This is a genomic window from Atopobium fossor DSM 15642, assembly GCF_000483125.1.
Taxonomy (GTDB): Bacteria; Actinomycetota; Coriobacteriia; order Coriobacteriales; family Atopobiaceae; genus Atopobium; species Atopobium fossor.
This window is the reverse complement of the sequence record NZ_AXXR01000004.1, coordinates 1-57,671: the sequence shown is the minus strand read 5'-3', so window position 1 is coordinate 57,671 and position 57,671 is coordinate 1. Positions and strand designations below refer to the sequence as shown.

Annotated in this window: 56 protein-coding genes, 4 tRNA genes and 1 pseudogene (1 of these 61 running past the window's edge); 46 read left to right on the top strand and 15 right to left on the bottom strand. The window is 43.6% G+C overall.

The genetic code is table 11. From position 1 onward, the window contains the following. Positions 1 to 929 carry the 3' portion of a helix-turn-helix transcriptional regulator gene (locus G469_RS0101965; RefSeq protein ID WP_028263613.1) on the top strand. Its footprint begins 103 nt before the window's first position, so the window shows 929 of its 1,032 coding nt (coding positions 104-1,032); the start codon falls outside the window, past its left edge; its stop codon occupies positions 927 to 929. After that, positions 919 to 1,920, top strand: a complete 1,002-nt coding sequence (locus G469_RS0101960) for a helix-turn-helix transcriptional regulator (protein WP_028263612.1) — start codon at positions 919 to 921, stop codon at positions 1,918 to 1,920. Before G469_RS0101965 ends, G469_RS0101960 begins: the two co-directional genes overlap by 11 nt. On the opposite strand, the gene G469_RS0101955 is transcribed toward G469_RS0101960, so the two are convergent. Both G469_RS0101955 and G469_RS0101950 read right to left on the bottom strand, forming a co-directional pair. Next, positions 1,917 to 4,853, bottom strand: coding sequence for a helicase C-terminal domain-containing protein (locus G469_RS0101955; RefSeq protein WP_028263611.1), 2,937 nt, complete (start codon positions 4,851 to 4,853; stop codon positions 1,917 to 1,919). The two genes, G469_RS0101960 and G469_RS0101955, sit on opposite strands and share 4 nt — an antisense overlap. Positions 4,854 to 4,861: 8 nt before the next feature. Beyond that, positions 4,862 to 5,818 (bottom strand): D-alanine--D-alanine ligase family protein, encoded by a 957-nt coding sequence (locus G469_RS0101950; protein ID WP_028263610.1) that lies wholly within the window; start codon positions 5,816 to 5,818, stop codon positions 4,862 to 4,864. Positions 5,819 to 5,930: 112 nt separating this feature from the next. Between G469_RS0101950 and rlmN the strand changes: the two genes are divergently transcribed. After that, positions 5,931 to 7,004: a 23S rRNA (adenine(2503)-C(2))-methyltransferase RlmN gene (gene rlmN, locus G469_RS0101945; RefSeq protein ID WP_051353707.1), complete on the top strand. Its 1,074-nt coding sequence runs from the start codon at positions 5,931 to 5,933 to the stop codon at positions 7,002 to 7,004. 95 nt (positions 7,005 to 7,099) lie between these two features. Here the strand turns inward: rlmN and G469_RS0101940 are convergent, their stop codons facing one another. The 9 genes from G469_RS0101940 to rpmH all read right to left on the bottom strand — a co-directional run bounded on the left by G469_RS0101940 (position 7,100) and on the right by rpmH (position 12,056). Then, positions 7,100 to 7,351, bottom strand: coding sequence for a hypothetical protein (locus G469_RS0101940; protein ID WP_028263608.1), 252 nt, complete (start codon positions 7,349 to 7,351; stop codon positions 7,100 to 7,102). Further along, on the bottom strand, positions 7,348 to 8,202 hold the full coding sequence (locus tag G469_RS0101935) for a ParB/RepB/Spo0J family partition protein (protein ID WP_245579105.1): 855 nt from the start codon (positions 8,200 to 8,202) through the stop codon (positions 7,348 to 7,350). Before G469_RS0101935 ends, G469_RS0101940 begins: the two co-directional genes overlap by 4 nt. Beyond that, positions 8,195 to 8,995 (bottom strand): ParA family protein, encoded by an 801-nt coding sequence (locus G469_RS0101930; RefSeq protein WP_028263606.1) that lies wholly within the window; start codon positions 8,993 to 8,995, stop codon positions 8,195 to 8,197. The genes G469_RS0101935 and G469_RS0101930 overlap by 8 nt, the downstream gene beginning before the upstream one ends. Positions 8,996 to 9,138: 143 nt before the next feature. Then, entirely contained in the window at positions 9,139 to 9,867 is a 729-nt protein-coding gene (gene rsmG, locus G469_RS0101925; RefSeq protein WP_028263605.1) for a 16S rRNA (guanine(527)-N(7))-methyltransferase RsmG, read from the bottom strand. Between the two features lie 101 nt (positions 9,868 to 9,968). Further along, a complete protein-coding gene (locus tag G469_RS0101920; protein ID WP_035425300.1) occupies positions 9,969 to 10,523 on the bottom strand; it encodes a Jag family protein in 555 nt (184 codons plus the stop codon). Positions 10,524 to 10,573: 50 nt separating this feature from the next. Then, complete coding sequence (locus tag G469_RS0101915; RefSeq protein ID WP_028263603.1) at positions 10,574 to 11,332, bottom strand: YidC/Oxa1 family membrane protein insertase; 759 nt, start codon at positions 11,330 to 11,332, stop codon at positions 10,574 to 10,576. 23 nt (positions 11,333 to 11,355) lie between these two features. After that, on the bottom strand, positions 11,356 to 11,577 hold the full coding sequence (gene yidD, locus G469_RS0101910) for a membrane protein insertion efficiency factor YidD (protein WP_028263602.1): 222 nt from the start codon (positions 11,575 to 11,577) through the stop codon (positions 11,356 to 11,358). Between the two features lie 21 nt (positions 11,578 to 11,598). Next, positions 11,599 to 11,913, bottom strand: a complete 315-nt coding sequence (gene rnpA, locus G469_RS0101905; protein WP_028263601.1) for a ribonuclease P protein component — start codon at positions 11,911 to 11,913, stop codon at positions 11,599 to 11,601. 8 nt (positions 11,914 to 11,921) lie between these two features. After that, entirely contained in the window at positions 11,922 to 12,056 is a 135-nt protein-coding gene (gene rpmH / locus G469_RS0101900) for a 50S ribosomal protein L34 (protein ID WP_002562937.1), read from the bottom strand. 334 nt (positions 12,057 to 12,390) lie between these two features. On the opposite strand from rpmH, the gene G469_RS0101895 reads away from it, so the two are divergent. The 8 genes from G469_RS0101895 (at position 12,391) to G469_RS0101860 (ending at position 23,879) form a co-directional block, all read left to right on the top strand. Further along, a complete protein-coding gene (locus G469_RS0101895; RefSeq protein ID WP_028263600.1) occupies positions 12,391 to 13,416 on the top strand; it encodes an ATP-binding protein in 1,026 nt (341 codons plus the stop codon). Positions 13,417 to 13,542: 126 nt separating this feature from the next. Next, a complete protein-coding gene (locus tag G469_RS0101890) occupies positions 13,543 to 15,024 on the top strand; it encodes a DnaA ATPase domain-containing protein (RefSeq protein WP_169726173.1) in 1,482 nt (493 codons plus the stop codon). Positions 15,025 to 15,268: 244 nt separating this feature from the next. Beyond that, positions 15,269 to 16,372, top strand: coding sequence for a DNA polymerase III subunit beta (dnaN, locus tag G469_RS0101885; RefSeq protein ID WP_028263598.1), 1,104 nt, complete (start codon positions 15,269 to 15,271; stop codon positions 16,370 to 16,372). A gap of 4 nt (positions 16,373 to 16,376) precedes the next feature. Further along, the gene (recF, locus tag G469_RS0101880) at positions 16,377 to 17,465 is read left to right on the top strand and encodes a DNA replication/repair protein RecF (protein ID WP_028263597.1); all 1,089 of its coding nucleotides are present in this window, start codon (positions 16,377 to 16,379) and stop codon (positions 17,463 to 17,465) included. Then, on the top strand, positions 17,455 to 18,021 hold the full coding sequence (locus tag G469_RS08055) for a hypothetical protein (RefSeq protein WP_051353706.1): 567 nt from the start codon (positions 17,455 to 17,457) through the stop codon (positions 18,019 to 18,021). Before recF ends, G469_RS08055 begins: the two co-directional genes overlap by 11 nt. Positions 18,022 to 18,203: 182 nt before the next feature. Next, positions 18,204 to 20,156, top strand: coding sequence for a DNA topoisomerase (ATP-hydrolyzing) subunit B (gene gyrB, locus G469_RS0101870; protein WP_028263596.1), 1,953 nt, complete (start codon positions 18,204 to 18,206; stop codon positions 20,154 to 20,156). A 21-nt stretch (positions 20,157 to 20,177) separates the two neighbouring features. Beyond that, on the top strand, positions 20,178 to 23,000 hold the full coding sequence (gyrA, locus tag G469_RS0101865) for a DNA gyrase subunit A (RefSeq protein WP_028263595.1): 2,823 nt from the start codon (positions 20,178 to 20,180) through the stop codon (positions 22,998 to 23,000). 72 nt (positions 23,001 to 23,072) lie between these two features. Beyond that, positions 23,073 to 23,879, top strand: coding sequence for a DNA/RNA non-specific endonuclease (locus G469_RS0101860; protein WP_028263594.1), 807 nt, complete (start codon positions 23,073 to 23,075; stop codon positions 23,877 to 23,879). 41 nt (positions 23,880 to 23,920) lie between these two features. Here the strand turns inward: G469_RS0101860 and G469_RS0101855 are convergent, their stop codons facing one another. Further along, positions 23,921 to 24,430 carry a bifunctional nuclease family protein gene (locus G469_RS0101855; RefSeq protein WP_028263593.1) on the bottom strand — a complete coding sequence of 170 codons (510 nt, stop codon included), beginning with the start codon at positions 24,428 to 24,430 and terminating at the stop codon, positions 23,921 to 23,923. A gap of 133 nt (positions 24,431 to 24,563) precedes the next feature. Between G469_RS0101855 and G469_RS0101850 the strand changes: the two genes are divergently transcribed. The 4 genes from G469_RS0101850 (at position 24,564) to G469_RS0101835 (ending at position 26,038) form a co-directional block, all read left to right on the top strand. Further along, positions 24,564 to 24,640: transfer RNA gene (locus tag G469_RS0101850), tRNA-Ile, on the top strand. Positions 24,641 to 24,698: 58 nt separating this feature from the next. Continuing rightward, positions 24,699 to 24,774: transfer RNA gene (locus G469_RS0101845), tRNA-Ala, on the top strand. Between the two features lie 207 nt (positions 24,775 to 24,981). Next, positions 24,982 to 25,764: a hypothetical protein gene (locus G469_RS0101840; RefSeq protein ID WP_028263592.1), complete on the top strand. Its 783-nt coding sequence runs from the start codon at positions 24,982 to 24,984 to the stop codon at positions 25,762 to 25,764. A 58-nt stretch (positions 25,765 to 25,822) separates the two neighbouring features. Further along, positions 25,823 to 26,038: a hypothetical protein gene (locus G469_RS0101835; RefSeq protein ID WP_028263591.1), complete on the top strand. Its 216-nt coding sequence runs from the start codon at positions 25,823 to 25,825 to the stop codon at positions 26,036 to 26,038. Between the two features lie 74 nt (positions 26,039 to 26,112). Here the strand turns inward: G469_RS0101835 and G469_RS08050 are convergent, their stop codons facing one another. Then, a complete protein-coding gene (locus G469_RS08050) occupies positions 26,113 to 28,872 on the bottom strand; it encodes a DEAD/DEAH box helicase family protein (protein ID WP_051353705.1) in 2,760 nt (919 codons plus the stop codon). A gap of 157 nt (positions 28,873 to 29,029) precedes the next feature. Between G469_RS08050 and G469_RS0101825 the strand changes: the two genes are divergently transcribed. The 11 genes from G469_RS0101825 (at position 29,030) to typA (ending at position 38,506) form a co-directional block, all read left to right on the top strand. Further along, complete coding sequence (locus G469_RS0101825; RefSeq protein WP_156908394.1) at positions 29,030 to 29,530, top strand: hypothetical protein; 501 nt, start codon at positions 29,030 to 29,032, stop codon at positions 29,528 to 29,530. Between the two features lie 5 nt (positions 29,531 to 29,535). Then, the gene (locus tag G469_RS08845) at positions 29,536 to 30,267 is read left to right on the top strand and encodes a GntR family transcriptional regulator (RefSeq protein WP_051353704.1); all 732 of its coding nucleotides are present in this window, start codon (positions 29,536 to 29,538) and stop codon (positions 30,265 to 30,267) included. Next, positions 30,260 to 30,985, top strand: a complete 726-nt coding sequence (locus G469_RS08040) for a GntR family transcriptional regulator (RefSeq protein ID WP_035425298.1) — start codon at positions 30,260 to 30,262, stop codon at positions 30,983 to 30,985. Before G469_RS08845 ends, G469_RS08040 begins: the two co-directional genes overlap by 8 nt. A 160-nt stretch (positions 30,986 to 31,145) precedes the next feature. Then, on the top strand, positions 31,146 to 32,207 hold the full coding sequence (locus G469_RS0101810) for an SIS domain-containing protein (protein ID WP_028263589.1): 1,062 nt from the start codon (positions 31,146 to 31,148) through the stop codon (positions 32,205 to 32,207). Between the two features lie 111 nt (positions 32,208 to 32,318). After that, a complete protein-coding gene (locus G469_RS08035) occupies positions 32,319 to 33,248 on the top strand; it encodes a sugar phosphate isomerase/epimerase family protein (protein ID WP_051353703.1) in 930 nt (309 codons plus the stop codon). After that, the gene (locus tag G469_RS0101800) at positions 33,245 to 33,667 is read left to right on the top strand and encodes a PTS sugar transporter subunit IIA (protein ID WP_028263588.1); all 423 of its coding nucleotides are present in this window, start codon (positions 33,245 to 33,247) and stop codon (positions 33,665 to 33,667) included. The genes G469_RS08035 and G469_RS0101800 overlap by 4 nt, the downstream gene beginning before the upstream one ends. 54 nt (positions 33,668 to 33,721) lie before the next feature. Then, positions 33,722 to 34,192, top strand: a complete 471-nt coding sequence (locus tag G469_RS0101795) for a PTS system mannose/fructose/N-acetylgalactosamine-transporter subunit IIB (RefSeq protein ID WP_028263587.1) — start codon at positions 33,722 to 33,724, stop codon at positions 34,190 to 34,192. A gap of 80 nt (positions 34,193 to 34,272) precedes the next feature. Next, on the top strand, positions 34,273 to 35,040 hold the full coding sequence (locus G469_RS0101790; RefSeq protein WP_028263586.1) for a PTS mannose/fructose/sorbose/N-acetylgalactosamine transporter subunit IIC: 768 nt from the start codon (positions 34,273 to 34,275) through the stop codon (positions 35,038 to 35,040). Beyond that, positions 35,030 to 35,872: a PTS system mannose/fructose/sorbose family transporter subunit IID gene (locus G469_RS0101785; protein WP_028263585.1), complete on the top strand. Its 843-nt coding sequence runs from the start codon at positions 35,030 to 35,032 to the stop codon at positions 35,870 to 35,872. Before G469_RS0101790 ends, G469_RS0101785 begins: the two co-directional genes overlap by 11 nt. A gap of 238 nt (positions 35,873 to 36,110) precedes the next feature. After that, a complete protein-coding gene (locus tag G469_RS0101780; protein ID WP_028263584.1) occupies positions 36,111 to 36,572 on the top strand; it encodes a hypothetical protein in 462 nt (153 codons plus the stop codon). 95 nt (positions 36,573 to 36,667) lie between these two features. Then, positions 36,668 to 38,506, top strand: a complete 1,839-nt coding sequence (gene typA / locus G469_RS0101775) for a translational GTPase TypA (protein ID WP_028263583.1) — start codon at positions 36,668 to 36,670, stop codon at positions 38,504 to 38,506. Between the two features lie 83 nt (positions 38,507 to 38,589). Here typA and G469_RS08030 read toward each other — a convergent pair whose 3' ends face one another. After that, positions 38,590 to 39,264: a trimeric intracellular cation channel family protein gene (locus G469_RS08030; protein ID WP_035425297.1), complete on the bottom strand. Its 675-nt coding sequence runs from the start codon at positions 39,262 to 39,264 to the stop codon at positions 38,590 to 38,592. Between the two features lie 113 nt (positions 39,265 to 39,377). Between G469_RS08030 and G469_RS0101765 the strand changes: the two genes are divergently transcribed. The 13 genes from G469_RS0101765 (at position 39,378) to G469_RS08020 (ending at position 50,189) form a co-directional block, all read left to right on the top strand. Then, positions 39,378 to 39,468 (top strand) — tRNA-Ser (locus tag G469_RS0101765). A 39-nt stretch (positions 39,469 to 39,507) separates the two neighbouring features. Then, positions 39,508 to 39,598: transfer RNA gene (locus G469_RS0101760), tRNA-Ser, on the top strand. Between the two features lie 156 nt (positions 39,599 to 39,754). Next, entirely contained in the window at positions 39,755 to 41,044 is a 1,290-nt protein-coding gene (locus G469_RS0101755) for a zinc-ribbon domain-containing protein (RefSeq protein WP_028263582.1), read from the top strand. Positions 41,045 to 41,348: 304 nt separating this feature from the next. Further along, positions 41,349 to 41,642, top strand: a complete 294-nt coding sequence (gene rpsF, locus G469_RS0101750) for a 30S ribosomal protein S6 (protein WP_028263581.1) — start codon at positions 41,349 to 41,351, stop codon at positions 41,640 to 41,642. A 48-nt stretch (positions 41,643 to 41,690) separates the two neighbouring features. Then, the gene (locus G469_RS0101745) at positions 41,691 to 42,143 is read left to right on the top strand and encodes a single-stranded DNA-binding protein (RefSeq protein WP_028263580.1); all 453 of its coding nucleotides are present in this window, start codon (positions 41,691 to 41,693) and stop codon (positions 42,141 to 42,143) included. A gap of 45 nt (positions 42,144 to 42,188) precedes the next feature. After that, the gene (gene rpsR, locus G469_RS0101740) at positions 42,189 to 42,455 is read left to right on the top strand and encodes a 30S ribosomal protein S18 (RefSeq protein WP_002563056.1); all 267 of its coding nucleotides are present in this window, start codon (positions 42,189 to 42,191) and stop codon (positions 42,453 to 42,455) included. A 57-nt stretch (positions 42,456 to 42,512) separates the two neighbouring features. Continuing rightward, entirely contained in the window at positions 42,513 to 43,055 is a 543-nt protein-coding gene (gene rplI, locus G469_RS0101735; protein ID WP_028263579.1) for a 50S ribosomal protein L9, read from the top strand. Positions 43,056 to 43,494: 439 nt separating this feature from the next. After that, positions 43,495 to 44,901: a replicative DNA helicase gene (dnaB, locus tag G469_RS0101730; RefSeq protein WP_028263578.1), complete on the top strand. Its 1,407-nt coding sequence runs from the start codon at positions 43,495 to 43,497 to the stop codon at positions 44,899 to 44,901. Positions 44,902 to 44,994: 93 nt separating this feature from the next. Beyond that, complete coding sequence (locus G469_RS0101725; RefSeq protein ID WP_028263577.1) at positions 44,995 to 46,275, top strand: adenylosuccinate synthase; 1,281 nt, start codon at positions 44,995 to 44,997, stop codon at positions 46,273 to 46,275. A 3-nt stretch (positions 46,276 to 46,278) separates the two neighbouring features. Continuing rightward, entirely contained in the window at positions 46,279 to 47,205 is a 927-nt protein-coding gene (locus G469_RS0101720) for a DegV family protein (RefSeq protein ID WP_028263576.1), read from the top strand. 35 nt (positions 47,206 to 47,240) lie between these two features. Further along, positions 47,241 to 48,545, top strand: a complete 1,305-nt coding sequence (purD, locus tag G469_RS0101715; RefSeq protein WP_028263575.1) for a phosphoribosylamine--glycine ligase — start codon at positions 47,241 to 47,243, stop codon at positions 48,543 to 48,545. Positions 48,546 to 48,548: 3 nt separating this feature from the next. Next, on the top strand, positions 48,549 to 49,235 hold the full coding sequence (locus G469_RS08025; RefSeq protein WP_084522269.1) for an NUDIX domain-containing protein: 687 nt from the start codon (positions 48,549 to 48,551) through the stop codon (positions 49,233 to 49,235). Between the two features lie 54 nt (positions 49,236 to 49,289). After that, positions 49,290 to 50,189 (top strand): hypothetical protein, encoded by a 900-nt coding sequence (locus G469_RS08020; RefSeq protein ID WP_035425295.1) that lies wholly within the window; start codon positions 49,290 to 49,292, stop codon positions 50,187 to 50,189. 4 nt (positions 50,190 to 50,193) lie between these two features. On the opposite strand, the gene G469_RS0101700 is transcribed toward G469_RS08020, so the two are convergent. Further along, the gene (locus tag G469_RS0101700; protein ID WP_028263574.1) at positions 50,194 to 51,072 is read right to left on the bottom strand and encodes a pyridoxamine kinase; all 879 of its coding nucleotides are present in this window, start codon (positions 51,070 to 51,072) and stop codon (positions 50,194 to 50,196) included. Positions 51,073 to 51,209: 137 nt separating this feature from the next. On the opposite strand from G469_RS0101700, the gene purE reads away from it, so the two are divergent. The 7 genes and pseudogenes from purE to G469_RS0101665 form a co-directional block, all read left to right on the top strand. After that, positions 51,210 to 51,671 (top strand): 5-(carboxyamino)imidazole ribonucleotide mutase, encoded by a 462-nt coding sequence (gene purE / locus G469_RS0101695; RefSeq protein ID WP_028263573.1) that lies wholly within the window; start codon positions 51,210 to 51,212, stop codon positions 51,669 to 51,671. Positions 51,672 to 51,712: 41 nt separating this feature from the next. Then, on the top strand, positions 51,713 to 52,162 hold the full coding sequence (locus G469_RS0101690; protein WP_028263572.1) for a GatB/YqeY domain-containing protein: 450 nt from the start codon (positions 51,713 to 51,715) through the stop codon (positions 52,160 to 52,162). Positions 52,163 to 52,177: 15 nt separating this feature from the next. Next, positions 52,178 to 53,059, top strand: a complete 882-nt coding sequence (gene srtB / locus G469_RS0101685; RefSeq protein ID WP_028263571.1) for a class B sortase — start codon at positions 52,178 to 52,180, stop codon at positions 53,057 to 53,059. Between the two features lie 18 nt (positions 53,060 to 53,077). Then, a complete protein-coding gene (purF, locus tag G469_RS0101680; RefSeq protein WP_028263570.1) occupies positions 53,078 to 54,559 on the top strand; it encodes an amidophosphoribosyltransferase in 1,482 nt (493 codons plus the stop codon). A gap of 36 nt (positions 54,560 to 54,595) precedes the next feature. Beyond that, on the top strand, positions 54,596 to 55,666 hold the full coding sequence (purM, locus tag G469_RS0101675) for a phosphoribosylformylglycinamidine cyclo-ligase (protein WP_028263569.1): 1,071 nt from the start codon (positions 54,596 to 54,598) through the stop codon (positions 55,664 to 55,666). After that, entirely contained in the window at positions 55,663 to 56,283 is a 621-nt protein-coding gene (purN, locus tag G469_RS0101670; RefSeq protein ID WP_028263568.1) for a phosphoribosylglycinamide formyltransferase, read from the top strand. The genes purM and purN overlap by 4 nt, the downstream gene beginning before the upstream one ends. Positions 56,284 to 56,330: 47 nt before the next feature. Then, a pseudogene (locus G469_RS0101665) lies at positions 56,331 to 57,671 on the top strand (L,D-transpeptidase); the annotation flags it as partial.

Genomic DNA, 57,671 nt, shown 5'->3' with positions numbered 1-57,671 from the left:
TGGGTGCTTCATCGCCCCTCACGCTTACACAAGTGATGTCTGCTTTATACTCGCACCTCTCACAATCTGCTGCCGAGAAAGCTTTTAAGCGCGACCGAGATTATTTGGAGCAGTGTGGAATTTCTATCACTTCTGTACGAGATGAAAACTTGGGCGACGTCTATGTATTAGATGAAAACATTACATTTGCCAATGCTTCTTCCCTCACTCATGAGGATGCAACTATTATTCAATCTGTATGCACCCCCTATCTTGAGCAGCCCGGCTTTCCCTACCAAGAAGACTTGCGTATGGCGCTCGCAAAAATCAGTCAAGCCTTTAATCAAGACACAAAGTTTGTCATGTCATCAACTAGCGATGTGTCTGCTGCGACTGTTCAAACATCTCTCATGAGTTCCATACTTCATGATTGTTTTGCTAAGCGCCTTGCATGCCAAATTTCTTACTGTAATGCTGCGGGCAGGCCAAGTACTCGAAAAATTGCTCCCTTTGGCCTCTTTTCCTCGCGTGGTATGTCTTATTTTGTTGCTGCACCAATGCTATCTGGTGGCCCTAACCTCAAAGACATCCGCATTTTTAGAGAAGACCGTTTAAAAGACATAGTCCCTTTATCTATTAGGTATGAAATTCCATCTAACTTCTCTGTAAAAAACTATATACGGCTTCCTTTTCAATACGGAGACACGCTTGTGAATGCTCAACTTTTTGTCCCCAATGAAGCAGAACAGGAAGCTTTAGCGGAGCAACTGCGTGGGTCTTACAGCAATTTTAATCAACAAAGCCACACAATAACTTTGTCCTTTAATCCAAACTATGTTCACGAGGCAGCTCGATGGGTAATCGCACATGGTTTTAGACCTAAAGACCCAGCACTTTTGATAGAAGCCTATATTGATCTTCTTAAGGGGGCAGCACACCATGACAAATAAGTCAAAGCGTGGGCCTAAGAGTGGGCAAACAACTATTAAACAACTCACGGTTTTGCTTGCCGCACTGGCTCAATCCAACGAGCCAATCCAAGCACAAAGTGCTGCCGCAAAGCTCAATATTAGCTATGAAGAAGCTCAACGGCTTATGGATATGCTGGTAGATGTTGCAGGAGATGAGGCTTCCTATCTCCCCCTTGCGTTTGGAGAGAATGACGATGAATTAGAGTTTATCTCTCCCACCACCTCGATAAAGCCTCTACGCCTTACAAAAGCTGAGTCAATTGCACTTTTAGTAGCCTTGCAAACCAGTGGCTTTAAGAGTAGCGATCCATTATTTCAAATCATTCAAAATAGCTATATACAACCAACAATAGACACGCAAGAAATAACACGAACCGTTGTAAATACCAGCATACTTGGAAGCTCCACGGTACTTCTTGATTGCATACGTGCACTTATAAATAACCAACAGCTCGAGTTTGTATATGTATCGCAGCACAGCAATACAACAAAACTGCGTCTAGTGCATCCCCTTAGTCTATATGTACAAGATGGATATGCTTATTTGAAAGCCTATGAATATACGAGCAAGCAACTCCGTACATTTAGGCTTGATCGAATGAGTGAGATACATAACATTAAGACGCCTAAGCTCCATGAACAAGGTAATGAAGCTGGTGAGAAGACCATCCCCATAAGTCAACAAGACTGTAGGATGATTGCAAATCAGACTGAAGCAAATTCTGCAAATAGTGTAGCTATTACTTTACTGGATCCCTCTCTTGAAGAAACCTACCCCTGGCACGCGATAAAGCGAACTCAGCTTATTAATAAAAATATCCAACTAATAATCCCCAATTATGGTTCAAGCTGGCTTATTCGTCATCTTGCTGCCTGCGGAGACCAAGTTCAGATTGAAGATCCACAGCTTGCAAAGAAGGTCTCGGACTATGCCCAAGACCTTCTTAATGATCTTGCTTCGACACCTTAGTTTTGTGACTTGCGCCACAGCTCAATATAGCGACCAATGTGCTCTGCTTCCAAAGCCGTGTAATTGTTCGTAGGCAAACTGTATAAGAACTGTTTTCCGTATCCCTTAGTCATAAGACGAGGGTCTGCCAGCACCAGCACTCCTACATCTGTTGAACTACGAATAAGCCTACCAGCAGCCTGTTTAACAGAAATGACCGCTTCTGGCAGCGAATGCTTCCACCAAGAACGCTCTTCTCGAACATCTCGTTCTTTAGAAAGCGGATCGTTGGGGTTTGCAAAAGGTAACTTGGGGATGACCACGCAGCGCAATGTATCACCCACTGCATCAAAACCTTCCCAAAACGCCTTTAATGCGAATAAAGACATAGACGTTTGTGATAAAAACTTATTGCTCAGCTGCTTAGTTGCCAAACCCCTTTCTTGCATAGAGAGACTAAGACCTTCAGCTGCCAAGCGCGGATGAAGACCTTCATACACGCGCTCCATTTCACGACGGTTGGTAAACAAGGTAAGAACTGATCCACCCATCGCCTTGTGTACATCAAACAATAGATCCTCAAGCGAACTTATATAGTTTGGATCGTTGGGCTGTGGTAAATCACGTGCAACCAATACACGCATGTTGTTGTCATAATCAAAACTTGAACTCAGTCGCACGTCTTTATGTTTAGTAACGGGCAAACCATCCACACCGACCGAATGATTAAAGTGCTTAAAGTCATTTCCTACCGCAATGGTAGCAGAGGTAAAAACAGTACTCATGGTCTCTGGTAGCCACTTCTCTGCAAGCTCAGTACCAATGTCAAGTTTCTCGGCCAAAAGTGCTTCGTTGATAAGACCACCGCGACCACGTATAACACGCGCAGAATATACGTAACTGGCATCCTCACCAGCAACAATAAGCTTCAGTCCCTCCAGAAGCTCTGTTAAACTACGCAAATCACTAGATAACTCTGCCTGTGGTTTCTGAATTGTCTCAGCAATTTTTGTTTGAGCCTCAAGCACCAGCTTTAATGCCTCATCCAAGGCACGAATGGCTGGCTGAGCAGCTTCTACAACCGCTTGCCACGAATCACTTTTGCGAAGCTGCTGACTAATCCAAATGGTCTGTGTATCATAGCCGCGCGAATAATTATGCTCCTTACAAAAATCTGCAACTGCCGAGAAAACCTCACTTGTTGCAATGGATGCGCGAGTACATGCAGAAGCAGCTTTAGTAAGTAAACCACTTATCAGTGTAGAGCCTTCCACCCCAGCAGCTTGAACAAGTAATTCATGTATTGCGCCTGTACGCGTACCACCAATGCTTTCAAATGCTGTTTTTGCCACGTAACCAGAAACCTCCACCGCCCATTGATGACGAGCTTCATCTTCCAACGAGTGAGCCTCATCGATAATCCAGTGACGGATAGGCGGCAAAATGTTGCCTTCAGCAGCAACATTACGCAACAGCAAAGAATGATTTGTAACCACCACGTCTGCAGAAGCCGCCCTGCGACGAGCACCATGCACAAAACACAGCTTGGGAAAGAAGGGACACTTATTATGAACACATTCCTCTGAAGTGGTGGTAAGCAAAGAGCGTGGAACGCTGCGCCATTTAATGCCTAACGAGTCCAAATCGCCAGAGGGTGACTGGCATGAATAGGCCAGCGTTACTGCAATGGCAGTTAACTGATCTTGAGCTACTGTTGCTGCAGAACGCATGTTTGTATCGACCTCTTGAACAGGTAGCTCCATATAGGTTGCTAACAAAGCTTTGCGCAAGCAGGGGTAGTGTTCATATCCTTTGAGAGCAAAATAACGAACCTGCTGGTCAAGCACAGAACTTAGTGCAGGAAGCTCATGAGAAACCAATTGATCTGTAAGCGCGTTTGTCTTTGTAGCCACACCCACAGTAATCTGATTACGCTGAGCAAATATAATACTTGGCAACAAATAAGCCATGGACTTACCAACACCTGTACCTGCCTCTATGGAGCGTGAAGTATCAGATGCTTGGGCTTCTCGAACTTCTTGTGCCATCTGTAGCTGCTCCGGGCGCAGCTCAAAGGCTTCATACATCTGAGAAACACAGCCAGACTTGCTAAATGCCTCGTCAATCTGCTTTGCAGTAACCGGATTGAGCGACTGAGTAAGTTGCGCAGCATCTGTACGCACAGACAAATCATCTGCTAAAAGCTCGCGCCGAATTTGTTCAAGCAAAAACGGAACCTCGCCCTGCAAACGAGCTAGGTAGCCAAATATGGGCCTGAACTGCCAATTAACATCCTCGTGCATATCTGCTAATGTACGCAACAATCCTGGGCCTAGGTTAAGTAATCCACAGAGAATCACAGGCCAGACACCAGCAAGTGCTACTACGTCATCAATGGCACGGTGCGATACCGCCGCACATCCAAACATTTGTGCCAAATCTGCAAGCTTATGAGAAGACAGACGAGGTAAGGCGATACGACTCAACGCAAGTGTATCAATCCAGGTATCGCTAACCAGCTTTCCGCCTCTGACCTTTTCAATAAAAGTGCGATCAAAGGTAGCGTTATGGGCAAGCACAGGCATGCCGCCCACAAAATCTGCCAATGCGCTAACTGCATCCTCTGCGCAAGGCGCGTCTGCCACATCAGCATGAGAAATATGCGTAAGCTTCGTAATTTCTTCTGGAATAAGTGAGTTTGGATGCACAAAGGTCTGAAAAGTATTGGTAATCTGGCCATTCTCAATATGTGCAGCAGCAATTTCTATAAGTTCGCACTTTTTAAACGATAAGCCCGTTGTCTCTGTATCTAAAACAATAAAGTCATCTACTAGCAATCCAAGATCTTGCTGCTCTGCTTGCTCACACAATCCAGCGTATGTCTGTGCAATAGCATCAGGTGTGTCGGGCAGCAAAAACTGCTCGATCAGTGTGGAGCTTGTTTGTTGTGTCATAAAACCGCCTATGCACGCTCAAGCGCAAGTTCAACGAACGTACGACAAAGCTCAGAAAACTCAATACCAGCATGACGTGCAGAATCAGGCAGCAATGAAGTTTCCGTCATACCGGGAATCATGTTGGTCTCCAATAAAACAGGCTGGTCATCCGTAGTCACAATAAAGTCACTACGCGATACTCCTCTGCACCCCAGAGCCTTATGAGCCTTGCACGCATACTCTTGCGCCAATGTATATGCCTTCTCAGAAAGCCTTGCAGGAATTACGTGATGTAAAGAAGAGGGCTCATACTTAACCTTAAGGTCATAAAACTCCGCTCCGGTAACAATTTCTACAATAGGAAGCGCTTGCGGGTTGTTGTTGCCAATTACAGGAACGGTGATTTCGGTACCTACAATGCAATTCTCAACCAGTGCGTTATCTCCATCAGCACAGGCAAGCTTGATTGCTTGCGGCAATTCATCAACAGAGGTTACACGTGAAACACCATAGCTTGATCCATTGGTGGCGGGCTTTACAAAAACTGGTAGTCCAAGCTCTTCAACAAGTTTTTGTGCATATGCAGCATCAATTTCCTGATTGGGTGTAATTTCATATCCGCGAGGAGTAGGGATACCTGCTGTTTCGTAAATTGTTTTTGCAATCTGCTTTTCGGTTCCCATAGCTGATGCAAGAACGCCTGAGAACGTATAGGGTAGGTGCAAAAGCTCACACAAACCCTGAACACAGCCATCTTCGCCATACGGGCCATGCATTGCGATAAACGCAACGTCATAATTGCCGTCCTCAAGCTTAGACAGCACGCCTTTCTCGGCAATATCGATAAAATCTACGTGCTCAAAGCCTGCTTGATGCAACGCTCTCTCACACGCATGACCGCTCGCTAATGCAATCTCACGCTCGTCAGACCAACCACCAGATAGCAGTGCAATTTTGCAGGTTGTGACATCAATGTTGGTCATTGTGAAACTCCTCATTGAGAACGTAAATGTACGTTAGACTTTGTATAACAGTTCTTTGTATGAGGATACTCCACTCTGGGCTGTATACGTAACTCATAGATAAGGTTTAAATATGAATACAGAAGACACAGAGCTTTTGTCCTCCACCGATACCTCCCCCGTACATACTTCCATACGCTCATTATCGCCCGATGAACTTACGCGAGCTTTACTTAACATGGGTCAACCAAAGTTTCGAGCTAAGCAAATCTCTGACTGGCTTTGGGTTAAACATGCCACATCATTTGATGAAATGAGTAATCTACCTGCTGCTTTACGTGAGCAGCTTACCGAGAAGTTTGTAATTGGTACTGCGGAAGAAGTGGCACGTCAAGTATCTAAAGACGGTAGCCGCAAATATCTTTTAAAATTTATCGACGGAGCAGCTGTTGAGTGTGTTGGCATGCCAACAAAAAACAAACTTTCTGTATGTGCTTCTACACAAGCCGGCTGCGGTATGGGCTGTGCTTTTTGTGCCACAGGCACCGCGGGTCTTACGCGTTCTCTTACTGCCGCCGAAATTTATGATCAGGTAGCTCATGTAGCCAAGGATTTTGGTACCCGTGTAACAAGTGTGGTATTGATGGGTCAAGGTGAGCCTTTTGCTAACTACAGTGAAACTCTAAAAGCACTTCGTCTTCTTAATTCTCCAGAAGGTCTTGGTATTGGAGCACGCCATCTTACAGTATCTACCTGCGGTATTATTCCAATGATTCATAAATTTGCTAACGAGCCAGAGCAGTTTACACTGGCAGTTTCTCTCCATTCTGCTGTACAAAAGACTCGTGACACAATTATGCCAGGCGTTAAAAGATTCTCCCTTCTTCGTCTTTGGGATGCTATGCAAGAATATGTTGAAAAAACTGGTCGCAGGCCTTCTTATGAATATGCTCTTATTGGTGGGGTTAACGATACGGATGATGAACTTGCAGCACTTTGTGATTTTGCCAGTGATACCATGGCGCATGTTAATTTAATTATGCTCAATGAGGTCCCTGGCTCTCCCTTTAAGCCTTCCACGGATGCACGGGCGCAGTTGTTTGTTCATAAACTTGCTCAAATTGGTGTTGAATGCACTATCCGTAACTCTCGAGGTAATGATATTGCGGCTGCCTGCGGTCAACTTAAGCAGCAGATACTCAGTTAAAGCTCCCTATACAGGTTTTATTACAGACTTTTATGCAAAAGACCTATACAGAACATATGTTCTGTATAGGTCTTTTGTTATCGTACTAAGGAAGTTTATGTGTTTATCTTAAGCCATTGTTGTCTTACGGAATCCTGAAGAGCTTCGAGTGATTGGTCTATCTCTTCATTTTCTCTCTTAATAGCATGAGCAATTTTTTCTCTAGTGTTAGCAAGCGCTGAAATAGATGTATAAACAGCTTCGTTTACCTCTTCCCTATCCTTTTTTGTTAAAACAAAGAAGTATGTGGAAGCAGCCACCACCGCAGTGGCAATCATTACTTTTACTATTCCACCAACTGGCTTCATTGCATTTCACTCTTAAAGGTTTTTAGGATTCTTGCAAGATCCTCTTCATCCTTAAATTCAATCTCAATTTTATTCTTACCGCGAACTTGTTTCACTCTAACATTTGTATCAAGAGCAATTCGTAACTGACGCGCAGCTCGTTTAAACGACTGCGGAGCGACTTGACGAGGTTTTGTCTCGCTTCTCTCGCCAGAAAACAACGGAGCAAGAGATTCTGTCTGTCTTACCGATAAATGGTCGTCAACTACCTTTTGAGCTAACTTTTCCCTGCCTTCTTCTGTTGGCACTGCAAGGATTGCGCGCGCATGACCAGCGCTTAGTCTTCCATCAAGCATGTATGCTTGTACATTATCAGGGAGATCCAGAAGGCGCAATGTATTTGTAATGGCAGAACGCGATTTAGAAAGAACCTTAGCAAGCTCTTCTTGAGTCATTTTATTTTTCTTAATCAGTTGCTTATATCCTTGAGCTTCTTCAATGGGATTTAAATTTGAGCGTTGAAGATTCTCAATAAGTGCAAGTTGTAAAATTTCATCATCAGATACATCTCTAATAATTACAGGAACGTCTTTAAGTTTTGCGAGCTTTGCTGCTTGATATCTTCGTTCACCAGCAACAATCTCATATTTGACACCCTTTTTACGAACAAGAATTGGCTGAAGTATTCCATTTTGTTCAATCGAACTTGCAAGCTCAGCTAGTGCATCTGGTTCAAATACTTTTCTCGGTTGATTAGGATTTGGAGTTATTGAACTTAATGGAAGCTTTGAATCCGCTTTAATAGCACTAACTTCGTGATTTGCTTCACTAATAAGGGAACCCAATCCCTTTCCTAGTCCTGACTTAGCCACGTCGTGTCACTTCCTTTGCAAGCCTTGAGTATGCCAAACATCCCTTATTTAGTCGTGAATATTTATTTATAGGTAATCCATGGCTTGGTGCTTCTGCAATTTTTACACTACGTGGGATTACCGTCTTAAAAACCTTGTTTTTGAAGTATTTACGGACTTCTTCTACTACCTGATTTGATAAAGTTGTACGACTATCATACATAGTCATTAATACACCAAATACCTCTAAATCAGGATTAAGTGTGTTTTGAACCATCTCCATTGATTCAAGTAGTTTTGACAGCCCTTCGAGAGCATAGTATTCGCACTGAATAGGAATTATAAGACTATCTGCTGCTACAAATGCATTAATTGTCAGTAATCCCAATGATGGGGGACAATCAATAAACACATAATCAAATTCATCTTTAATTGAATTGATTATTTTTTTTAAAACATACTCACGTTTTTCGATATTAACTAAATCAATCTCTGCTCCTGCAAGCTGAATTGTTGCAGGAAGCACAAAAACATTAGGTTCAATTGTTTGAATAATGTTATCTGTTACATCATTCCCGTTTAAAAGAACATCGTAAATATCAGTTTCAAGTTCTTCTTTGTCGATTCCATAACCACTTGTTGTATTACCCTGTGGGTCAAGGTCAATAACAAGGACTTTTCGCTTTAATTCGCCTAAAGCAGATGATAAATTAACTGCAGTTGTTGATTTACCAACTCCACCTTTTTGGTTAATAATCGAGATAACTTTTGGTTCGCCTTCTTCTTTATACTTACTAATATCTCTGTAGTCCATTTTAGCTCCCTATTTTTGTATATATGTAAGAGAATAGCAGCCTATACCTAATGTTTCACGTGAAACATTAGGATTTTGTCGCTATATGCTTAGATACATGTTTAACTCATATCCATAAACATAAATCAAACAAATATTTACTGTTAGGCAAGCGGTTTATTTTTTGCCATACCATTAGCTCTGGGTAATTTTACTAATGGTTCTTTCATTTTTTTGAACACAACAAGCTCTCTATGACCACTATTAGATGGAAGTTCATATGTTTCACGTGAAACATATTTAAGTCCACATAGTTTTGCGGCTTTTATACCAGAGGTAAGCTCTTCGTTAGTAATTTGAGCTTTTGCTGCAATAAATTTCCCGTTTATTGATAATAGGGGAGAAGCATACTCAACAAGCGAAGCAAGGGGAGCAACGGCACGTGCAGAAACTAAGTCGAACTCTTTTATATGAGATACAGCATACTCTTCGACTCTATCAGAGGAAACCTGAATACGATTAGATAATCCAAGTACATTAAGAAATTCAGATACAGCAATAACTTTCTTGGCTACGGAATCTAGCAGAATTCCCTCTACATTAGACATAATAGCTAGTGGTATACCTGGAAAACCTCCTCCTGTACCAATATCAAGAAAATGAAAAAAATTATCAAAAGATGCAACTTTATATACCAGTAATGAATCAATGATATGTAAGCGTATTGCACTCTCTACATCTGTAATACGAGTTAAATTTAGTACTTTATTTTTTTCTATAAGAAGGTCTAAATGTTGTAAAAGTAAATCTTTTTGAGTAGAGGAGAGAGAAATATTGAAAATACTAGCCTCAGTTTCTAGTTGTTTATGAGCAGAGTTATTATCTATAAACATTTTCTCTCCTGACAAAAGTTCATGTATCGAAGATTTTTGACAAATAAAAAGAGGATAGGGAAGCCTATCCTCTTTATAATATCTTGTACTAGCAAGAAATATTACTCAGAATGCACTGCTGTAATAACAACATAGCGCTCAGGGTCTTCTCCTTCAGAGTGAGTAATAATTTCATTATCATTAATTAAAGCAAGGTGTACTAAGCGACGCTCATAAGCATTCATGGGCTTTAAGCGTACACGACCATTAGACTTCGCACGAGCAGCAGCAGAAAGAGCAATACTTTCAATCTTTTTCTTACGTCGATTTTTATATCCCTCAATATCAACAATAACGGGGAAGTGAAAACCAAGCTTTCTATTAACTAATGAGGAAACAAGCATTTGGAAAGAATCTAAAACACGTCCGTGTCGACCAATAAGAACAGCAAGGTTGCCACCATTCACATCAAGAATGAGTTCACCTTCATCACCTTCATATTCGTCAATGTCACAGCTATTCTCACCAAAGAAAGAGAGAAGCTCGCGGACACAACTGATTGCAAGATCGGCAATAGTATCAAGCTGAGCATCAGAGAATTTCTCGCCGGACTCGTGTGTTGCCAAAAGACCGTCAAGGCTTGTTTCTGCTACATCATTGCTGAGTTCATCAGCCATATGTTTCTCCTTCAATTACTTTCTTAATTAAACCTGAAATAAGAAAGTAACTAGTTTTTCTTATGGGGACGTGCTTTCTTTTCTTTACGAACAACATCAACAATTACTTGATTTGCTGTACGCTCTGCTTCCTTCTGGCGAACACTTTCCATTACCTTGTTAGTAATAAAAAGTTGCTGAACAACACCCCAAGCAGCAGATGTATCGTAATACAGAAGAACACCAACAGGTACTGACCAACCAAACCACATCATCATAGCCGCCATTACAACACCCATGATTAGCGTTTGAGAACGTTGTTCCTCAGAAGAATTAGCAGAATTTAAGTACATAGGAACAAAGGTTAGAAGACCAAATGCTACATCCAAAAGAATAAATACCCATGCACCTGCAATACCATTGAGTGCAAGTGCACCAGAAACAGACTGAGATAAGGAATCTAAAATGCCATAAAAGTGAGCCTCTGCAGGAAGCTTACCTTGTAAAACAGAAAAAAGAGCAAAGAATACTGGCATTTGCAGCAATAAAGGTAAGCAACCGCCTACTGGATTGAACTTGTTCTCAGAATAAAACTTTTGCATTTCCTCATTCATGCGCTGAGGATTATCTGCATAGCGTTCCTGAAGCTCCTTAATTTTTGGTTGAAGCGCCTGCATACGAGCAGAAGACTTCGTAGAACGCAAAGTAAGAGGGGTAAGAATTAGGCGGATAGTAAAGGTCAAGACAATAATTGCAAGACCCCAATCACCTACAAGCCCTGCAAGAAAGGCAAGTATCTGGTACAAAAAATTAATAAACCAATCCCACATGTTTCCTCCGCACGTGTAGATTACTAAGGAACAGGATCATGTCCGCCCTTATGGAGTGGATGACAACGAGCAATCCTTTTAAGCGCTAACCATGAACCTTTACAGAAGCCATACTTTTGTAGTGCCTCTACTGCATATTGTGAACAGGTGGGGGAGTAAATACAAGAATCCGGCAGAGCTGGTGAAATCCACTTTTGATAAAACTTGACGATAGCAATGGCTCCTTGTGCCATTTTACTCGTCATAGTTTTATACTCCCTAGCCTCTTAAAACTTCTTATAAAGGCGTTTAAGTGCAACATCAAGTTCACTCGGGGCTGCAGTAGCAGTTTTATGTGTTGCAAAGAAAATCACAGAGAGACCGTCCTGAGGAATAACACTCCTGCGGGCGGCCTCCCGGAGAACGCGCTTACAACGATTACGAAAAACTGCATTACCTAGTCGCTTAGCAGCTACGAATGCAATTTTTGTTGGAGCGCTTTGATCTTCTTTAACAAATGTAATGCGTACGAGTGGATGTGATGCACGATTACCGTTGGCGAAGACCCGCTCAAATTCCTGTTTGGATTTGATGGTCTCCATAAGATGCCTTAGACAGTGAGGCGCTTACGACCCTTAGCACGGCGACGAGACAAAACATCACGACCTGCCTTAGTGGCCATACGAGCACGGAAGCCATGAGTCTTAGCACGACGGCGCTTATTTGGCTGATAAGTACGCTTCATTTTTATTCCTCCTGGATTACAGGTTAATGAGTATTTCTGTCAAGCTTTAGAATTGTAGGGAATACCACTGCTTTCTGTCAATGTTTGCCCTAATTTCATGATTTATGTAAATCTCCATCCATAATCTGTCATGAAATTTCATTAATAGCAAAAGAAAACGTAGTAATTAATGAATACTTAGAATTTAACTGCTATTATCTTTCATGAGATTTCATCTACTTTCACGCAGTTATCGACAAGTTTTTATCAGATGTTGAAAACTTTTCTTCAATGTGAAAGTTAATGTATGAAACTTTCAACACTTGAAGAAAGTTTGTTGATAAAGGAGTCATGGATGACACGGGATTTCTTTCCATTTGTAGAGGAAGAAGCCAAAAAACCTCATAATTCGTTTACAGGAGATAGTGAAGTATCCTATCCCGCGCGTATTGCTGTATATGATGATCCCGCTGTTACTCCTCGTGTTGTGGTATTGGAACCAACAAATGTTCGTGATTTTCTTTCATCTCTTACAGAAACAGTTACAAAACTCTCTCATGAGCAAGGAGGGACAATTCCGTTCACTATTATTCGTGAAATTGTAGAAAACTATATTCATGCCGAGTTCATTGAACCCACCATTACTATCCTTGACCATGGAAATACAATCCGATTTTGTGATCAAGGTCCTGGTATTAAAGAAAAAGAAAAAGCCCTTGAGTTTGGTACTACGTCTGCAACAGACTCCATGAAGCAATATATTCGTGGCGTAGGATCTGGTTTACCTATTGCTCAACAATATATGATTGATAAGGGCGGTTCATTATCTATCCAGGATAATATTTCTTCTGGCACTATAGTTACTATTTCTACTCATCCTGCAGAGGAAAATTCTCTTCCTATCACACCGCGCGACACGCAGCATCTTTACCAGGATATCGAGAAACCCGCAGAATACACTAATGAAGTTGCTACACCACAACAAATTCCAGCATTTCAAGCTCAACAAGTTATTGCTCCTGTGCCTTATCCTGCAACGTATGGCCAATACAACCAAACTGCACTGATACCTCAATATCAACCTATTCCTGTTTCTATACCACCACAATCAGTAAGCGTTGCACCAACATTGGCTACCACTCCTACTACAACACCAACTACAGACATACATATCACCAATCGTGGACGTCAAATTTTATCGTTATTCTCAACATATACAGAAATTGGTGGTAAAGAACTGGTAGGGTTGTTTGGTGGCTCGCAACCAACCTGGTCACGCGAACTAAAACTACTGGATAATAGCGGCCTCACGCATAAGACAGGACAAAAGCGCCAGCTAACAGCCGCAGGCAAAGCATATTTACAATCACTTACAAAATAATATAGATGATTTTTCGACATTTTCCATGTAGTCTCATATAATGAGTTTTCTACAATCTTACAAATGACGTTTGGTGAGGCAATGGGAAACATTATAGATTCCAATGCACAAGCTCTGTGGAGTGATGTGTTAGATCTAGCAGCAGGAATGGAAAATCTTGGTGCATCTAAGTGCGCTATGCTGGAAAAATGTATTCCAAACTCCTTTACAGGCGACTCTATGTCCGTCCTAGCACCCTCTCGTTTTATGAAGCTACAAATTGAAAAAATGACACCAATTATCGAAAAGTGCTTGGAACAAGCAGCTTTAGAACCTATTGCTTTTAAAGTAGAGGTTAATCTCACAGTAAAACCTGTGATTGAAACTTCTTCTGTTATTTCTCAAACAGAACTACAATCAATTAATAACCAAAACCCTACTTCTACACCAATAAATAGTGTTACTCCACAAACAATAATTCCTGTTGTAACCCAACAAACACCAACTATTGAACAACGCCGCGCGTTAAATCCATTAATTGCAGAGATAACAGAAAATGATTCCAAACTTACCTTTGAACGCTTTGTCGAAGGTGAAGAAAATATGCTGGCACTACAAGCTGCTAAACAGGTTGCAGATGGTGCAAAAAAATACAATCCTCTTTTTATATATGGCCGCAGTGGATTAGGTAAAACACATCTACTTAAAGCAATTCAAAATTACATTATTCAAAACAAGATTGATAAATTATGTATATATCGCGGAAGTCATGACTTTATTAGTGATTATGTAACAGCCATGAGCGATACATCTGCGGAAATCAAAGAGGCATTTCGTAAAAATTATCGCGATATAGATATTCTCATTATTGACGATATTCAATTTTTAAAAGGTCCTGGCAGTGTAGGATTTTTCTTTGACCTTTTTAATTATCTGGTGGATCACGGAAAACAGATTGTTCTTGCTGCGGATAAATCACCCGCAGAACTTGGCCTTGGTAATCAGGACTTTGATGAACGCATTATTTCTCGTTTGGATTCTGGGTTTGCATGTCCTATTCGAACACCAGATTATGATCTTAAACTAGCTCTTATTATGAACTTCTATAAGCGTGCTAAAGAAGACGCACAACGCGAGAAACTTATGGGTTTTGAAGGAACTATTTCGGAAGAAAATTTACATCTTATGGCAGACCATGCGGGTACTAATATCCGTGTTATCGAAAGTTTTTGTCAAAGCTGTTTACTTGAAGCTACTAAATGTGAGCGAGCAGGTAAAAAACTTGAACGAGACGATATTATCAAGCTCGCAACACAAAAATTTGGAGCTTCCCAACGCGTTGTAACCATTGATCAGATTTTAAAGGTTGTAGAGGACGTTTATCACGTTTCACACTCCGATATTGTTGGGCAAACACGCAAAAAGGAAATTATGCTACCTCGCCAGGTTGCATGTTATTTAGCACGAGAAATGACAGATAATACGCTTGCACAAATTGGTAAACATATTGGTGGTCGAGTACATCCAACTATTTACTACAGTATTCGTGAGGCAGAAAAGTCTATTAAAGAATCACGCGTACTCTATGACAAAGTAATGCAAATAAAAGACATTATTTTAAACGGCTAAGATAGTGATGTTTAAAAGGCTCTTAAAAGTCTTTAAAGTTGCGTTAGTAAGTGTTTGGTTTTTGTAAGATGAGTTTTCTACAGTTGAAGAATTGTAAGGAGTGTAGAAAGATTTTTGATAATTATTATCTAAATTTTTAGGTAATAACCTGCAGAAAAGTCAAGATTTAAACGTTTCTACAAGCCTTATTATTACTAAGTTCTTTATTGTTATTAAGTACATATATAAATAGAAGGGCACATCCATGATTTTCTCAGTAAGTCAAATTTCTTTAGCAAAAGCTCTTTCTATTGTAAGTAAAGGTATGAGTTCTAATGCCACCCTACCTATTCTTACAGGTATTCATATGTCAGCATCAGACGGTATGCTTGAATTGCAGTCTACTGATCTTACTATCTCTATTCGTTGCAAGATACCTGCTCAGGTAGATGAACCAGGACAGACTGTTTTGTCGGGCAAAACGCTGCTTAACATCGTTAAAAATTTGGGTGGGAACACAGTAAGTTTCAACGCAACTAACTCTTCTTGTATGATTACCTGTGGTTCTTCTAAATTTAATTTGATTGTACTTAATCCAGTAGATTTCCCTGAATTTCCTGAGTTTGTTCTTGAGCGTTCAGTTGAGCTCCCTGCATCACTTTTATCTACTATGGTGGATAAGGTATATCGCGTTACTTCAAAAGATAATTCTCGTCCAGTGTTATCTGGCGTTCTTATGACGGTTGAGAATAACGTTATACGTTTAGTTGCTACTGACTCTTTCCGTTTAGCTGTATGTGATACCAATGTGGAAACATCTACTTTAAATGATGACTTTGAAATGATTATCCCTGGTACTGTCTTTCATGATGTTCTTACTATTCCTTCAGAGAGTGAAACTATTCTAATTGGTAGTACAGATAGTCAGGTAGTATTTGTATTTGGTGATACTACTTATGTATCTCGTCGTATTGAAGGTAACTTCCCCAACTATAAACAACTTCTTCCAGCTTCTAGTGAGACAACCATGAAACTTACGGCATCTGATCTTTCTGGTGCCTTACGTCGTGTAAGTACCATTAGTAGTAATAATCCTAAAGTTCTTATGAACGTTAATGTGGATGATGCAAGTATTAAGCTTTCCACTACCTCCCCTGATATGGGAGAAGCATCAGAAACATTACCAATAGAAGTAGAAGGTAATTCCATAGCTATTGCTCTTAATTATCGTTATGTAGAGGATTGTGTTTCTGCAGCTGGTTCTGATACAGAACTTACTCTTGAATTGCAGGATTCCATGCGTCCTGCTGTATTTAAAACCTGGGGCAAGATTAATTACTTGTACTTACTCATGCCTGTAAGGATGTAGTTTTGTGTCGCTATTAGTCCAAAAACTTTCTCTTATAAATTTTAGGAACGCCCAGAATAAGAATCTTGTTCTGGGTGAAGGTACTACTATTCTTATTGGTCCTAATGCTGCAGGAAAAACAAATACGATAGAAGCGCTTCAATTACTTACAACAGGAACTTCCTTTAGACATGCACGTGCTACAGAATTGTTATTTCATAAAAAAGAGCAAGGGCGCGCTTCTATGCGACTTGAAGGTGATGGTCGTGTAGTTGATGTTGAATGTAATATAACCACGGTAAAAAAAACGTTCAAACGCAATGGAAAAGCTTGTCGTGCACAAGATTTATTAGGCACCCTTATGTCTGTGTTGTTTTGTCCTGATGATTTAAGCATTATTAAGAGTTCAGCGAGTCATCGTCGTGGAGCACTAGATTATTTTGGTTCTCAAGCACATAAGGGTTATGACAATGTTGTTCGTACCTATACCCGTGCAATTGAGCAGCGTAACGCCTTACTTAAAAACACTTTTATAGATACAAGCTTGCTTAATGCATGGGATGAATCTATTGCATTAGGTGGAGCCACTTTATTAATTCACCGGATTAATCTATTTAAGCAGTTAGTTCCGCTTATACAGCAGGCTTATACAACTATTTCTGGTGGAGAAATACTAAAGTGTATATATCAAAGTACTATTTCTGATAACGCTGCACAACTATCACGCGATCAGCTACAAGAGATGTTTTACGAGAAACTTCAACATAATCATTCCGACGATATTCGTCGACAGCAAACATTATTAGGTCCTCATCGTGATGATCTTTCTTTTACTATTAATGGAGTAGACGCTCGTACTTATGGATCTCAAGGTCAACAGCGCTCCATTATTTTGGCATGGAAGATGGCAGAAGTGCAGCTTGCACAACAGTTAATTGGCGAAAAACCCTTGTTATTGTTAGATGATGTAATGAGCGAGTTGGATGAAAATCGACGTGAAGCAATGTTGTCGTTTATTTCGCAAGGTATTCAGACAGTAATTACTACTACAAATGCATCGTATTTCTCTGCAGACTTGTTAGAGCAAGCCAAGGTGATTAACTATGGCGTATAAACATCGTGATACAAAATCTCACCTAGATACAATAATGCCTGTTCAAAACCATATTTCTACCGCTGCGGAGATTGTAACAGGTTTATTTAATTCAGAACTATCTTCAGGTTTATCTGACAATCAGAAGGCGTACCGTGCATGGTTTAGCGCAAATGGAAAATTTGAACAAGCGCATACCTGTGGTGTGTTTTTAAAAGATATGTCTACTCAAAAATGTGCTCCTGTATTGTATGTTTACCTAGATAAAAGCGGTATTTTACAGGACTTTACTACCAATAAAGAAATTTATTTAATTCGTTTGACACATATTGGCTTTGAGGTTTCCGATATTCAATTTAGGTTATCAAAGTACCCTAAGCACTCTTTAAAAACAGACGGTGTAGACATAAAAACAAGCGTTTCTGATAAACCATCTTTACAACCAGCAACGATCCAGCAAAAAAATCAAGCGGAACAAATGACAAAAAATCTTTCTGAACCACTTAAAACAAAAGTCTACAACGCGATAATTTCTTCAATGAGACGTCAAACGAGTAAGGATTCATTTACTGAGTAAAACTACCGTCAGAAAGCGTCTGTGTGCGTTACAGAGCCATTATCAAGTGTTTAAAATACGCATTTTTACATAGGTATAGGCAAAATACTGCAAAAATAGTAAAATCTAAAGCCGGTTTAATATTTGTTTGTCCGTTCGCTTGGGCGTTCGGACAAATTTCGTCTTTGTAGAAGGGACGGACAGTGGCAGCTAAAACGAAGAAAGAGAACTCCTATGATGCCGGAGAGATTCAAATTCTCGAAGGTCTTGAGGCGGTTCGCAAACGTCCTGGTATGTACATAGGTACTACAGCTGCATCGGGACTTCATCACTTAGTGTGGGAAATTGTAGATAACTCGGTAGACGAGGCTATGGCAGGTTTCTGCAATAAGATTAAAGTTACCGTGCATCCTGACAATTCTATTACGGTAGAGGATAACGGACGTGGTATTCCTGTAGCTTTACACCCTAAAAAGAAGATTCCTACACTTGAGGTTGTTCTTACTATTTTGCATGCAGGTGGTAAGTTTGATAACACTGCATATAAAGTATCTGGTGGTTTACACGGTGTAGGTATTTCTGTTGTAAATGCGCTATCTAAACGTCTAGTTGCTCAAGTAAAGCGTGATGGTTTTATCTACGAGATGGAATTTGCACGTGGAAAAACTACTCAAAAGATGACTAAAGTTGGTAAAACCAAAGCTACAGGCACAACTGTAACGTTTTGGCCTGACGAGGAAATCTTTGAGACAACTACCTATAATTTTGACACCCTTAATGATCGTCTACAAGAAACAGCATTCCTTAATCGTAATCTTAAAATTACTCTAATAGACGAACGCGAGCTTGTTCCTCGTACTGTTGAGTATTGTTATGCTGGTGGCATTGTAGACTTTGTCAAATTCCTCAACGAAGGTAAAGAAATTTTGCAAGGTCTTTCTAAGCCTATCTATATTGAAGGTAAATCTGATCCGGATGCACCTGCATCTCAAATGGGTGAAGTAGAGGTTGCCTTGCAGTGGAACAAGGGTTTCTCGGAGAGAACTCTGTCCTTTGCAAATGATATTTTTACAGAGGAAGGCGGAATGCACCTTACTGGCTTCCGTAATGCTCTTACTAAAGTTATTAATGACTATGCCAAGAAAAATAGCATTCTTAAAGCTAAGGATCCTGAGCTTCAAGGTGATGATATTCGCGAGGGTATGACCGCCGTTATTTCTGTTAAACTACCTGATCCTCAGTTTGAAGGCCAGACCAAAGCTAAACTTGGTAGTTCTTATATGCGTACACTTACCAATCGCGTTGTTTCTAATGGTTTGGCAGATTATCTGGAAGAGCATCCCAATCAAGCAAAGGAAATTTGTAAAAAAGCTGCTCAAGCAGCAAAAGGTCGTTTAGCAGCGCAAAAAGCTCGTCAAGCTACCCGTAAAACACCTTTATTAGGCTCTTCAATGCCTGGTAAATTAGCGGATTGTTCAGTTAAAGATGCTGCAATGACAGAGCTATTCATCGTTGAGGGTGATTCTGCAGGTGGTTCTGCAAAGATGGCACGTGATCGTTCCATCCAGGCAGTATTGCCTCTACGCGGAAAGATTCTTAATGTTGAACGTGTACAGGCACATCGTGCATTGGATTCTGACACCATTAAATCCCTTATCACTGCTATTGGTACGGGTGTTGGCGAAGAGTTTAATATCGAAAAAGCCCGTTATCACAAAATTGTAATCATGACCGATGCTGATGTTGATGGTGCACACATTCGCATTCTACTTTTGACATTCTTCTATCGCTATATGAAGCCAATGATTGATGCTGGCTATGTGTATGTTGCTCAGCCACCTCTGTACCAAATTAAGCCTAAGGGTCGCAAAAACGGTAAATATATTTATACGGATGAAGAACTTGCTATTGAAGCTCGCCAGTTTGAAGATTCTTCCAAATATACTGTTCAGCGCTATAAAGGCTTGGGCGAGATGGATCCTGAACAGCTTTGGAGTACTACTATGGAACCCAAGAATCGCATCTTGTTGCGCGTAACCATTGATGATGCAATGGCGGCAGATCGTGCCGTTTCGGATCTTATGGGTACTCAGGTGGAGAAGCGCAAGGACTTTATTCAAACTCACGCGCGCGACGTGCGCTTCCTAGACATTTAAGACATCTAAGAAAGGTATATCGTGGCAGACGATACAAACAATCACGACGATTTCCTCGACGATGATGTCGATATTACTAACGAGTTGGAAAACGACTTTGTTGACGAGGAAGAAAACGAATACGAAACCGAAACAGACGAGATTGATGAGCTTACTGAAGACTCAGATGATGAGGATTTGGTAGACGCAGATGCCCTTGCAGAGCAAGGAGGAATTGGCGGTGGTGCTGGTCTTTCTCGTACAATCTCTGATGAGGCCGGTACACGTATTTCTTTGGCGGATATTCACGGTGGAGCTATTAAGCCAACCGATATGGGCGAGGAAATGAAGCAGTCATTCCTCGAGTACTCTATGTCTGTTATTGTGGCTCGTGCACTTCCTGATGTTCGAGATGGACTTAAGCCTGTTCATCGTCGCATTTTGTATGCGATGAATGAAGCTGGCATTACGCCAAATAAACCTCACAAGAAGTCTGCATGGACTGTTGGTGAAGTAATGGGTAAGTACCATCCACATGGTGACTCTGCAATCTATGAGTCTATGGTGCGTATGGCGCAAGACTTTTCCATGAGATTCCCGCTGGTAGATGGTCATGGTAACTTTGGTTCCATCGATGGTGATCCTGCAGCAGCAATGCGCTATACAGAGTCGCGTTTAACGCGCGGTGCCATGGAGCTTCTTGCAGGCCTTAACGAGAATACCGTGGATTCGCAACCAAACTACGATGAGTCTTTGTCTGAACCTGCAGTTTTACCTGCTCGTTTTCCTAACTTGTTGGTAAATGGTTCTTCTGGTATTGCTGTTGGTATGGCTACCAATGTTCCTCCTCACAATTTACGTGAGGTAGCAGCAGCTATTAACCTCATGATTGACAATCCTGATGTTACGCTCGACGAGCTTATGACGGTTTTGCCTGGTCCCGACTTCCCAACCGGCGGCATCATTATGGGAACCGAGGGTATTCGTGATGCATACGAGACCGGTCGTGGTTCCATTACTATCCGTTCTAAGGTTCATGTAGAGAACATTGGTAAGGGTGGCCGTCAGCGCCTTGTCATTACAGAGATTCCTTACCAGGTAAATAAGGGTTTGCTTCAGGAAAAAATCGCTCAGGCGGTTAACGAGAAGAAAATTGAAGGCATTAGCGATATGCGCGACGAGTCCAACCGTAAGGGCATGCGCATTGTTCTTGACCTTAAGCAGGGAACTGTTCCACAAGTTGTTCTTAATAACCTGTATAAGCGTACTCAGTTGCAAGCAAACTTTGGTGTTATCGATATTGCTCTTGTAGAAGGCGTTCCTCGCACGCTTTCTTTACGAGAGATGCTGCACTATTACATTAAGCATCAAATTGATGTAGTAACACGTCGTACTACCTATCGCTTAGATAAGGCTCGTAAACGTGTTCACATTCTCGAAGGTCTTCTCATTGCTGTCGATAATATCGATGAAATTGTTCATATTATTCGTTCTTCACATGACGATGCTGAGGCTAAGTCACGCATGAACGAGCGCTTTGGTATTGATGACATCCAAGGTGAAGCTATCCTACAGATGCGTCTGCGTCGCTTGACGGGTCTAGCTCGTGATGAGCTTGCGGCCCAGATAGAAGAGCTTCATAAGCAGATTGCATACTATGAGGACCTTTTGGCTCATGAAGAGAAGATTTTAGGAGTTATCAAGGAAGAATTGGGTGAGATTGTTGCCAAATATGGTGATGATCGTCGTACCAAGATTTCCACACAGGAAGCCGTTGACCTAGACGTTGAGGATCTTATCGCCGAGGAGGATATGGTTGTTACGGTAACTCGTACGGGTTATGTAAAGCGTCTTCCTGTTGCAACCTATCGTTCTCAAAAACGTGGTGGTAAGGGTGTTGCAGGTCTATCACTTAAAGAGGATGACTTTGTAGAGCATTTGTTTGTAGCCTCTACCCACGATTATGTAATGTTCTTCACCAACTTGGGTAAGGTATATCGTCTGAAGGTTCACGAGCTGCCTATTGGCTCGCGCACCGCACGTGGCTCTGCAATTGTTAATGTGTTGCCGTTAGCAGAGGGAGAGCACCTCAAGGCCGTTATCACCACACGTGATTTCCCTGCGGATGAATACCTCATGTTTGCTACAAGCAACGGCATGATTAAGAAGACAGCCATGAGTGCTTATGACCGCACTCGTCATGACGGCATTATTGCCATTAACCTCAAAAATGGTGATGAGCTTATAGATGTTCGCCGTGTTAAATCTGGTTGTAAGGTTATTTTGGTTTCTACCGATGGTAAGGCTATCGTGTTTGAAGAGGATCAAACACGCGCCATGGGTCGCGATACTTCTGGTGTTCGCGGTATTACACTTAAAGATACTGCCAAGGTATTAGGAATGGAAATTTCCAATGGTCAGGGTGACCTGTTTGTTATTACCGAGAAGGGCTATGGCAAACGTACACCAATCTCTGAGTATCCTGTTCATAATCGTGGTGGTCAGGGTGTCTTTACCATTCAGATGACTGCACGTAAGGGCGAATTAGCTGGCATGAAGGTAGTTGGTCCCCAACACGAGCTAGTAATTGTGTCCGAAGAAGGCATCCTTATTCGCGTTAAGGTGGGAGATATTAGTAAGCTTGGTCGCTCTACCCAGGGCGTTAAGGTTATGAATGTTTCTGAGTCTGATCGTGTAACCGCTGTTGCTCGTATGATTGCTAAGAAAGCAACTGCTAAAAAGATTGATGATAATCAAATATCCTTTGATCTTCTTGCAGCAGGCGAGAAGGACACAAGCGATGAAGCACCAATTGATATTGGTGATGATGAGCAAATTGTTCCAGACCTAGACGATGAAGAGTAGTCATTAGGTAGTATGTAAGGCGCGGCTCACAAAAAGCGGGTCGCGCCTTATTAGTGAGCTGACGGGAATAGAATGTCGCGTAAAAAGTTTTTGTCTAAGAAAAATAGGAGAACAACAGGTATTATTACCGTTGCTCTTATTATTTCCGCGCTATTCCCGTCTTTTGCACAAAACGGCTTTGGTGGACTTTTTAATACATTTTTCCATCCACAATCTGCTCAAACACAGCAAACACACTCACACGTATCGACAGGGGCGCGCCAGCAAAGCTATACCAGCTGGAATGAGAAGGACAGTCCTAACTATGTCCGTCTTATTGGGCAAGCTTTTATAGATCAGGAAGTAGCCGTAGGGCAAGTTGTATATTCTGGTATTGATGGTTTAGGACGTACACGCGAAGTACGCGCCTGCATTACTCATCAGATGATGGAAGAAGGCATGGCACGCGAACGTGAACAAATGCCCAATCCTGCTGGATGGCCTCGTAAAAACCCAGAGGTTCAAATAGAACTCTATAACGGTTCGCTTTATAAAGGTCGTATGTGGAATCGTAGTCACCTTTTAGCAAAGTCTTTAGGTGGTAAAGAGATTGTAGAAAATCTTATTACGGGTACTCGTATGCAAAACGTTGGTGCCAATGATGATCAAGGCGGAATGGCAATGGTAGAGACAGCAGTACGTAACTGGTTGAATGCCAATCCGTCTGGTACCGTCCAATTTGTAGCTACACCCATCTATGAAGGAAACGAACTCATTCCACGCTCTATTATTGTGGATGTAAAAACTTCCGACGGGCTTATCGATGAAGAAGTGGAAGTTTATAACGCTGCCAAAGGATACAATCTTAATTACTACAACGGTAAGGTAGTGCCTCAATAGGACAGAATTACTCTAATATACTCTTTTGTGTTTAGGTATATTTACGAGAAATCCTCGGGAGAAATTCCCTCAATGAAGCTATGAAATTCTGCAAGTTCTTTGTCTTGCTCGTCTTTCTTTACAGCTTTAAAGTCAGGGTAAGAAGCCGTCATCAATACTTCAGATTCTGCAAAAATAGGTGCTTTTGTACGAACGGCCAAAGCAACTGCATCTGATGGACGACAGTCTATAGCTTTACGTTCTCCATTGGTAGTAAGCAAGTGTACCGAGGCAAAGAACGTTGGTCCTTCAACCTTAGAAATGGTAACGCTGGTTACGGTAGCTCCAAGCTGTGCAATAACAGCTTTAAGTAGGTCATGCGTAAGGGGACGATGATGAGGAACATTATCCACACCAATCCCAATAGCACTTGCCTCTGTCATGCCAATGCGTATAGGTAACTGTGTTTGAGCGTATGGACTGGTATTATGACGAGGGCGAAGAGTAATAAGCGAGGTAGCTGGTCCATTACCAACCACAATAGACTCAATATCCATACGAACCATGCTCATGCCCTCACCCCAATCTTTAAAATTTTATCTGCTTAAAAGATGTGTGTTAGCTATGTTACCCAAAAACTTTCTAAGAATACAAAAATTAGTGTTGACCTTTCAATTTTGCTGACGTATTATATTTTCCTGCGTTGGGCCCGTAGCTCAGTTGGTCAGAGCGTCCGGCTGATAACCGGGAGGTCACAAGTTCGAACCTTGTCGGGCCCACCAACACTTCGTCAATAGTCACCTTAGCGCTAGCCGAGTCGCCGCTAAGGTGATTATCGCCGGGGCCTTAGCTCAGCTGGGAGAGCGCGGGCTTTGCAAGCCTGAGGTCAGGGGTTCGATCCCCCTAGGCTCCACCAAGAAAAGTCAGCCGAGAGGGAAATCCTCTCGGCTTTTTCTTTATAACGTCAACTTGGACAGACTGAAACATAGTCTCCTCTTATTAAAAAAGTGCAGTGCCTAATATGCCAAAAAACAGCAGGTACATTTTAAGAGGCTGTGGCACATGTGTCGCATGCTAATATTAGTAACGCATTATTAATTGCCAACTTAAGAGGTATATATAAATGAAACGTATTTTCTCAGATAGAGAGTTCACCTATAACGTTCAGGGAAAGCATCAACTGCGTGTTTCTGGTGAGGGAGTTTCTTATACAACAGCAAACGGTAAAAAATCATTATCTTTGTTATTTAAAGAAATTGGCTCTCTTTTTCTTCTGAGGTACTGTAATTCAAATATCTCATATTCAGTGACTTTTCGTGATACAAATCAGCAGTTTCTTGGCGAGATTGATACGGATGTTCTTGAAAGACGAGAAGCTACTATTCAGGGGCACAATATCTTAGAAACAAAATCTATCTTGATTGCCTTTGCAGAAAATAAGCTAACCTCAGCATTCCCTGACAATATTCCTACTCTCGAAGTTATGCTCGCCTTTACCCTCAAAGAAAAAGCAATTTGGCTCAAGAATGGTTCTCTTGTTGGAGCAAAACATCAGGTAAAGCTTTCTGACATTTGTAGGGTTAAGTGTGTTGGAAATGGCACTCTAAACTCCTTGTATATTTATACCAAGGAGAAAGGTGGTTTCTTTGATACGCCTGATATGAAAGTTCCAGTCAATGAATTAACTCTGCCAGTTTTAGAAGCTGTTATGGCTCAAAATACCGGTAGAGGCATTGATTTTAGTCAGGGTAATGGATTTGATCAAAAGACTAGCGAGTATATAATTGTTCGCTATATGAATTCGACCTTCTTCCAAAATGAGAACGGAAGCGTGTCCGAGGATTGGCACAAAATTGCCTACGATCACATTCAGCAATATCAGGCAGATATTAAGCTATCTGAATAAAAAAGTACTATCTATTTTTCTCTTTATAGGATAATTTCTTATATCTGAATGATAGCTTATGATACCTATTTTGTGGGAGGATACTCATCTTATCTTCTGTTGTGTACGCCTGTTTATACAAAAGGCGAAGGTACTTCCTGTGGGTGGTGGTATGGTCTCACTTATCATCCAAATTATTATTGCGGTTATTATTCTTACAATGTCGGTTTGGGGTATTGTTACCAACACACCTATAAATGAGGTTCAGCGTCTTATTGAACAATCGGTAAGATAGAATTTAATAGCGAGTGAGAAGTATAAAGCCGAGAGGTACGTCCTCTCGGCTTTTTGTGTGCCAAGTATTAAATACTAAAGTCCAAGATAGTTTTTCACATACTGACTATTTATGTTAACAAGCGATCGTTCTCGGCAACGCCAAAGCTTTAATCGTCCCTCTGGAGTCTTTGTATATACTGCTTGGTATGCTCCAAGCATTTTGAATTCTTTGACAAGTATCTCAACATCTTCTTTTTTCTTTGAAAGAATGTTGGGACATGCAAAGCTATGACGATATTGCCGTAGACCTAAGCCAGATAAGTTCACCTGTTTAATAAGAATATAACGTGGATTATCAATGGGTGAGAGCATCTCTTTACAAGCTTCAGCAAAAACATGCTGGTCATGTAAGGAAGTTCCTTTAAGGGAGATTGTAAAATGAGATTGCGTAGGATCTGAATCTATTTGAATTCGTCCGTCATTGTTTGCAAGCGCTCCAGCTTGTATAAGAGCCGCGTGAAGAGCAGAGCCCATACGTTGAAGACGTCGTTTTGGAGAGAAGCGCAACAAGAGGTAAAGACCGAGCTTTGTGAGCAAAATAAGTCCAATAAGTTGAAGAAGAACAAAGATTCCAAAGCTAAGAAGGTTGCCATCAAAAAGAGTTGTCAAAAGATCTGATCGTAGATTTCCAAGAAAAAGAACCCCACTAATCCAATCGATAAGCATGATTGCTAGTAAAGAAATACCATTTACTAAGGTAAAGTTATTTAAACCAAGTGAAGCAGGAACCGTTGTTGTCTCGCACATCTCGCCAATAATAGGTTTCATAGATCCATCAACTATATCCTGCCATGCCTTTGCTACTCCTTGCCTGTTTTGTGCACGTTGTTCCATCTGATGATTTATCTGCTCTATATGAGATTCAGTAAAAGGTGGAGTTACGATACTAATGCGGTCAATACCACTTTTTATAGAGGGCGTTTCATAGGCAGGTGCTATAAAACAATCAAATCGTCTTGTAAGGGTATTCCAATCCTGTCCAAGGACGGATTCATCTTGAGATAATTCGGTTCCGTATAAAAGGTTAAGAACCCTTTGGTCTTGAGTGAAAGGTGGCTCTACCGTTACGAGGTGCCAAATATTTGCGCACTTATCAGGCTGGTGTATATAAGAACGAATTGCACGACCTCGCATTTGATTGGAAAGCATAAAACTTCCTACAAACGAAGCAAGAACAAGGGTATTAATACAGGGAGAATCCCAGCCTTCTCCTAAAAGAGCAGTAGTGCCTACAAGGATTTGGATAAGCCCATTTTCGAGAGCTTCTGTTAGTATGCGTACTCGTAGCTGATTCCCGCTCGAAAAATAAGCAATTGAGTAGGGGACAGGTGCAGCTTCTTCAATGGGGCCAAAGTGTACGGTACCGTTGTATTGCTCTGCGATGGTAGTTAACTGAGTCTGTATTGCTTGAGGCACAATGACAAGTGATCCCGTAATAAGAGCAATTTTCTGTGCATCTCCTACGCTATGACGTATGGCTTCAAAAATAGGAACTGCGCCAATCTGAGTAAAGCCTGCATCACGTCCAATAAGATTAGTTGTATCTGCGCGAATATAGTCGGTGAGAATAACCATACGAAGAGCGTCTTTTAAACGAGACGACTCAAGTGTTGCAATATGTTGGATGGACTGTATCTTTCCAATAGATCCCGCAAGCGCACGATTAAGTTTCTGATTTGTAAGCAAACCCACACGCTTTCGTGAAATGAGTCCATGTTGAGCAAGACAGTGTTGTATTGCATCAACAACATCTTTTCCAAAAAATTCGGGCTTATCGAGCATGAACTGAAGTGCAATCTCCGCATCTAAAGGTCGGTATTTCCCAAGACGCTTATGAGGAAATACTGCTTGGATCCACCAAGGCGAAACTGAAATTTTAAGATGGTGAGCAAAGCGAAAGAGCGACTGAAACTCTGCCTCATAATCAAGAGCAAACAGATAGTTTTGATCGTTTATCACGGTAGTATTTGTATTGTGGTCAAGCTTGTCTATTGCAGCTTCTATAAGTTGCATGTCTCGTAAATCTTTAAGAGCTTGGTTTGCTTGCTCTCGATAGCGTCTCGTAAGGATTTTCTCGCTTGTAATTGGATAGCTAAAGTAAATATAGTCCTGATGAGGACACAAGGTTTTTTCTGCTACAAGCTCGGGAACAAAAATCTCTTCATCAATTTCTCCGCATAAATCTGTATAGCGTTTCCACTGACTTGGCGTAGAGTCGTAGGGCGGTGTTGCTGTGAGAGAGATGATAAAAACTTTTCCCTTAAGAGCTTTAATAAACGCTTCGAGTGCACGATGCCATTCGGCGCGAAGATGGTGAGCTTCATCAAGACAAATAGTGGTAATACCTGCGTTTGTTACTGCCGATAAAATATCAAAATCAGTAAAGTCTTCTTCCAGTTCTTCTTGCTCAGCCTGTTCTATGTCCTCTTGTTCACAAGTGTGGGAACTTTTTGTTTGCGCCCAAGCAGCGTGGAGGGCTTGGTAAGTAATGGAAGTTATAGTTTTAGGATTAAGCAAGGAGTACGAGATAAAGTTATGCTCATCTGTTTCTTCTGGAAGAAATCCATCTGCAAAACGTTCCCCCCACTGTTGGCGTATGGTAATCGATGGTGACAAAACCAGTGCGGGAGCACCAAGACGTCGTATCATCTCAAGGCCAAGAATGGTCTTTCCACTACCAGGAGCAGCAACGATATTAATAATCTTATCTTCTTGATATAGGGAGAAATTATCGAGAATTCGCTGTTGATATGACCTAAACGGATGCTTGTAGCGTAAATCGCTCAACTGCATGAGAAGAACTCCTCGATAAGATGATGTAAGCTGATGCAAACCACTTTTAAACAATCTTATATTCTAAATCTATACCGTTTCTTTACCACTCTTGCATAAATTGGTATTTAAATTACAGTAATTTATATACCTATAGATAAAACTAATGGATGTGCGTATGAGCAAACAACCTAACAATTCGCATGTAGTCTTTCAGGCAACAAGAATTTTATACAAAGCCCCCTTGTTTTCTTTTATTCCAACTATTCGTCAGGATGCTAAGCATCGCTTGTGGTCTGTACAATTTCCCACACAAAAAGAAAAGGTCTTCTCGTATGATGACATAGAGCAATGTGCCGTCGTAGTAGATGAAGGAAACAAGGAAGAAGTGGTACACTTGCGCTCGCGTGGCATTATGAATTTTTTACTCAACCCACAACGTGTTAATGAAGCAAACGCTCTTGCCCATAATGGAGTAAAGTCGCTTTCTTTGGTGATTGCGCTTAAAAATACAGAGCAGCGTTTGGTAATCCCTTTTCTTTCACGCATTACAAATAAGAACTCCTATGCCTTTAAGCAGGCACATTCTGCAGCTAAGAAGCTCGAAAAAGAGTTTGATGCAATGATTCAAGATGCAGCAATGAGCACATCATCTACTACAGGGACGTTAGACAAGTAACGCCCATGGATCATATACTGCAAAAACCCACACCGTTTGAGATTGCCTACGAAGGAATCTTGGCACTTATTAATAATCAAACGTTTAAACCAAAAGAGCAGCTTCCAGCAGAGCGAGAGTTATGTGAACGGCTGTCGGTTTCCCGCACAACGCTGCGTCGAGCTCTTGATCAACTTCGTGCGCAGCATGTCATAGAAAGTTTGCATGGTTCAGGTAACTATGTGTGTGAACAATATCCCACCCTCATTATTGAGAAAACTGATGGTTTTAGTGCATCAGTAGAGGCGTTTGGCAAGAATCCTACGAGCCAGGTTATTTTTCAGGGCGTAGTGGAGGCGGATGATAAGTTGTCCAGTCGTTTTAAGGTGGGTACAGGAACTCCTCTTTTTTGTTTAATTCGGATACGACTTATGTCTGGCATTCCTGCTATGTATGAGAAGAGTTACACCAATCCGCAAACTATTTCTGATGTCCAGATGCATGACTATAAAAAAGAGTCTTTGTATAAGCAGATTTATCGGCAAATTGACCACAGCCAAACTAGCAACTATTCCAAGTTTACAGTAGCACGTCTTACTCAAGAAGAAGCAGCATATCTTGGTGTACAACCAGACAAACTGGTGTTTTGTAATAGCAGCATGCTTAAATCAAAGTCAGGCGTGGTGTTGGAGTACTGCAAGTCTTTAACGCTTCCCGGGTGTATTCGTTATGTGAGTCAGCGGGTAAATAATGATTAATAACAACATCGCCGCCCATCGGCTGCCACTTTATCTGGCTATCCGCCAACAGATTCGCGCGGATATAGCTGCGGGAGTATACGAGAAAGGTTTGGCACTGCCATCAGAAAATATGTTGGCAGAACGCTTTAATACAACAAGACTTACCATTCGTAAGGCTATTGATGAGCTTGTAGAAGAGGGAATTATAATCCGTGTGCAAGGGCGCGGCGTTTTTGTGGTTGCTGATGAAATCTTAGAGCACACTACCAATCCTCGAGGTTTTCGCAAACAAAGTACTGACGAGAAAAGAACTGCTTCGGTCCGTGTTTTGGAACATAGAGTTCGCCCGGCAGGGCCTTACTATTCTCAACTTTTTAATATCACGCCTGACGATAAAGTATGTTGCATTCGCCGCCTTAACTCACTGGATGGAATCCCACAAACCATAGAGCAGACGGTTGTTTCCTGTAGCTTGTTTCCGGGGGTGGAGGAGTTAGATCTTGCGGTTTTTTCGCTCTATGAGTTTTTTAGCATGCGTGGGCATACGGTTATGCAAACGTACGAAACAATTGATCTTGCAGAATTAAGTGCACGGCAGGCGCAACTTCTACAAGCAAAGCCCTTAGATCCCGCACTTATTCTTACCTGCAAGAGTTTTGATAAGAATGGGATTCTGTTGGAGTTAGCAACTTCGGTATCTATTCGTGATGCAGCAGTGTTGACCGTTCGTATCTAACATATACCGAAAAGCGATAATTTAATACCACTTACGGCAATTATACGGTTAGTAAGAAATCTCAATTCATGCAAGGTGTATTTTTGTTTTCAGATTGGTATGAAATACCAATCTACTTATATAGATATTTCACAAAACAATGAGGACAAAGGAGCGTCTTATGGTAGAGACTGAGAAAATTGAGATCATGAACTTTGATCAAGCAGGGTATCTTGCTGACGGCGCTGCTGCTGTACAGGCTGGTAAAGAAATGATTGCCTTGGCCGACCGCATGTATGATGAGGGATTTGACGCACTATTTCTCATGGGTGTTGGTGGTACTTGGGACGAGTTTATGCAGCTTGAATACATGATGAACAAGTACAGCGATAAGGACTTTGAGGTTTATCTGATTCATGCTGCCGAATTTAATGTTTCTGGCCATAAGCGCATGACCAAAAAATCTGTTGTACTTACTGCTTCTGAGTCCGGTACCACTCCAGAGATTCTTGAAGCCGTAGGTAAGCTTAACGAGATGGGTGTTCGTGTTATAGCCATGACAGACTCTCAGAGCAAAATTGGCCAAGCGGTTGGTGCTCAAAACTGCGTTAAGATGGCAAGCGACCACACACATGGTGGCTGTGAAATGGGTTATTACCTGGCAGATTGTTTTGGATTCCGCATCCTTAATCGTCGTGGCTGCTTTGATAAGTTTGATAAATTTATTGAGCAAACCAGCAATATCTGGCAAGACCTTATCGATATTCGTAAGGCGTTTGAACCTAAAGCAGAGGAACTGGCTCGCAAATATGCGCTGGCAGATTACACCATGTTTATTGGTCAAGGCGCCTTGTGGGGCGAGACCATTTTGCTTGCAATGTGCTTGTTAGAGGAGATGCAATGGAAGCGCACGCGCTACATTACCTCCGCGGACTTCTTCCATGGTACGCTTGAACTGGTAGAGCCTGGCGTTCCCGTATTTTTATTCAAGGGCCTTGATGAATGTCGTGCATTGGATAATCGTGTAGAGGCTTTTCTGAAGAGCGGGCGCACAGGTGACGAAGACATCGTTGTTATTGATGTGGACGAATTTGCAACACCCAGCATTGACGATGAGTTCCGTGTAATTGTAAGCCCTTGGATTTTGTCGAGCCTCATGGTTGATCGTATGACTCGCTATTACGAGACAGTTACTAAGCACAATCTGAAATACCGTCGTTATTATCACCAATTTGATTACTAACGCGAACCATTGATTACTAACGCAAACAAGATTATTGATAAGACTGTTCGTGTTAGGCGCAAAGATTGCGCAGTAAGTAATGGCGTGGGCAAAAATGTAAGGAGGTGCATCGTGACAAACAAACAAGATGGCATGTATTTAGCTGCCATGAACTCAAACTACCGTTTTTATGATATACGTGCGTTTTTTGAGTCTGCTGCGCACAATGAGTATGGCGCATGTGAGCTTTGGTGTGGTCCCATGCACCTCTATTTTGATTCATCTACCTGTGATGATGTAAGCAATATACAGCAGTTGGCTGCGGCTGCTGGTGTCAAAATCGTAGGTTTATGTCCCAGCCAGACTAATCCTAAGCCTTGGAATATGGCTGCTCAAACGTCTGCACAACAGCAACGTACCTACACGTACTTTTGCAATGCTATTGATGCCGCGGAGCAGTTAGGTGCTCACTACGTGACCGTAACGAGTGGTTGGGCTTGTTACGACGAGACCAAGCGAAGCGCCTGGGATCGTTCCTGCAAGCTCATGGGAAAACTGGCAGCATACGCGCAAAAACATAAGGTAGTCCTTGCGCTCGAGGCATTGCAACCACAAGAAAGCACACTGGTTACCAACATTTACCAGCTTGAACGCTATATACGCGAAGTAAATCATCCTGCACTTAAAGTTTGCTTAGATTTTGGTGCAATGACTGCTGCGCATGAAACGGTGACGCAATATTTTATTGCTTTTGGGACAGAGATCGTAGCCTGTCATTTTTGCGATGCTGTGACCAACATTGATGGCAGTATGACTACTCATTTGGCGCTGGACGACGGTGCTACAAATATTACGTCTAACCTTGCGGCTCTGCTGAGCGCTGGATATAAGGGACCTATCTCTTGCGAAGTAGTAAATAGTAGGTACTTTGCTCATCCACAAGATGTCGAGAAGAAAAATAAAGCTGCATTTAATCGCGCATTAGCAGCAATTACCAATGCAGTAATTGCAACTTCGTCAGACGCCAATGTTACAAATACTCGATTTGAGGAACCCGTATGAGGCATTTAGTGCTTGCATCCCATGCTCATTTTGCACAAGGCATTGCCGAAAGCTTAGAGCTTTTGGCTGGCCACCCCTGCGAGTTACACACCATCAACGCATTTGTTGATGGTGCTACGGATGTAGTAGAACAAATAACTGAGCTGCTTACAGCCATTCCCTCAGAGGATGAGATTGTGGTGGCTACAGACCTTTTGGGTGGCAGTGTTAATAATGAGTTTTTAAATCGTATCCAAAACCAGACAAATATCCATTTGGTTGCAAACATGAATTTGCCTATGTTGCTTACGTTGGCACTCTCCATAAACGATGTTCCCAACTTGCAACAGTTTTTGCGTGAGTTGGTTGCAGATCCTGACATAACACCAAAGTATTGCAACGATCTTTTGGCATCTACAAGTGAGGACGACGACTTTTAGCAAATGGCTGCAAGGACGTTGTCCTTCTTACGAAGACAGGTATTGGGGGGAAATATGATTTGTCTTTTGCGCGTAGATCACAGGCTTTTGCATGGGCAGGTAGCTGTTACCTGGACGGCTGCAGAGCATGCGGACTGCATCTTTATTGTGGGAGATAAGGTGGCTCACGATCAAACATGGCGCACCACGCTCAAATTGGGCAAACCTGCAGGATGTAAGCTAGTCATTAAGGATATGGCTGCTGCTATCGAGGCTATTAACTCTGGTGTAACCGATAAATATCACATGATTATTTGCGTCCAAACCATTGCAGATGCAAAAGCTCTCATTGATGGGTGTCCACAAATTACCAGCCTCAACCTAGGCAACACCAAGGATAGTCCTACCACCACAGAAGTAACTCGTCAGATTTTTTTGGAGCAAGAAGAAATTGTCATGCTTAAAGATCTTATCGCTCGTGGTGTAGAGGTAGAATATCGCGCTTTGTGTGACGATAAAAAAATTGATATTAGCAAGTTGATTTAGCAGATATACGCAGGCAGAGAAGGTAAAGCAAGGTAAGAAAGAAAAAAACGACACTGTTTATTGGTAGATTGGAGGAACAAATGCTTGGACAAGCTTTAGCAATTGGTCTTATTGGCGCTTTTGGTGGTCTTGATTACCAGCTTGGTACGCTCTATGCGTTTAGACCCATTGTACTGTGCCCACTTGTGGGTCTAGTGCTTGGTGATTTACAGGCTGGTTTGATGATTGGTGCCAGCTTAGAGCTGCTCTTCATGGGATCTATTTCTATTGGTGCTTATGTACCACCTGATGTAACCACTGGTGGTGTTCTTTCGGCTGCATTTGCCATCTCTTTGGGTCAGGGCACCGAGGCTGCAATTGCTCTTGCAATGCCTATCGCAACCCTAGCATTGGCTGTTGGCAATGCTATTAATGCACTTGGTCCCCTACTGCTTGGAGTTGCCGATAAGGCCGCCGAGAAAGGTGATATTAAGAGCGTATACATTATTCACTGGATTTTAGGTCTGTTAGGTGTTGCTAAGCGTTTTGGTCTGTGCTTCTTGGCATTTTATTTTGGTGCAGACGCCGTACAAGGTCTTCTTGACTGGATTCCTTCCTTTGTGCTTGATGGCTTTGGCGTAGCTGCAAACATTTTGCCTGTTATGGGTTTTGCAATGCTTGCTCGTATGATTCTTAATCGCGAACTGATTCCTTTCTTCATTTTAGGCTTCCTGCTTACTTCCTATATGAACGTACCTGTTTTAGGTGTCTCTTTGATTGCAATCATTATTGCTATCGAGAAGCTCGGTTTGCTTGACAAGCTACAACCTGCGACCGCAGTGGAGGGGGATGATGACGATGACTTCTAATGCAACAAGTACAGAGCCTACAATTAATAAGCTCACCAAGGCTGATCTTATTAAATCATCCTTGAATCTTGGCTCATTGGGCATGGAGTTCTCCTGGACCTACTACAAGCAAATGAATCTTGCCTTTGCTTTGATGGTCAATAAGCTCCTCGAGAAGATTTATGAAGGTAACCCTGAAGGGTATAAAGCCGCGCTTGTGCGCCATATGGCTTTCTTTAACATTACCGTACAATTTGCGCCCTTCGTAGGCGGCATTGCTATGTCTATGGAAGAGCGTGTGGCTCGTGGAGAGATGGAACCAGACGCTATTAATGATGTTAAATCTGCTCTTATGGGTCCTCTTTCTGGCGTAGGTGACTCCATCTTCTTAGCGACCCTTCGTGTTGTTGCCGCAGGTGTTGCAATTTCTCTTGCACAGCAGGGCAACGTTATGGCACCTTTGGTTTATTTGCTTATCTATAACATTCCTGCGTTTCTCACCCGTATTTACGGCGTGCAGTTGGGTTATAACCTCGGCGTAAACTTCTTAGAGCAAGCACAAAAATCTGGTCTCATGGATAAGATTATGTTTGCTGCTGGCATTGTGGGTGCCATGGTTATTGGCTCTATGACAAAGGATATGTTCTGGGCATCGGTTATCCTTCCCATTGGTACGGGCGAGTCCGCACAAACCCTGCAAGAAATTCTTGATGGTGTAATGCCCGGTATTGTGGGCATGGGCTTTATGGGTCTGTACTACTGGATGCTTGGTAAGAAGATTTCTCCAACTTGGATTATTATCTTCACAATGATTTTGGGTGTTGTAGGTGTGTACTTCGGTTTCTTGGGCTAGAGCGTAGTTTGCCTTTAACACATCTTTAATGCATGTGTTTTACAGATAGTCCCCCAATAAAAGTGGCGACCATTGTGGTGGCCACTTTTTGCTATATTCAAGGCAAAAGTCATGACAAGAAGCGAAGTATTATGCGATAAAAAATCTGCAGGCTATGTGACAAAAGAAGCTGCGCGTCATGTATTTGACATGCAGGGGTATTATTAGTGCAGTTATTTCGCTTAACGATAGGGGATTTGTGGCCCAACATAGCCAAAATAATCAGCCAGTAGAGGTGTCGGAAGAGCTTGATGCTTTGTCTTGTGAGCTTTTAGGCTCGGCACTAGATGCTCTTGCCGCAGGTGTAGAAGTGCCCGTTATTGTTTCGGTAGAAGATGCCGCAGGCACACGGGTGACCAATTCGTTTTCTGAGGATGGCATAGAGACCTGCATTAATGAGGCTCACAGTTATATAGCTTCATTGGTAGCTGGTAAGACTGGTCGCCCGGATAATCTTGGTGTTCCCGTGCGATATGCCATTGTGTATGAGGGTGCAGTAGATTTAGAAAACAACGGTTATGAAGATGCCCTCATTCTTGAGTTTGCCGAGAAAGACCAGCAGGCTTTTTCGGCGTATGTGTTGTGGCAAGGCTTTGGTGCTGGCGAAGCATTCCAGTGGTGCGATCCCGAGCCTGCTGGCGAAGTTGACTCGCTTTTGTAACGAGTTGCTTGCTCGTTGGTTTTCTCGGCACCGTACTGGGTAAACCTTACTTTTCCATGGTATTCATAAATTTAAGCAGTTAGAAAGTAGGAACTATGCTCCAAGAGCACATTCGTAATATTGCAATTATCGCTCACGTTGACCACGGCAAGACCACCTTGGTGGATAAGTTGCTACGTGCAACGGATGCGTTTCGCGATAATCAGCAGGTGGAGGAGCGTGTTCTGGACTCAAATGATCAAGAGCGCGAACGTGGTATTACTATTTTGGCCAAAAATATTTCCATTGAGTATAAGGGTGTCAAGATTAACGTTTTGGATACCCCTGGTCACGCGGACTTTGGTGGTGAGGTAGAGCGTGTTCTTAAAATGGCGGATTCTGCGCTGCTTTTGGTCGATGCTGCAGAAGGCCCCATGCCTCAGACGCGTTTTGTTTTACGCCATGCCATTGATGCTGGCCTGTCTATTATGGTTGTTGTAAATAAGATTGACCGTGATGGTGCAAATCCCGAGCGTGCACTTAACGCCTGCCTTGATTTGATGATGGATCTAGGTGCGACGGATGAGCAACTCGAATTTTCTATGGAGCATGCGGTGTACGCAAGCGCAGTTAATGGCTTTGCTCGCTTATCTGTTGAGGATACCAACAACGACATGTACCCTTTGCTGGACATGGTTGTGGATGAGCTTCCAGCTCCTAATGTAGATATAGACGGATCTTTGGCCATGCAGTGTGTAACCATTGATCACTCTACTTATGTTGGCCGTATTGGTATTGGTCGCGTCTATTCGGGCACTATTCACGCTGGCGATAAAATTTTGGTTGTCAAAAATGATGGTTCTCGCGCAATGAGTCAAGTTAAACAGCTCTTTACCTTTGACTATTTAGGCCGCAAGGAGTGTTCTGAGGTTTGCGCTGGTGATATTGCCGCAGTGGTTGGTGTTGACTCTACAGATATTGGTGACGTCTATACCGATCCCGAGAATCCCGTTGAGCTTGACCCCATTGAGATTGATCCTCCAACTCTTGCAATTGTTTTTGAAGCGTCTACCTCACCGTTAGTTGGTCGTGATGGCGAGATAGTTGGTGGCCGCCAGCTCAAGGAGCGTCTCATGATTGAGCGCGAAAACAATGTGACCATGCGCATTGAGGAACTTCCAGATAAGACTGGTACTGAGGTAGCTGGTCGCGGCATTTTGCATCTTTCTGTTTTGATGGAAACCATGCGCCGCGAAGGTTTTGAGTTCCAGGTGGGAAGCCCCCGTGTTTTGTTCAAAAAGGACGAGAACGGCAATAAGCTTGAGCCTATTGAGCAGGCCGTTGTAGAGTGTCCTGGCGAATACTCCGGTAAGGTTATTGAAGTCTTTGGTGATGCGGGCGGCACTATGACCAACATGGAAGCTGGCAACATTCAGACACATCTTGAATTTAAAATTCCCACCCGTGGCATCATGGGTCTTAAGACACGTGTTCTTAATGTTACGCACGGTGAAGCAGTGTTTTATCACACCTTCTTGGAGTACGGTCCTTTTGCTGGGGATATTGGTTCTCGTCAGAATGGTGCCATGATTTCTATGTCTACCGAGAAGGCCGTTGGCTATGCCTTAGGTACTCTGCAAGAACGCGGTCAGCTTTTTGTTGGCCCTGGTGACGAGTGCTATGAGGGCATGTTGGTAGGTGAGCGTTCTCGCCCTGGTGATATGGTAGTTAACATTGCTCGTACCAAGTCTTTGGGTAACCAACGTTCTTCCACCGCAGACATTTCTGTGCAACTTACTCCTCCACGTAGTTTCTCGCTAGAGGAAGCTTTGGAGTACATTATGGATGACGAGCTGGTAGAGATTACGCCTAAGAATATCCGCATGCGCAAGCGCATCCTTAATGCAACCGAACGTAAGAAGTGGGCTGTTCGTTCTGGCTTGGTAAACAAATAGGATTGTGTTTGCTTTAGCGTGAACGATGTGTAAGTTGTTTAAATAAACCTCATTACGAGCTGTAGTCCAGTTTGTGGTGAGGTTTATTTATTGCGGCGTGTCTTCTCTTTAATCTTTTTGGCGCCCGCAGCAACCTTAGGAGTAAGGTCCATTTCGGTGGGGAGAGTTACGTTGTAGCGTAGGGACAGTCTGCGAAGTCCCAATGTTACAAAAATGCTTGCTGCAGCAGAAATCTCAAGATTGTAATGACTTACATGAGTGAGCGAGTAATATACAATAGCTCCGCCAATAGCCGCTACCGCATAAAAATTAGAGCGTTGAAAAATGCGAGGAGTATCTCCCAAAAAAACATCACGCATCATGCCGCCGCCAACACCAGTAACCACACCCATAAGCATGCAGGCCATAGGGTAGAGATTATAGTGGATGGCCTTATCGGTACCTGCTACTACAAACAAGCCGACCGATAGGATGTCTAGCCAGTCCAACAGATTTGGAAAACGCTTAATTATTTGTGGGAAAAAGTAGCCAATAACACCTGTTGCCACCACAAAAGGGATGGCATATGGAGACTGTAACATATAAACGCTGCCAACCTGCATGGCCATATCACGGATTAAACCGCCACCCAGCCCACATAAGAAGCTTAAGCCAATGTAGCCAACTAAGTCTAATTTACGTTCTTGAGCTGACCAAACTCCTGCTAAAGCACCAACAATAACAGCGGCAAGGTCCAACCAAATGGGTATATGAAGCACACAATCTCCTGTAAGTCAAAATGAATACGCAAGTATATTACTAGGACTTCCTAGAAAAGTTCTTTTCTTTTCGGTGAGAAATACGTTATACTAACCGGTGCGTTTTCAATTAAGGAGAGTTGTCCGAGCGGCTGAAGGAGCACGATTGGAAATCGTGTAGGCGCCGAAAGCGTCTCCGGGGTTCAAATCCCCGACTCTCCGCCAGTTTATTTCACGGCGCCGCAAGGCGCCGTTTGCACATGGGGAGAGGTGGCAGAGCGGCTGAATGCGGCGGTCTCGAAAACCGTTTACCTCTTATAGAGGTACGAGGGTTCAAATCCCTCCCTCTCCGCCAGTTTTTAAAAATAAAACAGAGTTTCTTAACTTTAAGTAAAGTTCATTTTATGAATGCTTGTGTATTCGCCTTGTGTCTGTGAGATATATCACAACGTAATGAATTTGACTTCTCTATAATATGCACTACTACAATTATCGATGTAATGGGGCATATATGAGTCAACTTCAATTTTCGGATAAGCAATACCTTACGCGTTCTTGGCGTATGCTCACGCGCGAGAAGGGTTGGATTAAGGCAGTTTTATTGCTTACGCTGTATTCCCTAATTCCTATTTTTGGCAGCATGGTTGTTTTAGGTGCCTCGTTTGAATGGGCACGCCTGACTGCATGGGGTGTAGAATCTTCTCCCAAACAAAAAGGAATCAACTTTGGCAAGTGTCTTAAAACAGGCTTCTTTGCTACTGTTGTCATGATGGTGTCGCAAGCGGCCTGTACTTTTGTTATCTCTTTAATGACGTATGTACTTCCCTTCCTAGATGATGTATCTTGGATTTTTGCTACATTTGTAGCTGTCATCATAGATGTGGTCGTGCTCTATATGACCATTTATGATCAATTTAGTGCTGCATTTAGCTTTGCCAATCTGTGGAAAATGATTAGCCATGATTTTAAAGGGCTGTGCAAAATTTGGGGAGAGCATATTAAAATTGGTCTTATTATAGCTCTTCTTAGCATTCCTTTTCTTGTATTTATGTTTATGATTTGGTTTGGTGTCGCTGCTCCAGATATTGCTTATCAGGCAAACATACTAAACGAGTCTGCCGTATGGACCAGCTCAGATGTGCAATTTGCAATGGCAATGTTTGGTAAGATGATTATTGCTCTGCTTCCCGTTCTTATCGTTGTTTGGATTATCGGCAGTTTTTTTGCATCTATTACAGGCTTGCTTACTGCTAATATGATTGGCTTGTGGATGTTGCAGTTTAGGGTTTCTGAGTGGGGCAATCCCAACGATCCTTTGCCCACGCCTATGACGGCATCGGACTTTACAACGCCTCCTACTTCTCCTACCGCTGTTTCTGTAGCACCTGCAGCTACGCCTACTAATCCAATGACTCCCATGGCTACCCCTCAAAATGCTACATCTGCAAATGATGCTCCCGCAGCTCCTGTAGTCCCTGCTGCTCCTGCCACACCTATCATGCCTAGTGCGGCTGAAGGAGAGCCTGTCAAGGAAGTTTCTGTGCCTGAAGAACCTACAATTTCTGAGTCAGAACCAAAGGTAAATTTAGAGGCAGATCAGCAGCCTGTATCTGAGCCAGTTTCTAACGAAGAAAAAACAACCGTTATCGAGAAGTCCAGCACAGAAGAAGAGCCTGCTAAGACAGAGCCTTCGGCAGAGTCTTTACCAGCTAGTCACGGTGCATTTTGTCCTGAGTGCGGAAGTAAAGTTCCTGAGAATGGTGCATTTTGCCCACAGTGTGGAACAAAGCTTGAGGAGTAAGAAACCGATAGTTCCTCACATATTTGTAATGTAAGCTGTGCCTCCTTGTAATGTGATATTACAAGGAGGCATTTTTGTAAGAGTGATACGAGCTATATAGTGTTTGACTTGTGTTTATAGTTGTTAGAGCTCTGTCAGACATACTTATTAGACTCTCATTTGTGGAGACGCATGGGAGAGGAATAAAAATATGAGCCTTTATATGGTGTTACAAGAATATTGTGATACCATTTCAGGTCGAACCTTTCCTGCTTCGGGTGCAACCTTCACGTCCCGAAGCCTTGAGCCCAGAGGAGGTGACAATATGAAGGCTTATGAATTGCTGTTTTTTGTTGACCCTTCTTCTAATGAAGAAGTTCGCGCTGGTGTAATGAAGCGTATTGACGTTGCTATCACCGAGAATGGTGGTCAGGTCGACAATGTCGAGGACTGGGGCAAGCGCAAGCTTGCTTATGAGATCGACAAGCTTACCGAGGGTGACTATACTCTCATCGATTTCCATGCAGACCCAACTCAGATTGCAGAGCTTGACCGTGTTCTCCGCATTAATGATGCGGTAAAACGTCACATGGTTGTACGCCGCCCTGATAAGGACTAGTACTGGAAAGTGGGTTGTAGTGCCCACAAATGAGAGGTAGTGATCACAATGAGCATTAATCGCGTGGTTATCAGTGGAAACCTTACTCGTGAACCCGAACTTAAGGCAACTGCTGGCGGCACCCAAGTTCTTTCTTTTGGTATTGCCGTTAATGATCGTCGTCGCAACCCTCAGTCTGGCGAATGGGAAGATTATCCCAACTTCGTTGATTGTGTAATGTTTGGCGCTCGTGCAGATGCAGTTGCACGCTTCATCAGCAAGGGCTCAAAGGTTGCCATTGAGGGCAAGCTTCGCTACAGCTCTTGGGAGCGAGACGGTCAGCGTCGTAGCAAGCTTGAGGTTATTGTCGACGAGATCGAATTCCTCTCTAGGAATCAGCAAAACGCAGGCGGTAACGCGGGTAGTTTTGCGGCTTCCACCCCATCGGCTTCCGCAGTCGTGCGTCCTGTTCAGGCTCCGCCAACCGCTGCTGATTATGCCGACGAGGATATCCCGTTCTAAGAACGCTCAGTGGCGTAATGCCACTTAACGAAAGGTAAACAAGACATGGCTACTGATTATCAGCGTCAGCCGCGTCGCAAGTATTGCCAGTTCTGCAAAGAAGATACGGACTTCATTGATTACAAAGATGTCCAACTTCTTCGCAAGTATATGACCGACCGTGGCAAGATTAAGCCCCGTCGCGTCACTGGCGCCTGCACGCAGCACCAGCACGACATCGCGCTTGCAATTAAGCGCGCACGTGAGATGGCACTTCTGCCGTACACTGTTCCCGTAGTGTCCAGCCGTGGTGGCCGTCGCGAGCGTAACTAGCCCGCAATTCGTAACCGAAGTCGGGTGCATAAGCATTCGATTACGTAAGGAGTGTCCATGAAAGTCATCCTCTTGGGTGAGCTCAGGGGCAAGGGTGGCGAAGGCGACGTCGTAGACGTTGCACAGGGCTATGCGGAGAACTTCCTGTTCCCTAACCGTATGGCTCTCGCTGCGACCCCTGGCAACATCAAGCAGCTCGAGGAGCGCCGCCATAACATCGCAAAGCGTGAAGAGAAGCGCGTTTCAGATGCTCAGGCAACTAAGGCAGCTCTCGAGGGTAAGACCGTAAATATTGACGTCAAGGTAGGTGAAGAGGGCCAGCTGTTTGGTTCTGTTACCAATACCATGATTGCTGACGCTGTAAAGACTCAGCTTGACGTCCAGATTGATCGTAAGCGTATTGAGCACACCTCTATTAAGGTTGCCGGCGCTCACGTTGTTACCGTTAATCTTTATCGTGAGATTAGCGCTAAACTTCAGCTTCTTGTTGGCGATCCTTCCATGGTAGTTGAGGAGGCTCCTGTAGAGGAGACTTCTGAGGCAACCGAGGAGGTAGCTGAAGAAGCTACTGTAGAGACTACAGAAGAGTCTGCTGAGTAAATCAGTGGGTTATATGTTCCGAACAGCTGTTTCAACAAATTTCAGCTAAGTAAGAATATACAAAGCAGTTTTTACGCTTTATTTGTATTTGTAAAAGCCCTGTTCACACGCTTGCGTGAGGATAGGGTTTTTCTTTCGATGGTTTGCACATAGCCTTTTACCTGCAAAAATGTAATAAGCGCAGGTAAAACGTATTGTCGTCTAGCTCAACTGGGGTTTTATAAACAATCAATTTTGTGCAATATAAAATTGTCGAAAACCGTTCACCAGATTGAGAAAAAAATTGTCGAAAACGTTTAAAACTTGCATTTCCCGTGATAAAGCGAAGTAGCTATCAACAATTGGGTTTTCAAAGCCGTGGACATAGTATTTCTTGGTAAATAGACCCTTGATTTTGATTTACTATTCTGGAACAGGAAGAATATTGGAAGGACCTACTTTGAGCCCTCGTTTCCAAGATAATAATAACTACACAAGCAATGCTTCTTCTGTTCCTATGGTAGAAGCGGGTGCAGCAATGCCGCAAGACACGCAGGCTGAAGCAGCGATCCTTGCAGCAATGCTTATTTCAGCAGACGTTTTAGAAGAGAGTCTTTCGTTCTTACAAGAGGATGATTTTTACATCCCTTCTCATCAGCTTATTTTTGCTTCTATGCGTGAGCTGCATGATACAGGGCGTCCAGTCGATGCTATTTCTTTGGCCGATAACCTTAATAGCAAAGGTGAGCTTGAGCGCGTAGGTGGACGTGCTTACCTTGTTGATTTATCGGGCAATACACCTGCGTTGGCAAGCTGGCAATATCACAGTGAAATTTTGCGTCGTAATGCAACACTTCGCGAAATTATCAAGACCTCGTCAAAAATTACAGCCCTTGCTTTTAGTGCGCCTGAAGATACCAAAGAAGTTGTTAATGATGCAGAGCAGATGTTACTTGGTGTAACCAACCGTGCCATTCGCTCTACCTATTCCGGTATCTCGGATGTCATGGAAGAGTTGTTTGAAGAGTTGGATGAACAGTCCAAGCACCAAACTGATGCCTTAGGTGTTCAAACAGGATTTCCTGGCATTGACCGTGCTCTTTTAGGTATGCGTGCAGGTCAGATGATTGTAATTGGTGCTCGTCCTGGTGTAGGAAAGACATCTTTTTGTCTTAACCTTGCAGTAAATGCAGCTGCTTCTGGTGCTGCCGTTGCGTTGTTTTCGCTCGAGATGAGTAAAAAAGAAATTGCGCAGCGTTTGCTTTCTGCTCAGGCAAAAATAAATCTACAAGACATCCGTTCTGCAAATATTAAGGATCAGCAATGGCCGCAGATTGTCCAGGCAACATCTGAACTCTCTAACCTGGATATCATGATTGATGATACGCCGGGCACAACAATTACAGAAATTCGTGCAAAGGCACGCCGTATGTTGCATGGCAAAGAAAACGGTATTGTTATCATCGACTATTTGCAGCTTGTCTCGCCACCTTCGAGCGGGCGACGCTCTGATTCGCGTGCTACAGAAGTTTCCGAGATGAGTCGTGGTATTAAGATTATGGCTAAGGATCTTGAAGTTCCTGTTGTTGCGCTGTCGCAGCTTAACCGACAGGTTGCGGACCGTAAAGGTCAGCGTCCACAGTTGTCTGATCTTCGTGAATCCGGATCTATCGAGCAGGACGCTGACATTGTAATTTTGCTCGATCGTTCCATGACAGAAGAAGAAGCATCGCGAGAAGATCGTCCTGATGCCAACGTAACGGACTTCATCATTGCAAAAAACCGTTCCGGTCCTTTGGATATTGTTCATCTGGTCTTTATGCCAGGTTCTACCAAGTTCGTGGAGCTGTCTCGCGAATACGAGTGATAGACACGGATTTGAAACATCAATCCCTTATACTAGGGAACCGAGAATAGCGTGCATAACGTGCGCTCCAATGCCTTTTTGAGAGGGAAGTATATGTCTGCATCCGTATTGGTGGGAACCCAGTGGGGCGATGAAGGCAAGGGTAAGGTTACCGACCTTATTTCTGGCGATTTTGATGTTGTTTGTCGTTATGCTGGTGGCGCAAATGCAGGGCATACTGTTATTGCAAACGGTCATAAACTTGCGCTCCATCAGGTGCCATCTGGCGTTATGTACAAGGGTACCTATCCAGTAATTGGCAATGGTTGTATTGTAGATCCCGAAGTCCTTCTCTGTGAGATTGATATGCTGGAAGAGCAAGGCATTTCTTGCGATGATCTCAAAATTTCTGGCAATGCACACATTGTTATGCCTTACCACAAAGATTTGGATGGCGCTCACGAGAAGAAGTTGGGCAAAAATTTGATTGGTACCACCAAGCGCGGTGTTGGACCAACCTATATGGACAAAATGAACCGTACTGGTTTACGCATCCAAGACATGCTGGATGAGAAAATCTTCCGCGAGAAGCTTGAGGCTGCTTTGGCATATACCAATCCCATTTTGGAGAAGGTATACGAAATGCCCACCTATACTGTGGACCAAATCTGTGAGACCTATCTTCCCTTTGCTAATCGTATTCGTCCCTACATTGTAGAGAGTTCGTTGTTCCTTAATGAGCAAATAGAATCCGGCAAAAATATTCTGTTTGAGGGCGCTCAGGCAACCATGCTCGATATTGATCATGGTACGTATCCCTTTGTTACTTCTTCTAACTGCACAGCTGGTGGTGCTGTTACTGGTTCCGGTGTTGGTCCAACTCAGATTAAGCGCGTTTTGGGCATTGCTAAAGCATATCTTACGCGTGTGGGTTCTGGTCCTTTTCCAACAGAACTGTTTGACGAGACAGGAGATTTGTTAGGCAAAGTTGGACATGAGTACGGTGTAACTACAGGCCGCAAGCGTCGCTGTGGCTGGTATGATGCAGTCGTAGTAAACTATGCAGCTCGTGTAAATGGCTTAACTGACCTTGCTATTACCAAGCTCGATGTTCTTGGTTGTTTAGACGAGATTAAAGTTTGCGTTGCTTACGAGTGCAACGGCAAGCGCTACACTACTGTTCCTGAACACCAGAGTGTCTTTTATCACGCTAAGCCTGTGTACGAAACCCTTCCTGGCTGGAAGTGCGATATTTCTAATGTACGCAACTTTTATCAACTACCGCGCGAGGCCAAGGACTACATTGACTTCTTAGAGCAGCTGGCAGGCGTGCGAGTTTCTATTATTACCGTCGGCCCTGATCGTGAACAGACGATCGATCGTTACTGGAAGTAAAACGTGTCCGAGGTCACTTACAACACTGCCTCATATGCAATTGTTACTGATACAGCGTGTGATTTGCCTAGTGAATGGCTGTCTGAAAAAAACGTTTGTGCAGTACCAATGTATATACACATGCGTCGCAACAAGACCATGCGTGACTACAAAGATGTGTCTGTACCCGATTTTTATATCACGCTTGCTCAAGCGGAGGGAGAAGTAACTACCTCGACTCCATCCGTAGATGAGTATAAAGTAATCTATCAAGACCTTATCGATAAGGGCTTTGAGCGTATTATCTCGGTTCATGTATCTAGCTTGCTCAGTAGCTCGTATGGCATGGCAGCTGTTGCCGCTCGCGCATTGAATGCAGAAGATAAGATTACTGTGATGGATTCCAAAACTATCTCGTCAGCTCAAGGCTTTATTATTGAGGATTTGGTTGCAAGCCGCGCGGCAGGAATTCCTTTTGAAGAAGCGCTTGCTCATGCATATACAGTACGTGAGTTTTCGCGTATGTATCTTGTTCCTGCCCCTGGGCGTACCATGGGCCATAACGGTCGTCGTGTTACAGGCCTTCGCGGAAAGATTCATCAGCTGTTAGCGCAGATGTCGGGTACACGTGAGCTATTTGTCTTAGATAGCGATGGTGGATTTTCTCGTATTACCTCAAGCACTGTTTTAGTACGTTTAGCTGGTGCAATTGTACGTGAGATGAGCGTGTTTTCTCATGAATACGGTCCTGTTGCCTATGCAGAAATTGGTTCGGGTATGCCACGTGACCTCGCTACAGTCGAGAAACCCATGAATACAAATGAGTTTGAGAAGCGCCGCATTCGTATTTCCAACGTTGGTGCAGCTACAGCTGTACATGTTGGCGTGGGCGCAATAGGCGTTGCTTTTTTGCCTGATGGGTATATTGGCGCGTTAGACACAAGTGTGTAAACATATTTGGCTTACTACGAGGAAGAGACTGACCAATGAGCGTTGCTGATTCCAAGGTAGATGTACTATTGCTGGGTTCTGGTGGCCGTGAGCATGCGCTGCTGCAAAAGCTGTCTGAGTCAAAGCGAGCTGGAAAACTCTATGTATGTCCCGGCAATGGTGGCATGTGGTCTCGTGCTCAAAAAGTAGATCTTAATGCCGAGAACCCCGCAGATGTTGCAGCCTTTGCCAAGGAGCACAACATTGATCTTGTTGTTATTGGCCCCGAAGCACCGCTGGTAGCAGGCGTGGCAGATGCAGTTTCTGCTGCAGGTATTGCGGTATTTGGCCCTTATGCTCGTGCTGCCCGCATGGAAGGCTCTAAGCAGTTTGCAAAAGAGATTATGACACGCGCCGGAGTACCTACTGCTGCGTACAAGGCTTTTACAGATGAAGCTGCTTGTGTTGACTATGTTCAGCGTATTGGTGGTCCGGTAGTTGTTAAGGCAGATGGCCTTGCAGCAGGTAAAGGTGTTATCGTTGCTCAAACTACAAAAGAAGCGCTTGCAGGTGTACATGAATGCTTTAGCGCCTTTGGCGATGCAGGCAATGTGGTTGTTGTGGAAGAAATGCTTAAAGGCCCCGAATGTTCTCTGTTGGCTCTCACCGATGGAAAAACTCTCATTCCTTTAGCTACATCGCAAGATCACAAGCGTGCACTTGAGGGAGACCTTGGTCCCAACACGGGCGGTATGGGTGTATATTCTCCCGTCCCGTTTGTTACGGATGAAGAGCTCAAGGCTATGGTAGAGATTGAGCAAAAGGTGGTAGATCAGCTGGCTCTAGAGGGTATTACCTACAAAGGCTGTTTGTATGGTGGCTTTATGCTCACCAAGGATGGTCCTAAGGTATTAGAGTTCAATGCCCGTTTTGGTGATCCAGAGACTCAGGTAGTAATCCCTCGTATGCAAGCAGATCTTATCGACGTCTTTATGCATATTGATGCGGGCACGCTTGACCAAGCTGTTGTAGAGTGGGCAGATAACTGGGCGGTTTCTGTAGTTCTTACCTCTGCTGGCTATCCTGGTTCTTACGAGAAGGGCAAAGCTATAACAGGCATTGAAGATACCCAAGCTCTTGATGGTGTGACCGTTTATCAAGCAGGTACAGCTCTCAACAAGAAAGGCGAACTGGTAACTGCTGGTGGACGCGTTATTAATGTAACCGCTCTTGCTCAAAGCTTTGAAGCTGCTCGTGAGCAGGCATATGCGGCTTGTGATTTAATTCATTTTGAAGGCAAAACACTTCGTCGTGACATCGGACTTCGTGCATTGCGTGGCCGCGATGCGTGGGAGGTCTAGTACATGTCTGAGTTTGTAGATACACCAAGTGCAACTGATGAATTTAATGATGGATGTGAGGAGCACCATTCAGGTGAGCCTATGTATCGTGCACTTATTTTGGGCGATAATGACCCTTGTGACCAGGACTTGCACGAGCATATTACATCAGAGAATCGCGTGTGGGACGGTAGGATTTTCTCGGTAGATCGTCTTAAGGTTGCTCTAGCAGATGGCAGAGAAGCTACGCGTGATGTCGTGCGTCACAGCGGTGCTGTGGCTATAGTAGCGCTTACTGCTGATGGTCGTATTTGTCTGGTGCGTCAGTATCGTACAGCACTTGACCGTGTGACTGTGGAAATTCCTGCAGGAAAGTTAGAGCCAGGAGAAGATCCTCTGGAGTGTGCTCGCCGCGAGTTGTTGGAAGAGACGGGTATGGTGCCCGATAGCATTGCGTATTTAACTACCATTGCAAGCTCTGCGGGTTTCTCGGACGAGCTTATTCATATTTATATGGCAACTGGTTTAACCTTTGCTGCATCAAATCCAGATGCAGATGAGTTTATTAATGTAGATCTTGTTGCCTTAAATGAGCTGGTAGATGCTGTACTTGATGGGCAAATTGAGGATGCAAAAACAGTAGTTGGTGCTCTTATTTGTGACTCAGTGGCACATAGGCTTTCTCCACAGGTGGACGACGAGTTGCAGTAGCGTTGTCATCTTTGCGTATACTTACATCGCAAAGACTGGTAAAAGAGGGTGTCCATGGGGTTCCATAAGGCAAAGCAGAACAAGTTTTTATCCTCCGATGAGGCCGAGAAGCTCTTCGAGACTCTGGATGAAACAGGCCATTCCAATAAAGAGGTTGCCGCAGTTCAGCATAAGCGTCGTGCCGAGAAGGGCAACGCTGTGGACATTGATCCTCTGTCCAATAATGATCCATCGGGCTCCACAATTGACCGTACTATTAGACGTACAGCCGTGGGCTTTGTTGTGATTACTCTTGTGGTTGTGACGCTGGCTCAAACAAGCTGTGGACTTATTCGCCGTATTACCACTGGTCATCTCTCTGAAGAAGTTAACATCACTACTGTGTCCCGCTCTATGCGTAATGGTATTGAGTGGGGCAATGGCTTTACTTCGTTTCCTGAGGAGTTTTCTGTAGAGCAAGCAGATGAAAGCTCTGGCGTTGTTGAGGTAACGGTTATTGATACCACATCAGATAATGCAGCAGAAGCATTTTCTTCCTCGCAGGTACAAGCATCTGCGTTGTCCATTAATGCACTGCTTAATCCCAAGGTTCATGCGGTTATTTACCATGTTAATGTGCGTGTAGATGAACAGGGTAATTTCTTGCACAATGCCATGTTTGGCTTTTTACGTCCCATGGGCACCGTGCGTAATTTTATGACTTTTATTTGGACGAAAAACACTTCTGACCAGGGTGTTAACTTTACTTGCCGCATTACGGGTTTAGATGAAGAAACTACCGCTGGCATTCGCGATAAACTTCAGGCGAATATTGTTTTGAGCAAAATCTTGCCCACAACAGAAAAATCGGACGCAGCTCCTGCACCTACGTCCGATGGTGAATCAGAATCCTCTGAGTCGAGTTCTGTTGAGGTAACGACGTCTGACAGCACTCAAACTAGCAAGTTGCTCTAGTGTTTTATCGTTTGTCTACCAGGGAAGTAAGCTCACTTAAAACCAACTCAAAACTTACGCCGCGATCAAGATAGTGTGGCTGCTTGGTAGTTACCTGCATTGCTTTTCGCACTGTACTGCCAGCAAACTCTGCTGCTGTACGGAAGTCGTGACCACTCATAAGTGCTGCAATGCAGCAAGAAGCATACAGGTCACCTGTACCGTGCAACATAAAAGGAAGCAAGGGCGAACAAATCTCTTCCAGCTCAAAGTCTTGCCCAGCAAGGTAGTCTCGAATATATCCGTCATCTCTCATAACGCCTTTAAGCACAACATTTTTTGCGCCCATGTCAAGCAGAGCAGAGCAGATTTCTGTGACTTTTTTATCAGATGCATTGGTGCCAGGATATGCAATATCTGTCAGGATACAAGCTTCGGTCATGTTGGGAGTAAGCAAGTCTGCCCCATCCACAAGCTCACGCATGGCATCACATAATTCGGGCGTGTAGGTAGGATAAACCTTGCCGCCATCACCCATAACAGGGTCTACCAGGTGTAATGCATTAGGATACTCTGCATAAAGGCGTTTTATGGTAGCCACTTGCTCGGCAGAGCCCAAAAATCCGGAATAGATACCATCAAGGTCCACGTCTTCTTGTTGCCACGCATCAAGATACTCTTCCAGCATGGAAGTGGTGTCATGTACGTAAAAAACCTTATAGCCTGTGTGTGCCGAGAAGAGTGACGTAGGCACCGAACATACGTCACAACCACCAGCACTTAGAACAGGTATTGCAACTCCAAGTGAACATTTTCCATATCCGCAAAGGTCGTGAACTGCAGCAATACGAGGAATGTACTCGTCATGACGCTTGTATAGAACAATTTTAGATGCGCTGGTCATATGCCCTCCAGGCAATTGAGGTGTGAATAGGTTTGCACCATGCAATAACAGTGTATGAACATATCTGTAGGCAGGTGAACATGTTTGTAACACGTATACTAGAACAGTACAAGCATACTCACACAAGGAGGCTCCAAATGGCACAAATGCCTGTGGTAGGAATTATTATGGGCTCAACGTCTGATATGCCTGCAATGGAGGCATGCACCAAGCAGCTTGAGGAATTTGGCATTCCTTACGAGTTGATTATTGCTTCCGCGCATCGTAATCCTGCTAAGGTGCACGAGTGGGCTTCTTCTGCTGCAGATCGTGGTCTTAAGATTATTATTGCTGCGGCTGGTAAAGCTGCTCATCTTGGTGGTGTAGTTGCAGCTTTTACTCCTTTACCCATCGTAGGTGTACCCATGAAAACATCAGACTTGGGCGGTATGGATTCTCTGCTGTCTATGGTACAAATGCCTTCAGGTGTGCCGGTTGCCTGCGTTGCTATTGGCGGAGCAAAAAACGCTGCTATTTATGCAACCCAAATCTTGGGCGCTACACTGCCCGAGTACCGTCAAGTAATTGCAGATTTCAAAAAGGGTATGGAAGAAGCATAGTTTCTCGTAAGCGTGAGTTACACATAACGTGAGGAGACCGCATGCAAAAGGCGGAATTATTAGAGCTTATTAAACAGGCTATGAAGGCACAGGACAAAACCCGTCTGTCCATTCTTCGCCAGATTAATCAGGCAATCAAGCAGATTGAAGTTGATGAGCGCCGTGACGTAACCGAGGCAGATATTGTTGCATGTATTAAGAAGCTGCAAAAGGTTACCAACGAGGAACTTGAGGCACTTCGCGGTGCAAGCGCAGATTCCTATACAGACCGCATTGAGTCTTTAGCGTCTCAGGCGGATATTCTTACCTCGCTTTTGCCCAAGCAACTTTCTGGTAGCGAGCTCGAAGCATTAGCAGATAAACTCATTGCTTCGCTGGGAGCAAGCTCTAAGCGCGATATGGGCAAGGTTATGGGTGCCCTCACCAAGCAAACTAACGGTAATTTTGACAAGCCCGCTGCCGCTGCGTATATTGGCAGCAAGCTTGCGTAAGTAAAGGATTTACCAATGGCCAAGCACTTCTCGCCAGACCAAACTTCATCACATCATACTCAGGAGTTTGCTATGCCTCAGTCAGTGCCCCAACTTGCGTATATGCCTGAGCCATCGGGCGAGCCACCAAAAAAGAAGCGCTCTGTATCTCGTATTATTTCCAACATTTTGCTGCTTGTTGGTATTGTTTTGTTGTGCGTTGCTGGTTTTATGTGGGGTAAGGCTCAGTGGGATTATCATGAGCAGGATAAGGAAAATGAGAAACTTGCTGCGTATGCACAGATTCCTCAAAAGGGTGGTGCACCTACGGTTGATTGGGCTGGGCTTAAAGAGATTAACTCAGACGTAGTTGGCTGGATTCAGATTCCCAATACGGTTATTAACTATCCCGTATACCAGGGTAAAGATAATGATCGCTATCTTAATACCAATGCCGAGGGAGTATACGGCGTTGGTGGCCAGATTTTTATGGATTACCAAAATACTAAACCTGGCATGATTGACCAGCAGACCATTATTTACGGTCATCATCTTAAAAATGGCGCCATGTTTAAGCAGATTTCTGACATGGACCAACAGCAGTTCTTTGATTCCATTGATACCATTTGGTATGTGACCGAAACAGCAAATTATGAGCTTCAGCCCCTGTTTTTGTACTACACCAATGGAGAAGATACGACAGTCAGGCAATTTAACTTTGACTCTGAAGATGCTTTCCATGCGCATTTGAGCGAGAAGCTCCAAAAAGCAGTAACAAAGCGCTCGGATGTAGCAAATTTGCTTCCAAATGTTAAACATGTGCTCACACTTGGCACTTGTGACTACATTGAGGGTTATGGACGTACTATTCTTGTATGTGCAGTAAAGAGTGAGGTTTCTACCTCTTCGCAATCCTAAATGTAAAGGAGCTCATTCATGCATAATTCCCAGCTCACGGATGGGGCTATTGACCTTAGCGAGCAGGATACTTTGCATGACGAGTGTGGCGTCTTTGGTGTTTGGGCTCCAGGGCGTGACGTTGCTCGTCTTACGTATTTTGGTACGTTTGCACTACAACATCGTGGTCAAGATTCTGCTGGCATAGCTGTTGGTGATGGACAGACAGTATTAGTTCGTAAAGACTTGGGGTTAGTTAACCAGGTTTTTTCAGATACAGACTTGGCTGCTATGCCAGGTAAGGTGGCCATTGGTCACGTGCGTTATGGCACATCGGGCGCCAAGAGTTGGGAAGCAGCTCAGCCTCATCTGGCTGTTATAGATACTACTATCATTGCTCTTGCCCATAATGGCACATTGGTTAATACGGACTCTGTTCGACAAGAGCTTATTAAACTTGGGGTTCCCTTCCGCTCCAATACAGATTCTGAAGTAGCCGCCAAGTTGGTGAGCTATTACACACAGCAAACGAGCCATCTGCGCCAAGGTATTGCTAAGACCATGGAGTTGGTAGAAGGTGGTTATGCCATGGCACTTGTGCGAGAAAACGCTCTTTACGCTTTTCGTGATCCGCATGGTATCCGCCCGTTGGTTATTGGCCATCTGGATGCGACTGAAAGCAAGCCAGAGGGTTGGGTTGTTGCCTCAGAAACCTGTGCATTAGACATTGTGGGTGCCACGTATGTACGCGATGTTAAACCGGGTGAAATTGTGCGCTTCTCTGACGATGGTATGGTTTGTGAGCAAGGTATTGCACCATGTCGTCCAGCAGATTGTGTGTTTGAACATATTTATTTTTCTCGTCCTGATACGCGTGTGAGAGGGACATCCATTTACTCCATGCGCTATAACATGGGAAAACAGATTGCGCTTGAGTCTCCAGTAGATGCAGACATCGTTATTGGCGTTCCAGATTCCGGCATGCCTCCTGCAGAAGGATTTGCACGACAGTCCGGTATTCCTTTTGGCGAGGGTCTTATTAAAAATCGTTACGTACAGCGTACGTTTATTCAACCCACGCAAGACCTTCGTAAGCTGGGTGTACGTCTTAAACTCAATGCGCTTCCCGATAACGTTGCAGGTAAACGTGTTGTTATGGTGGATGATTCTATTGTGCGCGGTACCACATCCATGCAGATTGTTCGTATGCTTAAAGATGCGGGCGCTAAAGAAGTACATGTGCGTATTAACTCACCTGAGGTTGTCTGGCCCTGCTTTTATGGCATTGATACAGCTGTACAATCCCAGCTTATTTCTGCACGAGCTACTACCCAAGAAATCTGCGAATTTATTGGCGCAGACTCTTTGGCGTTCTTATCGGTAGAAGGCATGCTTGCGTGCGTTCCGGAAGGTTCGTATTGTACAGCTTGTTTTACTGGAGAATATCCTGTTCGTATTCCGGATAGTTTTGCGTCCAATAAGTTCATGGAGTCAAAGACCCCTACGTATCTCGATTGCTAACAGTTGCTATAAGCTGCCAACAGGAAGGCCATGCATATGTCCGAGCAAGTCAAGCACGTAACGTACGCCGATGCAGGAGTAGATGTAGATGAGGGAGCCCGCGCAGTAGACGCCATTAAAGCTGCGGTTAAAAGTACTTCTCGCCCAGAGGTTGTAGGAGGTTTGGGCGGCTTTGGCTCGTGCTTCTCTATGCAGGCGTTCAAAGATATGGATGACCCTATTTTGGTTTCTGGTACAGACGGCGTGGGTACCAAGCTAGCTATTGCGCAGTTGCTAAATCGTCACGACACTGTGGGAGAAGATTTGGTAGCCATGTGTGTGGACGACGTAGTTCCTGTTGGCGCAGAACCTTTGTTTTTCTTGGATTATGTTGCCATTGGTAAGCTCAGGTCAGAGCATGTAGCTCAAATTGTATCCGGCATTGCTGAGGGTTGTCGTAAGTCTGGTTGTGCTCTGGTTGGTGGCGAGATGGCCGAGCATCCTGGTGTTATGAATCCCGATGACTATGATTTAGCTGGGTTTGTGGTTGGTGTTGTTGATCGCCCCAAGATGATTGGTCCTAAGAAGGTCAAGGTGGGCGATGTTATTATTGGCTTACCTAGCTCCGGTATTCACTCCAATGGCTATTCTTTGGTGCGTAAGGTAGCTATTGAAGGTAAGACGGTGGAGGAGCTTAATCAGCCTTTAGATGAGCTAGGTGGAGAGTCTTTGGCGGATGCTGTTATGCGTCCTACCACCATTTATGCCGGAGGTTTGATTGCGGCACTTAAGGCTGGTGCACCCATTCATGCTATGGCTCATATTACCGGCGGTGGTATTACGGAAAATCTTAACCGTGCACTACCTTCCCATGTAGATGCACTGGTAGAGCGTGGTGGGGAAGATGGTCCTGCATGGGATATGCCTCCCGTTATTCCTTATATGATTAAACGTGCTGGCCTTACGCTTGATGAGGCGTACAAAACCTTTAACATGGGTGTTGGTATGAGTATCATCTGTGATGCTAATGACGTGGATGAAGTATGTGAAGCCTTATCTGCACAAGGTTTTAGGCCCTTTGTTATGGGCGAATGTGTAGAAGGAAGCGGTAAGGTGGTCTATAAATGAGCATAAAGCTCGGTGTATTGCTCTCTGGTAGTGGGACCAACTTACAGGCTATTGCTGACGCAATCCAAACAAACGTGCTTGATGCGACAATAGAAATCGTTATTTCTTCTCGTCCCAGTGCATATGGTTTAATACGTGCACAACAAGCAGGTCTACAAACCATGACATTGTCCAAAGAGATCTATGAGGATCCGCTGGTGGCAGATGCTCTTATTGCTGCTGAACTCAAAAAATATAACGTTGATTATGTGGTTATGGCGGGATATATGCGTATGGTTCATGCACCAATTTTAGATACGTTTCCCAACCGCGTAGTCAATTTACATCCTGCCTTGCTACCTAGTTTTCGTGGTGCTCATGCCATTCAAGATGCGTATGATAGTGGTGTAAAGGTAACGGGTGTAACGGTACATTTTGCGGACAACAAATATGATTGTGGTCCTATTATTGCGCAGGAGCCAGTTATTGTTCATGAGGGCGAGACAATAGAGGAGCTTGAAACACGCATTCATGAGGTGGAGCATAGGCTATATCCATCGACCTTGCAATTACTTGTAGAGAAACGAGTTCGTGTGCGAGATAATGGAACAGTAGAGATTTTGCCATCGTACAGCTAAGCACAAGTAAGAAATGTATGCTCGTTCCTCAGAAATGGACGCATGCCATGAAAAGAGTTGCTTTACCTAAACGTTGTTTTGTGTCTTTTGTTGTAAGTCTTGTTGTTGTGGTTAGCGTGACTTGCTTTGGAGTGCCTGTATCTGCATGGGCACAAGAGCCAGAACAAGGATCTGTTGGTGAGCAGCAAGCCTTAGAGACACAAGCAGTCTCAGATGAGCAAGAAGTTTCAGAACAACAAGACGTTGTAGCTTCTTCAAACACTGTTTCTGAACCTCAAACAGAGCTATCTGTCCCACAACAAGAGTCCCAAAAACAACCAGTTCTTGTGGGCTGGCAAGAACAAGATGGAAAGCTGTTTTATTACAACCAAGATGGTACTGCTCATACCGGGTGGCTTTATATCAACAATCACTGGTACTGGGCAGATCCTGCCACTGCACAAATAGCAAAAGGGTGGCGTTTTATTAACAACGTATGGTATTGGTTTTCTTACCAAGACGCTACCATGGCAGATGCTCGAAGCAATGCTGGAGGCACATGGTGTGACTTTGCTTCTTCTGGAGCCTGGATTGGATATGCATCTGGTTGGGACTTTTCAGATGGAGCTTGGTACTGGCTTGAAAATGGCACAAGGTGCTCGGGCTGGAAGTATATACACAACACTTGGTATTGGATGGATGCTAAAGGCGTTTGCATACAAGACCAAGTTCGTGAAATCAATGGTAAAAAATATGCTTTTGATACCTCTGGTGCAATGGGACAAAACGGTTGGTGTGTTGCCGAAGGGTCTTGGTGTCTAGCAACTGAGTCTGGTGCTCTTAAAAGTGGCTGGCAAAAGCTCAAAGGTATTTGGTACTGGTTAGACCCAGGCAATTGTAAGATGCGCACAGGCTGGGTTGATTTAAATGATGCAAGCTATTTTTTGGAAGACTCAGGTGCAATGGCTGCTTCATGTTGGAGACAAAAAGGCAAACAACTGTGCTGGCTTGATGGCTCTGGTCGTATGACAATCATGCGAGAAGGAAATCAGGTACGTTTTGCTAATGGTCTTGCCGAAGGCGTTCTTCCTCCAGACGGACTTACCAAGTTTGGAGATGGTTGGTTTTATCTGGTAAATGGCACCATTCAATATGGCGCTCATACCATTAATGGCAAAACTCACCTTTTTGATACAACAACAGGTAAAGCTATTTGTGGTTGGCAGTACTCACAAGATAGCAACTATTACTATTACTCAGAGCAAGGCGTGTTGTGCACAGGCTGGGTGCAAGATAAAGGCGCTTGGTACTACTTAAATTCCAACGGCCAAATGCTTACAGGCTGGCAGCAAGTTGGTGGTAAGTGGTACTACCTCAATCCTAGTAGTGGAAGGATGCATACGGGGTGG

Bases quoted from the DNA above. Each gene is read 5' to 3' on its own strand.
- G469_RS0101960 (WP_028263612.1), top strand. From the start codon at position 919: ATGACAAATAAGTCAAAGCGTGGGCCTAAGAGTGGGCAAACAACTATT.
- G469_RS0101955 (WP_028263611.1), bottom strand. From the start codon at position 4,853: ATGACACAACAAACAAGCTCCACACTGATCGAGCAGTTTTTGCTGCCC.
- G469_RS0101950 (WP_028263610.1), bottom strand. From the start codon at position 5,818: ATGACCAACATTGATGTCACAACCTGCAAAATTGCACTGCTATCTGGT.
- rlmN (WP_051353707.1), top strand. From the start codon at position 5,931: ATGAATACAGAAGACACAGAGCTTTTGTCCTCCACCGATACCTCCCCC.
- G469_RS0101940 (WP_028263608.1), bottom strand. From the start codon at position 7,351: ATGAAGCCAGTTGGTGGAATAGTAAAAGTAATGATTGCCACTGCGGTG.
- G469_RS0101930 (WP_028263606.1), bottom strand. From the start codon at position 8,995: ATGGACTACAGAGATATTAGTAAGTATAAAGAAGAAGGCGAACCAAAA.
- rsmG (WP_028263605.1), bottom strand. From the start codon at position 9,867: ATGTTTATAGATAATAACTCTGCTCATAAACAACTAGAAACTGAGGCT.
- G469_RS0101920 (WP_035425300.1), bottom strand. From the start codon at position 10,523: ATGGCTGATGAACTCAGCAATGATGTAGCAGAAACAAGCCTTGACGGT.
- G469_RS0101915 (WP_028263603.1), bottom strand. From the start codon at position 11,332: ATGTGGGATTGGTTTATTAATTTTTTGTACCAGATACTTGCCTTTCTT.
- yidD (WP_028263602.1), bottom strand. From the start codon at position 11,577: ATGACGAGTAAAATGGCACAAGGAGCCATTGCTATCGTCAAGTTTTAT.
- rnpA (WP_028263601.1), bottom strand. From the start codon at position 11,913: ATGGAGACCATCAAATCCAAACAGGAATTTGAGCGGGTCTTCGCCAAC.
- rpmH (WP_002562937.1), bottom strand. From the start codon at position 12,056: ATGAAGCGTACTTATCAGCCAAATAAGCGCCGTCGTGCTAAGACTCAT.
- G469_RS0101895 (WP_028263600.1), top strand. From the start codon at position 12,391: ATGACACGGGATTTCTTTCCATTTGTAGAGGAAGAAGCCAAAAAACCT.
- dnaN (WP_028263598.1), top strand. From the start codon at position 15,269: ATGATTTTCTCAGTAAGTCAAATTTCTTTAGCAAAAGCTCTTTCTATT.
- G469_RS08055 (WP_051353706.1), top strand. From the start codon at position 17,455: ATGGCGTATAAACATCGTGATACAAAATCTCACCTAGATACAATAATG.
- G469_RS0101860 (WP_028263594.1), top strand. From the start codon at position 23,073: ATGTCGCGTAAAAAGTTTTTGTCTAAGAAAAATAGGAGAACAACAGGT.
- G469_RS0101855 (WP_028263593.1), bottom strand. From the start codon at position 24,430: ATGAGCATGGTTCGTATGGATATTGAGTCTATTGTGGTTGGTAATGGA.
- G469_RS0101840 (WP_028263592.1), top strand. From the start codon at position 24,982: ATGAAACGTATTTTCTCAGATAGAGAGTTCACCTATAACGTTCAGGGA.
- G469_RS0101835 (WP_028263591.1), top strand. From the start codon at position 25,823: ATGATACCTATTTTGTGGGAGGATACTCATCTTATCTTCTGTTGTGTA.
- G469_RS08050 (WP_051353705.1), bottom strand. From the start codon at position 28,872: ATGCAGTTGAGCGATTTACGCTACAAGCATCCGTTTAGGTCATATCAA.
- G469_RS0101825 (WP_156908394.1), top strand. From the start codon at position 29,030: ATGAGCAAACAACCTAACAATTCGCATGTAGTCTTTCAGGCAACAAGA.
- G469_RS08845 (WP_051353704.1), top strand. From the start codon at position 29,536: ATGGATCATATACTGCAAAAACCCACACCGTTTGAGATTGCCTACGAA.
- G469_RS08040 (WP_035425298.1), top strand. From the start codon at position 30,260: ATGATTAATAACAACATCGCCGCCCATCGGCTGCCACTTTATCTGGCT.
- G469_RS0101810 (WP_028263589.1), top strand. From the start codon at position 31,146: ATGGTAGAGACTGAGAAAATTGAGATCATGAACTTTGATCAAGCAGGG.
- G469_RS0101800 (WP_028263588.1), top strand. From the start codon at position 33,245: ATGAGGCATTTAGTGCTTGCATCCCATGCTCATTTTGCACAAGGCATT.
- G469_RS0101795 (WP_028263587.1), top strand. From the start codon at position 33,722: ATGATTTGTCTTTTGCGCGTAGATCACAGGCTTTTGCATGGGCAGGTA.
- G469_RS0101790 (WP_028263586.1), top strand. From the start codon at position 34,273: ATGCTTGGACAAGCTTTAGCAATTGGTCTTATTGGCGCTTTTGGTGGT.
- G469_RS0101785 (WP_028263585.1), top strand. From the start codon at position 35,030: ATGACTTCTAATGCAACAAGTACAGAGCCTACAATTAATAAGCTCACC.
- typA (WP_028263583.1), top strand. From the start codon at position 36,668: ATGCTCCAAGAGCACATTCGTAATATTGCAATTATCGCTCACGTTGAC.
- G469_RS0101755 (WP_028263582.1), top strand. From the start codon at position 39,755: ATGAGTCAACTTCAATTTTCGGATAAGCAATACCTTACGCGTTCTTGG.
- rpsF (WP_028263581.1), top strand. From the start codon at position 41,349: ATGAAGGCTTATGAATTGCTGTTTTTTGTTGACCCTTCTTCTAATGAA.
- G469_RS0101745 (WP_028263580.1), top strand. From the start codon at position 41,691: ATGAGCATTAATCGCGTGGTTATCAGTGGAAACCTTACTCGTGAACCC.
- rpsR (WP_002563056.1), top strand. From the start codon at position 42,189: ATGGCTACTGATTATCAGCGTCAGCCGCGTCGCAAGTATTGCCAGTTC.
- rplI (WP_028263579.1), top strand. From the start codon at position 42,513: ATGAAAGTCATCCTCTTGGGTGAGCTCAGGGGCAAGGGTGGCGAAGGC.
- G469_RS0101725 (WP_028263577.1), top strand. From the start codon at position 44,995: ATGTCTGCATCCGTATTGGTGGGAACCCAGTGGGGCGATGAAGGCAAG.
- purD (WP_028263575.1), top strand. From the start codon at position 47,241: ATGAGCGTTGCTGATTCCAAGGTAGATGTACTATTGCTGGGTTCTGGT.
- G469_RS08025 (WP_084522269.1), top strand. From the start codon at position 48,549: ATGTCTGAGTTTGTAGATACACCAAGTGCAACTGATGAATTTAATGAT.
- G469_RS08020 (WP_035425295.1), top strand. From the start codon at position 49,290: ATGGGGTTCCATAAGGCAAAGCAGAACAAGTTTTTATCCTCCGATGAG.
- G469_RS0101700 (WP_028263574.1), bottom strand. From the start codon at position 51,072: ATGACCAGCGCATCTAAAATTGTTCTATACAAGCGTCATGACGAGTAC.
- purE (WP_028263573.1), top strand. From the start codon at position 51,210: ATGGCACAAATGCCTGTGGTAGGAATTATTATGGGCTCAACGTCTGAT.
- G469_RS0101690 (WP_028263572.1), top strand. From the start codon at position 51,713: ATGCAAAAGGCGGAATTATTAGAGCTTATTAAACAGGCTATGAAGGCA.
- srtB (WP_028263571.1), top strand. From the start codon at position 52,178: ATGGCCAAGCACTTCTCGCCAGACCAAACTTCATCACATCATACTCAG.
- purF (WP_028263570.1), top strand. From the start codon at position 53,078: ATGCATAATTCCCAGCTCACGGATGGGGCTATTGACCTTAGCGAGCAG.
- purM (WP_028263569.1), top strand. From the start codon at position 54,596: ATGTCCGAGCAAGTCAAGCACGTAACGTACGCCGATGCAGGAGTAGAT.
- purN (WP_028263568.1), top strand. From the start codon at position 55,663: ATGAGCATAAAGCTCGGTGTATTGCTCTCTGGTAGTGGGACCAACTTA.